Annotated in this window: 55 protein-coding genes and 1 pseudogene; 7 read left to right on the top strand and 49 right to left on the bottom strand. The window is 41.6% G+C overall.

Annotated features, from left to right (window positions below; all coding sequences use genetic code 11):
- Nucleotides 1-9 precede the first annotated feature (9 nt).
- Both MBEAL2_RS08715 and surE read right to left on the bottom strand, forming a co-directional pair.
- Entirely contained in the window at nt 10-1092 is a 1083-nt protein-coding gene (locus tag MBEAL2_RS08715; RefSeq protein ID WP_047151932.1) for a hypothetical protein, read from the bottom strand.
- A gap of 15 nt (nt 1093-1107) precedes the next feature.
- Nucleotides 1108-1938 (bottom strand): 5'/3'-nucleotidase SurE, encoded by an 831-nt coding sequence (surE, locus tag MBEAL2_RS08710; protein WP_052947595.1) that lies wholly within the window; start codon nt 1936-1938, stop codon nt 1108-1110.
- A gap of 212 nt (nt 1939-2150) precedes the next feature.
- Between surE and MBEAL2_RS08705 the strand changes: the two genes are divergently transcribed.
- Both MBEAL2_RS08705 and MBEAL2_RS08700 read left to right on the top strand, forming a co-directional pair.
- Nucleotides 2151-2606, top strand: coding sequence for a GNAT family N-acetyltransferase (locus MBEAL2_RS08705; protein WP_152667738.1), 456 nt, complete (start codon nt 2151-2153; stop codon nt 2604-2606).
- A gap of 196 nt (nt 2607-2802) precedes the next feature.
- Complete coding sequence (locus MBEAL2_RS08700) at nt 2803-3798, top strand: zinc-dependent alcohol dehydrogenase family protein (protein WP_047151930.1); 996 nt, start codon at nt 2803-2805, stop codon at nt 3796-3798.
- Nucleotides 3799-3942: 144 nt separating this feature from the next.
- Here MBEAL2_RS08700 and MBEAL2_RS08695 read toward each other — a convergent pair whose 3' ends face one another.
- The 28 genes and pseudogenes from MBEAL2_RS08695 to MBEAL2_RS08560 form a co-directional block, all read right to left on the bottom strand.
- Nucleotides 3943-5247, bottom strand: a complete 1305-nt coding sequence (locus tag MBEAL2_RS08695) for a hemolysin family protein (protein ID WP_047151929.1) — start codon at nt 5245-5247, stop codon at nt 3943-3945.
- 245 nt (nt 5248-5492) lie between these two features.
- Nucleotides 5493-6374 (bottom strand): protease HtpX, encoded by an 882-nt coding sequence (gene htpX, locus MBEAL2_RS08690; protein ID WP_047151928.1) that lies wholly within the window; start codon nt 6372-6374, stop codon nt 5493-5495.
- Between the two features lie 19 nt (nt 6375-6393).
- Complete coding sequence (locus MBEAL2_RS08685) at nt 6394-7695, bottom strand: hemolysin family protein (RefSeq protein WP_047151927.1); 1302 nt, start codon at nt 7693-7695, stop codon at nt 6394-6396.
- An 83-nt stretch (nt 7696-7778) separates the two neighbouring features.
- Nucleotides 7779-8750, bottom strand: a complete 972-nt coding sequence (locus MBEAL2_RS08680) for a sporulation protein (protein WP_047151926.1) — start codon at nt 8748-8750, stop codon at nt 7779-7781.
- Nucleotides 8751-8794: 44 nt separating this feature from the next.
- Nucleotides 8795-9223 (bottom strand): MerR family transcriptional regulator, encoded by a 429-nt coding sequence (locus MBEAL2_RS33820; RefSeq protein WP_047151925.1) that lies wholly within the window; start codon nt 9221-9223, stop codon nt 8795-8797.
- A 201-nt stretch (nt 9224-9424) separates the two neighbouring features.
- A complete protein-coding gene (locus MBEAL2_RS08670) occupies nt 9425-11044 on the bottom strand; it encodes an MDR family MFS transporter (protein ID WP_047152034.1) in 1620 nt (539 codons plus the stop codon).
- Between the two features lie 5 nt (nt 11045-11049).
- Nucleotides 11050-11499, bottom strand: coding sequence for a MarR family winged helix-turn-helix transcriptional regulator (locus MBEAL2_RS08665; protein ID WP_047151924.1), 450 nt, complete (start codon nt 11497-11499; stop codon nt 11050-11052).
- 380 nt (nt 11500-11879) lie between these two features.
- On the bottom strand, nt 11880-12830 hold the full coding sequence (locus tag MBEAL2_RS08660; RefSeq protein WP_047151923.1) for an EamA family transporter: 951 nt from the start codon (nt 12828-12830) through the stop codon (nt 11880-11882).
- A gap of 266 nt (nt 12831-13096) precedes the next feature.
- Entirely contained in the window at nt 13097-14092 is a 996-nt protein-coding gene (locus MBEAL2_RS08655) for an MFS transporter (protein WP_236692731.1), read from the bottom strand.
- A 554-nt stretch (nt 14093-14646) separates the two neighbouring features.
- Nucleotides 14647-14841 (bottom strand): hypothetical protein, encoded by a 195-nt coding sequence (locus MBEAL2_RS08650; RefSeq protein WP_047151922.1) that lies wholly within the window; start codon nt 14839-14841, stop codon nt 14647-14649.
- Between the two features lie 54 nt (nt 14842-14895).
- Nucleotides 14896-15723, bottom strand: coding sequence for an alpha/beta fold hydrolase (locus MBEAL2_RS08645; protein ID WP_047151921.1), 828 nt, complete (start codon nt 15721-15723; stop codon nt 14896-14898).
- 344 nt (nt 15724-16067) lie between these two features.
- Nucleotides 16068-17624 carry a V4R domain-containing protein gene (locus MBEAL2_RS08635; protein ID WP_047151919.1) on the bottom strand — a complete coding sequence of 519 codons (1557 nt, stop codon included), beginning with the start codon at nt 17622-17624 and terminating at the stop codon, nt 16068-16070.
- Nucleotides 17625-17650: 26 nt separating this feature from the next.
- Nucleotides 17651-17944 (bottom strand): XylR N-terminal domain-containing protein, encoded by a 294-nt coding sequence (locus tag MBEAL2_RS08630; RefSeq protein WP_047151918.1) that lies wholly within the window; start codon nt 17942-17944, stop codon nt 17651-17653.
- A 19-nt stretch (nt 17945-17963) separates the two neighbouring features.
- Nucleotides 17964-18257, bottom strand: a complete 294-nt coding sequence (locus MBEAL2_RS08625; RefSeq protein ID WP_082129842.1) for a 2Fe-2S iron-sulfur cluster binding domain-containing protein — start codon at nt 18255-18257, stop codon at nt 17964-17966.
- 132 nt (nt 18258-18389) lie between these two features.
- Nucleotides 18390-18689: a ferredoxin reductase domain-containing protein gene (locus MBEAL2_RS32765; RefSeq protein WP_236692730.1), complete on the bottom strand. Its 300-nt coding sequence runs from the start codon at nt 18687-18689 to the stop codon at nt 18390-18392.
- Nucleotides 18655-19416: a 2Fe-2S iron-sulfur cluster-binding protein gene (locus MBEAL2_RS08620; RefSeq protein WP_236692729.1), complete on the bottom strand. Its 762-nt coding sequence runs from the start codon at nt 19414-19416 to the stop codon at nt 18655-18657. Before MBEAL2_RS08620 ends, MBEAL2_RS32765 begins: the two co-directional genes overlap by 35 nt.
- A 70-nt stretch (nt 19417-19486) precedes the next feature.
- The gene (locus MBEAL2_RS08615; protein ID WP_047151917.1) at nt 19487-19777 is read right to left on the bottom strand and encodes a hypothetical protein; all 291 of its coding nucleotides are present in this window, start codon (nt 19775-19777) and stop codon (nt 19487-19489) included.
- A gap of 22 nt (nt 19778-19799) precedes the next feature.
- A complete protein-coding gene (locus MBEAL2_RS08610) occupies nt 19800-21314 on the bottom strand; it encodes a YHS domain-containing protein (protein ID WP_047151916.1) in 1515 nt (504 codons plus the stop codon).
- Between the two features lie 14 nt (nt 21315-21328).
- Nucleotides 21329-21625, bottom strand: coding sequence for an MmoB/DmpM family protein (locus MBEAL2_RS08605; protein WP_047151915.1), 297 nt, complete (start codon nt 21623-21625; stop codon nt 21329-21331).
- A 12-nt stretch (nt 21626-21637) separates the two neighbouring features.
- Nucleotides 21638-22762: a ferritin family protein gene (locus MBEAL2_RS08600; protein ID WP_047151914.1), complete on the bottom strand. Its 1125-nt coding sequence runs from the start codon at nt 22760-22762 to the stop codon at nt 21638-21640.
- Between the two features lie 55 nt (nt 22763-22817).
- Nucleotides 22818-23732, bottom strand: coding sequence for a catechol 2,3-dioxygenase (locus MBEAL2_RS08595; RefSeq protein WP_047151913.1), 915 nt, complete (start codon nt 23730-23732; stop codon nt 22818-22820).
- Nucleotides 23733-23962: 230 nt separating this feature from the next.
- Nucleotides 23963-24831, bottom strand: a pseudogene (locus MBEAL2_RS08590) (DODA-type extradiol aromatic ring-opening family dioxygenase).
- Nucleotides 24832-24866: 35 nt separating this feature from the next.
- Nucleotides 24867-25061 (bottom strand): 4-oxalocrotonate tautomerase, encoded by a 195-nt coding sequence (locus MBEAL2_RS08585; RefSeq protein ID WP_047151912.1) that lies wholly within the window; start codon nt 25059-25061, stop codon nt 24867-24869.
- Nucleotides 25062-25089: 28 nt separating this feature from the next.
- Complete coding sequence (locus tag MBEAL2_RS08580) at nt 25090-25875, bottom strand: 2-keto-4-pentenoate hydratase (RefSeq protein WP_047151911.1); 786 nt, start codon at nt 25873-25875, stop codon at nt 25090-25092.
- Between the two features lie 14 nt (nt 25876-25889).
- Nucleotides 25890-26918, bottom strand: a complete 1029-nt coding sequence (gene dmpG / locus MBEAL2_RS08575; RefSeq protein WP_047151910.1) for a 4-hydroxy-2-oxovalerate aldolase — start codon at nt 26916-26918, stop codon at nt 25890-25892.
- Between the two features lie 12 nt (nt 26919-26930).
- Nucleotides 26931-27818: an acetaldehyde dehydrogenase (acetylating) gene (locus MBEAL2_RS08570; protein ID WP_047151909.1), complete on the bottom strand. Its 888-nt coding sequence runs from the start codon at nt 27816-27818 to the stop codon at nt 26931-26933.
- 33 nt (nt 27819-27851) lie between these two features.
- Nucleotides 27852-28652, bottom strand: a complete 801-nt coding sequence (locus MBEAL2_RS08565; RefSeq protein ID WP_439644842.1) for a 2-keto-4-pentenoate hydratase — start codon at nt 28650-28652, stop codon at nt 27852-27854.
- A gap of 12 nt (nt 28653-28664) precedes the next feature.
- On the bottom strand, nt 28665-30140 hold the full coding sequence (locus tag MBEAL2_RS08560) for an aldehyde dehydrogenase (RefSeq protein ID WP_047151908.1): 1476 nt from the start codon (nt 30138-30140) through the stop codon (nt 28665-28667).
- A 270-nt stretch (nt 30141-30410) separates the two neighbouring features.
- On the opposite strand from MBEAL2_RS08560, the gene MBEAL2_RS08555 reads away from it, so the two are divergent.
- Nucleotides 30411-31196, top strand: coding sequence for an IclR family transcriptional regulator (locus MBEAL2_RS08555; RefSeq protein WP_047151907.1), 786 nt, complete (start codon nt 30411-30413; stop codon nt 31194-31196).
- 27 nt (nt 31197-31223) lie between these two features.
- Nucleotides 31224-32192 (top strand): amidohydrolase family protein, encoded by a 969-nt coding sequence (locus MBEAL2_RS08550; RefSeq protein ID WP_047151906.1) that lies wholly within the window; start codon nt 31224-31226, stop codon nt 32190-32192.
- A 143-nt stretch (nt 32193-32335) separates the two neighbouring features.
- On the opposite strand, the gene MBEAL2_RS08545 is transcribed toward MBEAL2_RS08550, so the two are convergent.
- The 8 genes from MBEAL2_RS08545 to MBEAL2_RS08515 all read right to left on the bottom strand — a co-directional run bounded on the left by MBEAL2_RS08545 (nt 32336) and on the right by MBEAL2_RS08515 (nt 42222).
- Entirely contained in the window at nt 32336-33841 is a 1506-nt protein-coding gene (locus MBEAL2_RS08545) for an aldehyde dehydrogenase family protein (RefSeq protein WP_047151905.1), read from the bottom strand.
- Between the two features lie 35 nt (nt 33842-33876).
- Nucleotides 33877-35490 carry a thiamine pyrophosphate-binding protein gene (locus tag MBEAL2_RS08540; RefSeq protein ID WP_269082456.1) on the bottom strand — a complete coding sequence of 538 codons (1614 nt, stop codon included), beginning with the start codon at nt 35488-35490 and terminating at the stop codon, nt 33877-33879.
- A 142-nt stretch (nt 35491-35632) separates the two neighbouring features.
- The gene (locus MBEAL2_RS08535) at nt 35633-36658 is read right to left on the bottom strand and encodes a TAXI family TRAP transporter solute-binding subunit (protein WP_047151903.1); all 1026 of its coding nucleotides are present in this window, start codon (nt 36656-36658) and stop codon (nt 35633-35635) included.
- Between the two features lie 32 nt (nt 36659-36690).
- The gene (locus MBEAL2_RS08530) at nt 36691-38391 is read right to left on the bottom strand and encodes a TRAP transporter permease (protein WP_236692728.1); all 1701 of its coding nucleotides are present in this window, start codon (nt 38389-38391) and stop codon (nt 36691-36693) included.
- Nucleotides 38385-38651 carry a hypothetical protein gene (locus MBEAL2_RS32760; RefSeq protein ID WP_052947593.1) on the bottom strand — a complete coding sequence of 89 codons (267 nt, stop codon included), beginning with the start codon at nt 38649-38651 and terminating at the stop codon, nt 38385-38387. The genes MBEAL2_RS08530 and MBEAL2_RS32760 overlap by 7 nt, the downstream gene beginning before the upstream one ends.
- A gap of 63 nt (nt 38652-38714) precedes the next feature.
- Nucleotides 38715-39923 (bottom strand): Gfo/Idh/MocA family protein, encoded by a 1209-nt coding sequence (locus tag MBEAL2_RS08525; protein ID WP_047151902.1) that lies wholly within the window; start codon nt 39921-39923, stop codon nt 38715-38717.
- Nucleotides 39920-40657 (bottom strand): 3,4-dihydroxyphthalate decarboxylase, encoded by a 738-nt coding sequence (gene phtC / locus MBEAL2_RS08520; RefSeq protein ID WP_047151901.1) that lies wholly within the window; start codon nt 40655-40657, stop codon nt 39920-39922. Before phtC ends, MBEAL2_RS08525 begins: the two co-directional genes overlap by 4 nt.
- Nucleotides 40658-40968: 311 nt before the next feature.
- Nucleotides 40969-42222 (bottom strand): aromatic ring-hydroxylating dioxygenase subunit alpha, encoded by a 1254-nt coding sequence (locus MBEAL2_RS08515; RefSeq protein WP_047151900.1) that lies wholly within the window; start codon nt 42220-42222, stop codon nt 40969-40971.
- 243 nt (nt 42223-42465) lie between these two features.
- Between MBEAL2_RS08515 and MBEAL2_RS08510 the strand changes: the two genes are divergently transcribed.
- Complete coding sequence (locus MBEAL2_RS08510; RefSeq protein WP_047151899.1) at nt 42466-43251, top strand: IclR family transcriptional regulator; 786 nt, start codon at nt 42466-42468, stop codon at nt 43249-43251.
- Between the two features lie 478 nt (nt 43252-43729).
- Here MBEAL2_RS08510 and MBEAL2_RS08505 read toward each other — a convergent pair whose 3' ends face one another.
- The 3 genes from MBEAL2_RS08505 to MBEAL2_RS08495 all read right to left on the bottom strand — a co-directional run bounded on the left by MBEAL2_RS08505 (nt 43730) and on the right by MBEAL2_RS08495 (nt 47783).
- Nucleotides 43730-45127: a hypothetical protein gene (locus MBEAL2_RS08505; RefSeq protein WP_047151898.1), complete on the bottom strand. Its 1398-nt coding sequence runs from the start codon at nt 45125-45127 to the stop codon at nt 43730-43732.
- Between the two features lie 227 nt (nt 45128-45354).
- Nucleotides 45355-46449 carry a zinc-dependent alcohol dehydrogenase gene (locus tag MBEAL2_RS08500; RefSeq protein ID WP_047151897.1) on the bottom strand — a complete coding sequence of 365 codons (1095 nt, stop codon included), beginning with the start codon at nt 46447-46449 and terminating at the stop codon, nt 45355-45357.
- A 53-nt stretch (nt 46450-46502) separates the two neighbouring features.
- Entirely contained in the window at nt 46503-47783 is a 1281-nt protein-coding gene (locus MBEAL2_RS08495) for a Rieske 2Fe-2S domain-containing protein (RefSeq protein ID WP_047151896.1), read from the bottom strand.
- A gap of 235 nt (nt 47784-48018) precedes the next feature.
- On the opposite strand from MBEAL2_RS08495, the gene MBEAL2_RS08490 reads away from it, so the two are divergent.
- A complete protein-coding gene (locus MBEAL2_RS08490) occupies nt 48019-48261 on the top strand; it encodes a Rossmann-fold NAD(P)-binding domain-containing protein (RefSeq protein WP_047151895.1) in 243 nt (80 codons plus the stop codon).
- Between the two features lie 301 nt (nt 48262-48562).
- Here MBEAL2_RS08490 and MBEAL2_RS08485 read toward each other — a convergent pair whose 3' ends face one another.
- Nucleotides 48563-49810 (bottom strand): MFS transporter, encoded by a 1248-nt coding sequence (locus MBEAL2_RS08485; RefSeq protein ID WP_047151894.1) that lies wholly within the window; start codon nt 49808-49810, stop codon nt 48563-48565.
- A gap of 539 nt (nt 49811-50349) precedes the next feature.
- Between MBEAL2_RS08485 and MBEAL2_RS08480 the strand changes: the two genes are divergently transcribed.
- Nucleotides 50350-51240, top strand: coding sequence for a LysR family transcriptional regulator (locus MBEAL2_RS08480; protein WP_047151893.1), 891 nt, complete (start codon nt 50350-50352; stop codon nt 51238-51240).
- A 218-nt stretch (nt 51241-51458) separates the two neighbouring features.
- Here MBEAL2_RS08480 and MBEAL2_RS08475 read toward each other — a convergent pair whose 3' ends face one another.
- From MBEAL2_RS08475 to MBEAL2_RS08450, 7 genes are all read right to left on the bottom strand, one after another.
- Nucleotides 51459-51698, bottom strand: coding sequence for a Rossmann-fold NAD(P)-binding domain-containing protein (locus MBEAL2_RS08475; protein WP_047151892.1), 240 nt, complete (start codon nt 51696-51698; stop codon nt 51459-51461).
- Between the two features lie 258 nt (nt 51699-51956).
- Entirely contained in the window at nt 51957-53273 is a 1317-nt protein-coding gene (locus MBEAL2_RS08470; protein ID WP_047151891.1) for a Rieske 2Fe-2S domain-containing protein, read from the bottom strand.
- Between the two features lie 164 nt (nt 53274-53437).
- A complete protein-coding gene (locus MBEAL2_RS08465) occupies nt 53438-54250 on the bottom strand; it encodes an ABC transporter permease (protein ID WP_052947592.1) in 813 nt (270 codons plus the stop codon).
- Nucleotides 54250-54474, bottom strand: coding sequence for a hypothetical protein (locus MBEAL2_RS31035; protein ID WP_052947591.1), 225 nt, complete (start codon nt 54472-54474; stop codon nt 54250-54252). Before MBEAL2_RS31035 ends, MBEAL2_RS08465 begins: the two co-directional genes overlap by 1 nt.
- Entirely contained in the window at nt 54471-55064 is a 594-nt protein-coding gene (locus MBEAL2_RS08460; RefSeq protein ID WP_052947590.1) for an ABC transporter ATP-binding protein, read from the bottom strand. The genes MBEAL2_RS31035 and MBEAL2_RS08460 overlap by 4 nt, the downstream gene beginning before the upstream one ends.
- Nucleotides 55065-55104: 40 nt before the next feature.
- Entirely contained in the window at nt 55105-56121 is a 1017-nt protein-coding gene (locus MBEAL2_RS08455) for an ABC transporter substrate-binding protein (RefSeq protein ID WP_047151890.1), read from the bottom strand.
- Nucleotides 56122-56525: 404 nt separating this feature from the next.
- Nucleotides 56526-57311, bottom strand: coding sequence for an IclR family transcriptional regulator (locus MBEAL2_RS08450; RefSeq protein ID WP_052947589.1), 786 nt, complete (start codon nt 57309-57311; stop codon nt 56526-56528).
- Between the last annotated feature and the right edge of the window lie 360 nt (nt 57312-57671).

Raw genomic sequence — 57671 nt, 5'->3', positions numbered from 1 at the left:
TAGTTCTCTTTACAGACTTACATCATTCATGTAAGGGTTATTTCCTTCATCCGGCCGGTTTGCTTTGAAAACAGCTGCCAGTTTTTGCGCAGAATCTTCATCCCATTCAATATGAAGCAGCTCTCCCTTTTCATAGCCGATAATCGGGAAATACCCGCTTAAGATAGGATGTTCTTCCTCAAGCCACTGGTATTCCGTAATCGACATAAAAAGGGTCGCCAGAGGATTTTCTTCGATCTCCGAAAGGTTGATGATTTTGTATACATCAAGCAGGGGGGGACTCATGGTTACTACAAGCAGGTTCGTGTCTTCCCCTCCGCGGTTTTTTCCGTTCTTTTCCCCTACCCAGATTAGCATCTGCGCCTGTCTGGCCTCAGGGTTTGGGTGGCGCCGCATCATCCAAATGGCCCGGTATACCGAACTCATCACGCTCTCTCTCGCCCCTCCTTCCCCGAGGCGGTTCTTCATGGCATCGTAATCAAAATAAAACGAAATCCCTTCCTCTGCGAGACGCTCCATGTGTATCGCCGAGCCGGAGAGCACCCTCTCCGGTATCTCCTCCTCTTCCAGCTCATCCACCCTGTGTTCGTATGCGGCAAGCAGAAGGCTTTTCGCCTCTTCTTTTTCATCGTCAGGAAATGAGATCGCTTCGGAGTAGACGTGGATCAGTCCGGAATTGTCCAGGGCAAGGTGATGAATCCATATGCTCTCCTGTTCAAGGAAACGAACAGCAAGATAGCGCATTGTTTCGTCCTTTGTGTCAAATTGAAGCGGATACCCGAGCGGGTTGTCCGGGTCCGTGACTGCCCACAGCACAGCAATCCAGCGGCTCGCATGGCGTGAGAAATCAAGGTAAACCTGTGCTTCGGCTTGCTCTCCAAAGCTCTCGATATCATCGTAAATGATATAAATCTCCACATCTCCCGCGCCATTAAGCCGTGGAAAATACCGTATCCCCTCCTCCTCCACCGCATGGTAAATGTCATGGAAGGAAAGCCGGTTTAACGGCTCGCCCATTGTTTCATGTTCAGGCGAAATCCGGCCCATCGGTAAGTGAATTCCCGGTTTTATCAATTGCAGTGATTCATCCACAAAACATCCCCCACATCATTTTTCATTCATCGGATTTTTTTTAATTACGCTCCAGGTCTCCATCTGCTTTAGAAAGTTATAGTCCGTCGAGTCAATGTGTACCGGCGTTAATGTAATATACTGATTGCGTATCATATGATAATCATTATTACGGATGGTCCGTATTTCCCCATATTCCCTCTCCAGCCAGTATTCCGGCACTCCGGTCGCATCGGGTTTTTCATCCATCCGGTCGCGGTAATGATGCAAATCAAGCCCGGTTACCACAACACCCCGAAGTTGCTCTTCCTTTATATGGGGAATGTTAATGTTCACTAGAACATCAGCCGGAATGTCATGAATTTTTATGTCTTCTAAGATCGGGCGCAGGAGCTTTTCCACCTCACCGAAATCATGCTTATGAAAATGATTTTCATACGAAATAGCAATGGCAGGGATTTCATAAATAACGGCTTCTCTGGCCGCGCTCACTGTGCCGGAATAATAGATGTCCTTACCTAGATTCAGCCCTGCATTAATCCCGGAAATAACAAGATCAGGCTTCTCGTCAAGAATGACATTGAGCGCCATCTTCACACAATCAGCCGGTGTACCACTGACTGCCCATGCTTGTACATGCTCCATGCCATGGAAGTCAACTTTTTTTATCTTGAGCCCTTCTCTTACCGTTATGCGCTGGCCCTCCGCACTTCGCTCCGTATCAGGAGCAACGACAACGACCTCCGCCAATCCGTCAAGGGACTTCACTAGTTTATGTATACCCAGGGCTTCAATTCCATCATCATTCGTCACAACGATTTTATACATGATCGCCTTATCCTCCAGCTCGATTTTATTTTCTTCCATTGTACCGTTTCTTCCATTAAAAAGCACGAACACAGGCTTTGTATCAGAACAGTTTAGCGAAGGAGTGTACACGAAAAACAAATCTAATTGTTCACAAATTGTTTGGAAAAAGCATTTGATAGCTTTGTAAAATCCATGTATATTGAGTTAGGAATAGATATTATCAATCCATGCTAACATCCCACTATGGACTATTTTATGGATGGAGAGGAATGAAAATGAATCTTCTGGATGAGTTTGAACAAATTTTCAAGCAGAATGAAATCCCATATACACTGGAAATAAAAGCTGAAGGGCATTATGCCTACCGGACAGATGAAGAGATGCGGGATGCCGGTATTGCACCCGATAATGTCATTCTTGATATCGTTTTAGATGAAAAAAATGAAGCGCTATTTCTTGGTATGATCAGGGTTCCTCATAAAAAACGGGGCCAGAACATAGGCGCCCGTCTTGTTCAGGCTATGAAAAATTTCGCAAAGGAAAACCACTGGGTCGTTATCCTCGAAAGTGCGCCTGAAAATCTTCTGTTCTGGCAAAAAATGCATTTCTCGAGTTTTATGTACGAAACATACGGCTTCTGGATGATGGGGTACGGCGCAAAGAGCAAGCTTATCTTTAAAGTAAAATGGACACAGATGAAAAAGAATTTATACGCGGAAGTGTAAGTCTACAGCAATTTGTCAGAAAGTCTTCAGAGCAACTTTCCCCGGGCACCCCTCCTGGCAAAAATCAACTTCCCCTCTTAACGGCTCAGCAGCCGCTATTTAATGTGCAAAAGCCAGGCACTTAAAAGACAATCCTGCTTTCCATTCATTAAATTTCCTGTAAAATAAGAAAGACAGAAAAAAAGGAGTGAATGGAATGAAAGCACAGATTATTCGATCATTTGGAGGTCCATCCGTCTTTCAACTAGAAGAAATTCCAACACCGGAAATTAGACCGGGACATGTCATCATCCAGGTAAAGGCAACAAGTGTCAACCCGATTGATACGAAAGTCCGCGGCGGTGCAGTTCCGGCTGTTTCCCCTGCGTTTCCAGCTGTTCTGCACGGGGATGTGGCAGGCATCGTTACCGAAGTGGGCGAAGGCGTTACTGAGTTTACACCGGGCGATGAAGTATACGGCTGCGCGGGAGGTTTTAAAGGAACCGGGGGGGCACTGGCGGAGTTTATGCTTGCAGACGCCCAATTAATTGCTCACAAACCGAAAAACTTAGGCATGGAAGAAGCCGCTGCTTTACCGCTTGTTGCGATTACAGCCTGGGAAGCGCTATTTACCCGCGGACAACTCTCGGCCGGACAAGACATCCTTATTCATGCGGCTACCGGCGGCGTGGGACACGTGGCCATTCAGTTAGCGAAATGGGCGGGAGCGAACGTCTATACGACGGCTTCTTCACAGGAAAAGCTTGAAATTGCCGCACGCTTAGGAGCAGATGCAAGAATCAATTATAAAGAAGAGTCTGTTCAAGACTATGTTCAGAAGCATACAAATGGCAAAGGTTTCAACGTCGTGTTTGACACAGTCGGCGGTGAAAATCTGGATCGATCCTTTGAAGCCGCTGCAATGCATGGTACCGTTCTGGCGATTGCCGCCCGTTCGACCCATGACCTTTCCCCCTTGCATTCGAAAAGTCTTTCCCTGCATATCGTCTTTATGTTATTAAAGATCATAAACGAAGAGTATCGTAAACAGCACGGTGAGATTTTAAAGAAAATTACCGGGATAGTGGAAGAGGGTAAGCTTCGCCCCCTGATCGATCCAAAAGTATTTACGTTTGAGGAAGCAGACAAAGCCCACGAGTACCTTGAGTCCAAACAGGCCGTCGGAAAGATCGTGCTTAAAAACGCCTGGTAAATTATCAGTATGTTTAGATGCTTGTAGAAAATATATGGTTAAGGCATATCATTGTGATATGCCTTATTCAGGCTGTCGAGAAATACCTATCTTCAAAAAATGAAGTAGATTATGTAGATGAAAGAAAAGGGAAAATAGCAGATACTACGTTTGATTATTTACGGGTGCAACCTTCTTGATTTCGATACGCTTGATTTGTAATCCTTCGGTCTTTTGAATTTTAAACTGCCATCCTTCATGTTCTACTTGTTCTCCTTCGCGAATTTCAGTAACCTGGGTGGCAATCCAACCCCCAAGGGTATCGAACTCAGGATCAGCCTCAATTCCTGTCAGCTCTTCCACTTCAGAAAGCAGTACTTTATTGCCTACCGTGAAATGATTCTTTCCTAACTCTTCGATCGGCAGTCGTTCGTTTATATCAAATTCATCATGAATCTCCCCTACAATTTCCTCAAGGATATCTTCCATCGTCACAAGCCCTGCCGTTCCCCCAAACTCATCAATAAGAATGGCAATGGAGTTTCTCTCTTGCTGCATCCTTTGCAAAAGTCCTTCTATGGGCGTCGCTTCGTTAACAAAGAGAACAGGGCGGGTAAGATTCTTTAAATTTACATCTTCACCCTGTAAATATCTCATAAGCAGTTCTTTTGTATGGAGAATTCCAATGATATGGTCTTTATCCTCATCGGCTATTGGATAGCGTGTAAACCCTTTTTCTTTAATAGTCTTCACATTTTCCTCCCGACTAGCGTCTATATATAAACAGGCCATTTCCGTTCGTGGAACCATAATTTCACGGGCAATTCTTTCGTCAAATTTAAAAATATTATTTACATACATGTACTCGATCGCGTTAATCTCTCCACCTTCTAGACTTTCGGTAAGAATAAGGCGAAGCTCTTCCTCTGAATGGGCATGCTCGTGCTCGTTGGCTGGTTCCAAGCCAAATAAACGAGCGAACATTCTAGCCGAGCGGTTTAACAACCAAATAAACGGAAACAAGATTTTACTAAAGGCGATAAGGGGTCTTGCCACTCCTAAACTAATGCCTTCTGCTTTTTGAATGGCAAATGTCTTGGGTGTTAACTCTCCAAGAACGACATGAAGAAATGTAATAAAAGAAAAAGATAAAACAAAAGAAAGCGTATTTGCTACCTCTTCGGGAATGCCATAGTGAAGAAATAGAGGTTCAAGCAAATGGTGAACGGTCGGTTCACCCAACCACCCGATTCCGAGTGCGGTAACCGTAATGCCAAGCTGACAAGCAGATAAATATCCATCCAGGTTTTCAAGGACTCGTTGGGTGGCTAGTGCCGATTTATTTCCTTCCATTGCTAATTGATTAATTCGGGTAGGCCGTACTTTAACCAATGCGAACTCTGCCGCAACAAAGAACGCGGTTCCGACAATTAAAATTCCGACCCAGAATAAATTGATAAGATAAGTCATTTAGCTCCCGAAGGTTCACCTCCACAACTTCCTTATATATGCATGAATAAATGTCATTGTCATTTTTGTTTCTTTATTTCTTAGTTTGTACGTACTTTTACTTTTTATGTTTTACAGAGCCTTGTTCCATTAACTCATAATTTGTTCTCAAACAAAAGATAAGCAAAAGAAAGAGCCGGTTCCCTACTGGGCGGCTCTTTCTGATTAACCTAAAAATCTTATTGAACATAACTCTGTTCCTTCATTTATCTTCCTGCCTGCAGGCGTTGAATACGGTCATCCAGGTCAGGGTGACTTGCAAATAAACCAAGCCATCCTCTGCTTCCGCTAATTTTAAACGCTGCAACGGACTGCTGCTCTGTATCTATGAGTCCAGTCGTCTGTTTCAATGACTGCAAGGCATGAATCATTTTATCTCTTCCAGCCAAGCGCGCTCCACCAGCATCCGCATGGTATTCACGGTAACGTGAAAACGCCATAACCACAATGCTTCCCAAAATAGAGAAGAGAATATCAAACACGATCGCTGCAATAAAATTCACAATAGGTGCTGCTTCTTCTCGAACAAAACGTGAGGCGATATAAGCACAGATACGAGACAAAAAGACAACAAACGTGTTAACAACACCTTGCAGCAACGTCATCGTTACCATATCACCATTGGCGATATGGGCAACTTCATGCGCCAGAATGGCATCTACAGCATCGGCGTCAAAACTGTCTAATAGCCCACTGGATACGGCTACGAGTGAGCGGTTTTTAGTTGGGCCGGTCGCAAATGCGTTTACTTCCGGAGAATGGTAGATACCTACTTCAGGCATCACTTTTAGGCCAGCTTTGCGTGATAAACTATATACTTCATCAAGTAAGGTACGCTCATGTGGATGCAACGGGCCGTTTGGATCAATCACCTGCACGCCCATTGCCCATTTCGCCATCACCCGTGAAAGGGCAAGTGAGATAAGCGCACCAGAGAAACCAACCACAGCACTAAACACTAATAGTGCATTAAAGTTGATCCCCTTGTCTGTAATATAGTTTTGTACACCGAGAAGACTTGTGATAATACTAATGGTAATAATAACAAGCACATTGACTAGTAAAAACAATCCAATTCGTTTAAACATGATTTCTCCCTTTCCTTCATTATGATTGTTGAGATGTTGTTAGCTTTCTGACTTCAATCCGCTTAATTTGCATACCATCTATTTCCTGTATCTTAAATTGCCAGTCTTCACATTCCAATTCTTTTCCTTCTTCAATTTCAGAAATGTGCGCAGCAACCCATCCGCCAATGGTATCAAACTCTTCTTCTGCAGAGATTCCTGTTAATTCCCCTATCTCTGTTAGAAGCACCTTATTTTCAACAATAAAATGATTTTTCCCTACCTCTTCTATTGGCAGACGTTCATTTGTATCAAACTCATCCCGGATTTCTCCCACGATTTCTTCCAAAATGTCCTCCATTGTAACAAGCCCTGCGGTTCCACCATACTCATCGATAAGAATAGCAAGGGTCGTTCTCTTTTGCTGCATCTCTCGCAGCAGGGTTTCAAGAGGAGTTGCTTCGTTCACAAACAGTACGGGTCGAACGAGTGCTTCCAGGTCAGGATTTCCGTTATCTAAATATTTCATGAGTAATCGTTTCGTGTGAATAATCCCAATAATATGGTCTTTATCCTCTCCTGCTACTGGATAACGAGTAAACCCTTCTTGACGAATCGTCTTTAGGTTTTCTTCCAAGGTTTCGTTTATATACAAGCAGGCCATTTCGGTTCTAGGAATCATGATTTCACGGGCAACCCGCTCGTCAAACTTAAAGATATTATTCATATAGTTGTACTCGGCAGGATTAATTTCCCCACTCTCCAAGCTCTGTGCCAGAATCAAACGAAGTTCCTCTTCTGAGTGAGCCTGTTCATGTTCATTCGCAGGTTGTAAGCCAAACATCCGTACCAATAGTCTAGCTGAACCATTTAATGACCAGATAAACGGATACATGATTTTATAGAAACCGATAAGCGGCCTGGCTAGAAGTAAACTAACGCTTTCCGCTTTTTGAATCGCAAGTGTCTTTGGCGCAAGCTCTCCAAGTACAACGTGAAGGAACGTGATGAACGAAAAAGCAATGATAAAGGAAAGCGTATTGGCAAGCTGTTCAGACACATTTAATTGCAGGAACAATGGGTGCAGTAAGTGATGAACGGTTGGTTCTCCAAGCCATCCAAGCCCTAGAGCAGTGATGGTAATGCCAAGCTGGCAGGCAGACAAATATCCATCCAGATTACCTATAACGCGCTGTGCCGCAAGGGCCGCCTTATTCCCTTCCATTGCTAATTGATTAATCCGAGTTGGCCGCACCCTTATCACTGCAAATTCAGCCGCCACAAAAAATGCGGTTGCAACAATTAAAAATGCGACCAAAAGTAAGTTGATGATACTGTCCATCTATTCCCCGAAGGGCCACCTCCATAAATTTTGAGTAGTATCCAAAGACGATCTTCATTTTGTTTCTTAATTATTTTAAATGATTATTCGTCTTCTCCACCGAACATATCGTCAAAGAAGCCGCCTTCATCCGCTTCCTCTTCTCCTCCACCTAACGCCGACTCCGTTTCTCCTTCGTCACCGCCAAACATCCCATCCATTAATTCAGAAATGACCATACCACCTAAAAGCCCTGCAGCCATCCCGCCTATTGCACCGGCAAATCCACCATGACGGTGATGCTCATGCCCGTGTCCCCCATTTCCATATCCAAAGGAGTGACGATGATGCACATAAGCTTCTGGATTTTCGACCATTTCTTGTAATACCTGTTGAAGATAATCTGCAAGCTGCTGGACATTCGAGAGCAAGTCATTAGGCAAGCTAATTTCTTGTTTAATCTCTACCTCTTTACGGCCATAGGAATAAAGCTCAGCCTCGAGTAACAGGCGAATTCTATCTCTTTCAATGGCGGCGATGAACTCCACTTCCTGGACTTGTTCACGTAAGAATGTAGTCGGGAAAAATTCGAATTCCTGTGTGTACCCATCAAAGGAGCGGGAATCATGCTTCTCACGTAATCCAAGCTGTTCAAATGCGGCAATAATATTATTAAACCGGGCAGGGGGAACGACACGGATATAATCATTGTCCTGGTTATCTACCCCACCCGCAATGTCTAGATTGGTTACAAAGTAATAAGAAACCATGTGGCTTGATACCAATAATTCCTCTGATAATTGGAAAGTAAAAGGAATCGCTTTCCTTTCGGAGGCATGAATGGTAAAGGAGGAATACAACGGAATAGAGGAAACGACTTGTTTATGCTCCTGCTTTTTTGTGCGCAAATTCATAACAAAATCAACATCGATTTTATTAATAAACTGCTCAACAGCTCCTCCTTGAATCACCAGTTCCCCCTCAATTCTGTCACCCAGGGCATACTCATTATTGTGTAAGATAAGGTCAACCTTTGCAGAACCAATCCCCATCTTCGCCATGATTTTCTTTAACATCTTCCTACTCCCTTTCACCTTGTTTGTTGTCTATGATTAAAAACTTATCCCAGCAGTATCATTAAAAGTTGGGAAAGTGAAACACCTTGTATGGATAGTTTTTGCAGCAGGAGCCTACATTGTTTTTCATCTAACGCAGACAATAGAGGTCTAAGCTCCAGTAAGATTTCTTCCACTTCACGCATTTTTTCCTCGACAGTGTCAATTTTCTGGGAAACTTCCCCTAAAGACACCTGCGGATGCTCCAATACTTCTAAGCGTTCTTTAATTTCTTCCAGGGAAAACCGCTCTTTTTTATAGAATTCAATAAGCTGCAATCGTTGAAATGCCTCATCTGTGTAACATCTATAGTTTGATTCTGTTCGAGTAGGAGTAAGTAGTCCTAACTGCGTATAGTAATCAACCGTTCTCTTTGAAACATGGGCTAAATTAGCAAGTTCCCCTATACGATACAACTTCCCATCAGTTTTCACATCTCTTTCTTTATTTCAAAATATAATCGTTCCCTTAAACAATACAGTATAACGTTATGGTTTTTCTTCACTATGGTTATACGTATTACACAAATGATGAGTTTCACTTTTTTATAAAAATCTTTATTAAGTTTTTAAATCACCAGTAAAAAATGCCGCCTATTTCCGGGCGGCATTTTTTAGCTAATTTTTGTTTAGTTATTAGTTCCCAGCAATCTCCGCTTCATCCAGTGGCTTATGCCTTTTGGAATCAGACAACGTTACTTTGCCAAGGAAGAAGGAAAGTACGATCCCAATCCCTACAAACACCAATCCATACAGGAAAACTTGCTGCAGTGTATCCACTAATGTACTTTTTAAAATTGGAACAATAATCTCCTGGACATTCATCGGAATCTTCGCCATCGTTTCCGGACTTAACAGCGAGGAATACAGCCCCTGCGGTGATTTTTGAATCATCGATTCAAATTGCTGTACCATCCCGTGTGCTTGTGGCGGGAACTTCTCAAGTGTTGGAACCAACTGAGCATTCAAAAGCTTAGACGAGTGGTGGTTCATAACCGCACCGAGAATGGTCATTCCGAACGTCCCCCCGATTTGGCGGAAGAACTGGCTGGAAGAAGTGACAACACCTAACTCAGACTTCGGAAAGCTCTCTTGAAGAGCAAGCGTGAGAATGGGCATAACAAGACCCATACCAAGGCCGAGAACCGCCATGTTCACCATCGCTGTCCATTTTGTCGTGTCCATGCCCATGGTGGATAATAAGTAGAATCCGGCACCCATAAGAATCATCCCGGCTGCAATTTGCGGACGGACACCAACTTTACGAACCAGCTGGCCCCCCAGAATGCTGGCAAGCATCATCGAAAGCATCATCGGAAGCATCGCCGTACCGGATGCGGACGCGCTCACCCCGAGTATCCCCTGAAGGTACAGTGGAACAAACATAATACTTCCGAACATCCCTACAGACATTAAAAATCCAACCCCATTAATAACAGTGAACGTCCTGCTCTTAAATAAATGCATTGGCATAATCGGTTCACTAACGTTTCTCTCAATCACAACAAAAGCTGCGAGAAATACGACGGCAGCCGTAAATAGCGAAAGAATCTGCCACGAACCCCACGCATAGTCTTTTCCGCCAAACGTTAACGCAAGCAGCAGTGCGACGACACCCGCCACCATCGTAAACATGCCGCCAAGATCAATCTTAACGGGCCCGCTCACACGCTGGTTTTTCAAACCCATGCTGATAAGAATGGTTGCCAGAACACCAACAGGAAGGTTGATGTAAAAAACCCAGCGCCAATTTAAAGAGTCGACAATCCATCCGCCCACCTGCGGGCCCAGAATAGAAGAAAGGCCGAATACCGCCCCGAAAACCCCTTGCATTTTCGCTCGGGCTGAACCTTCGAAGATGTCCCCAATGACAATCATCGCCATCGGCATCATTACACCGCCTCCGATACCCTGGATGGCACGGAAGATAATGAGCTGATTCATCGTATCCGCCATGCCGCAAAGAGCGGAACCGGCGATAAAAATGACAAGGCCTGTAACATAGACGGATTTACGGCCGATTAAATCGGCTAATTTCCCTGCAATAGGAACGACGGCCGTGGAACAAAGCATATAGGCTGTAGTCAGCCAGGTCATGACACTTAGTCCGCCGAGATCCCCCACAATACGCGGCATAGCCGTACCGACAATCGTATTATCCAGCGCTGAGAAAAGCATGGCAACAAGAAGCCCAAAAACCAGTACGCCCCGTTTCTCGTTCCCTTGCTGCAGGCTTATCGCAGCTGTGTCTTGCATTGTACTCAATTACCATCATTCCTTTTTTCTGTTGTTATCCGAGCCAGCTTCTCGTAAATGCTTACGAGTGACTCCAGTTCTTCTTGCGAGAGGTGCTGCAAATACTTCTTGATGACTTCTTTTCGGTTCTCCTCCGCTTGCTTCAGCGTTTCCCGTCCTTGTTCTGTTAGTAACGTATATACGATCCTGCGGTCCTTTTCGTCGCGTTCACGCCTGACGAGCCCGTTTTGGCAGAGTCGGTCAATCATGACGGTGATGCCGCTCGGCTTTACACCCATCGAATCTGCTAATTCTGTGACCATGCATTTTTCTTTCTTTGAAAGAAGATGAAGGATAAAGAACTGCGGACCCGTAAGGCTGGACTCCATCCCTTCAATCAATTCAGGCCTCAGTTTTCTCATGGTCGTTGTAAAAGCTGATTCCAACCGGTCCATATAAGAGTTTAAGTCATCCATAAAAATCTCCCTACACTTTTCATTTATATAAATTAAAATTTATATTATATATTATTTAACACACCTAAATAATATTACAAGTTATACCTTTCGTCAATAGGAACTACTAAAGCCTGTACAATAAAGAAAACTTGGCTAGTGTCAAGCCGCAGGCGCTAACGATAGCTTTAGTTGCACTTCACCTTGTACATCCGCTAGGTATTTTACTACGGTTGATACGAGCGGCGTTATATCATTTTGCCCATTTGAAGTAGGATTTTAAATGATAGTCCTTTATGAAGGCTTGGATAATAAGCTCCCATTCTACAGGAAGTTGTGCCTCAATGGCCCACGGGCCTGATACACGGAAGCGATCGTTTCTGCACCTTCAATCTCTCAGATTAGTACAAAATAATTGTGCTAATTCCTACCAAGACCATTACAATACCTATTATCGTTATCCTTGTGATTCCCTCCTCATTTTTCAGCAAAAAGTAGCTGAGCGGGGCGACCAGCAAAGGGGTTGACATGGTAATTAAATTAGCAATCGAGATGGGCATGTACCACATAGAAGCAATGACGAGAATTTGGGCTGTAATTGTTAGAATTCCGCTAATTACATAGAGAAGAACCCCTTGTCTATCCGCTTGGTTTAGTTGTTTCCAAACATTTTTTGTATTTGAATTGGTTACGAAATGTAAGAATAACCCCATAGCAGCACCAATTAGCCCTCCCAAAATCGGCTCATTCCAATGCGCAATACCGGCCCCACGCAACACATTGCCGATTGCATAGGAAAGCGTACTAAAAACAGCTAAAAAAATACCGGATTTTAACAATGAATTCCAGTGGAATGCCTTTTTTGTGGTTTTCGGATCGACTTCGATCAGTTCCATGGCAATGGCAGTTTGGTTTCTAGTAAAGGCATGCGGATTATAGCTGACTAAAAACAATCCAAACAGTACAACTATAATAGATACGATGTCAAAGACAGCTAATTTCTCCCCCATAAATGCCCAGGCGATTAGAATAGTAAACAACGGGTTGCTGACTTGAAATGTGCTAGCTTTAGCTGGACCTAAGATTGCAATGGAATCAAAGAAAAACCACCGTCCCAGGTAAGTATTAAAAAAACCCGCAGCTAAAAAAAGGAGAAAACCGAGCATATTCCATTGAATTGCATTTTCTCTGAAAAGTAATTGTCCGAATAACAGCAGCAAAGAAAAGAGAACATTTACCGTAACCGAAATAAGAAACCCTAAATGTAAATTCAAACGAGAAGAAGCTACCTTTGTCAAAATAATGTTACAGGAAAATAACACGAGGGCCGAGATAGCCAAAAACTCTCCCATCCATTACTCCTCCTTTATATATTGAATATTAGACAAATGTTTTAACGCGAAACCACCGAGTCAGGTGAAGCTTCTTTGACATTCCGGTCTGGAACCGTGTAAACCATTCTTGCACATGATAAAAGTAACGAACCGCAGCAATAAGAAAGTGAGTGGAACAAAAATCCTACCTAGTATGACTCATAACGCCACTCGTTTCTTCCTGTGAGTGAACGACTTTGCCCTCCTCTCGTCTATCTTTCTCATCCTCCATGCGTAATGGTTCCTCATTTCCGATTTGGCTCATTCGGGTAAAATATGCCCCTAAAAGAAGAACAACACCACTGAACAAAAAAATCGACGAAACACCAAGTAATCGACCTACAGCCCCAAAGAAAAAAAGGCGAAATAAATTGAGAAGCACGGTTAAAAGTCAAGCGCATCCCCAGAACCTCCCCTTGCCTTTCAATAGGGCTCGTGTTCATCGCATACACTAGGCTAAGTGGCTGTCCAAGTCCCAAGCCCGCGCCTAGAAAAATGGCGATTATACCGAACAGAATAGGCCAAGAAGTCAGTGGGAAAGACATATAGGCAATTCCGCTAATGACTAATGTCGTTGTTAATACCCTTCCACGGCCAAATGCTTGCACCAATCGAAACTGCATAACTCGGACAAAAATGGACATCGCCGCCATAAGAGACAAAACAATCCCGATGCCGCTAGCGGTCATTCCTACGCTGGTTGCAAATACCGGAAAATAGGCTACAAACAAATCTTTAGAATATAACACTAAACCACTGATAATGAGAGCTTTTCGCAAATCATCGTGGCGTAACATCTTCCATGAAGAGGACTTACCTTCCGGATTTTTTACTTCTTTAGCCGCACCGCTTTTCCATCCTTCTCTAGGAATTAGAAAACCAATCAGCAAGGCCACGCCGATAAAAACAGCTGCCGTCATAAACGAAAAGCGAAAACCGAAGTGTTCATAACTAAATCCCGTTACGATTGGGCCAATCAATTCTCCGGTCGATCCAGTAAGACTAAATATGGCAATTAATTTATCCCGGTTCCCCGGCAGATTCCCAACTGTTTTTTGTAAAGAAACAAGAACACATATCTGACAAACTCCCATTAACAATTGGGAGAAAAAGAGAGTGGTCAAATTGGGAAACAAGATGGGAATAAAGACCGCCAACATCATTCCTGTACTTCCCAACAAGCAAATGCTCCGCGCTCCGTAGATATCCAGCCATTTCCCAACCTTAACCGCTAAAAGCATCGGAAAAAATGCCTACGCGGAAACTAAGAATCCGATTACGGCAACTGACGCTCCTTGGGCATCAGCAAATAAAGATACGATAGGGCGTGTTCCCTGCAAGGAAACTGAATACAAGGTTTGGATTAATAAAAAGTAATAGAGAACCAAAACACCCTCCTTCTTTCTACCTGATTTTATAGAGAATATGATATTTAACATATTAATAATAATTTCATTTTATAGGCTATACAAGCACAGTGAACCGTTATACGGAACAGTCATTTTTTTCTCTACTTTCCACCTCAACAGAGAATCACTTAAACTCTTTGCTTGCTGGTTCAAATTAGAATTGGGCGCATACGCCGGATAAAAGATTTGGTTGATTAAAAACAACGAAGAGCCAGGAAGAAAATAACTTCCTTCTCAAGTAGTAGAGTCAGGAAATGAAAAACTCCAACATAGATAATGTTGGAGTTTTTCATTTCTAATTAGACTGTATATTCTTCTAAGGCAGATTTAGCAAAAAGGTCTTCTACTTCCAGTTGTTTCTTAATCATGCCTTGCTCATACGAATATTAGATCGCCGCTTCGAGTGTTTTGCGGTTCTTTTCCAAACCACACGGCCAGAAGTCATCCCCCATCAGTTCTCGCGTTCTCTCCACTTCTGCAATGAGCCAGGGCAGGGTTGCTTTCGCCGCTGTCGTCTGATAAAGGTCCTGGTAAACCTTGTTTTTCGCTTCAACAAAGGCCTGATATAGATTGTAGGCCACCCAGGGATGGCGTTCCAGGATTTCATCCTTAACGTCCTTTTCTAGCTGTACCTTTTATGGTTTCATTCTATTTAAAAATTGAATTACCTGGTCAGTGAAGGCTTGTGTCTTCTCGATTTGCGTCCAATGTCCGCATTGTGAGAATACATGAAGTTCTACATCTGGCAATAGCTGTGCCATTTTCCAGCTTGTTTCCTTCAGTGGGATGATACGGTCTTCTCTTCCATGAATCAACAGGGTCGGAATGTTTAATTCTCTTAGTGCACCCTCACTCAGAGCTAGAGCATCAACATGCCGTTGACGTGGAGCTGGGAACATAGCTGAATAGGCTTCCTGGAATCCTTCCTGGATACTTGCCTGATAACGTAGTTCGACTAAATCATCGTTATCTGCCATCGACTGGTCATAAGAAAAGGTGCGGATAAGGCGTTTCATATTTTCAAAATTAGGAGTGTAACCCCAAACATGGTCCAATTCTTCCGTAATTGGAAAGGATAAGCCAACGCTTCCCATCAGAATAAGTTTACGAATTAAATCCGGGCGGCGTTGGGCAAGATGAAGCGCCAAAGCTCCTCCCATAGAATTACCGAGAATTGATACATTATTCAGCTTCATCGCATCTATAAAGGAAATCATGTGGCTTACCCACAAATCAACCGAATATTGGATGCCTTCAGGCCGTTTCGTGTAGCCGAATCCAACGACATCAGGAGCATATAAATGAAACTGGTCAGACAAGATTGGAAATACCAATCGCCAGTTCGCCCAGGCTGATACTCCTGGTCCAGATCCATGAATTAACAGCAGTGGCTCCCCTTCGCCCCCTTCATGATAATGGGTTTGTATCCCGCCTGCCTCCACATACTTTCCTTGTTCAACCATTCACCCAACACTCCATTCCTTAAATTTTTTAGAAAAGATAAATCCGACATTATAGGAAGAAGCGAAGCATCTGTTAGAGAAAACGGATGTTTCGCTTCTTCTGTTTGTTCATTACATGGTGATTATCAGGAATAAACAGTTTTACTTTTGCTTTTTGATTACAAAAGAAACAAGAGATATTCATGTTTTCCGGGATTCTTTTGACATGAGGAACAGGAAGTTTCCGTAGACCTTGAGTAACATGGTCTTGGCAAACCATAAGCATTATAATGCTCCCCCCCACATATTTATCTATTCGATTTCCTACAAGATAAACTTCTGTTTTTCTCCTTTCCGCCCGAATCTCAATCTTCTATACTCAATTCTCCTAAGACAATGAGGGATTGTAAGGCCAAGTAAATTTGGTGTCCTATATGTGTCTCACTAAAATCCAATTGCAAGATTTGGTTTAAGCGTTGGAGCCGATACCGCAAACCACTAACTGAAAAATTCATTGTCCGTGCAGTCTTGTGTACATTGCAAGAATTATTTAAGTAATGGTACAGTGTTTTGGTAAGTTCCATATTTTTAAATTTATCTTCTTTGATTAAATTTCCAAGTGTTTTATATGCAAATTTATGCAAGGTATCCGAATCTCTAGTTTGAAATAAAATGCCCACAATGCCTAGATTATCAAAAAATACAATGTCTTGGTTCTGAACGGCAATTCTCAGGCAAGCCATGCTTTCCTCATAGAGGTTTAAGGCGTCTTCTATAAAGCGGGAAGTTGAACTGATTCCCAATTTAAACTGGCACTTTGAATGCTTTCGCATGCAATAGCGGATTAATGTTCGGCATAGTTCTTCTTTTTTCGCTTGTTCCTGTAACTCTTCATTCTCCGACAATAAAACAATCACATTTCCAGATTTCTGACCAACTAATACGTTCATGTTTCTTTTTTTAAAGAAGGTAGCTATTCCAGTAATAAGCTGATCATTAAATTCCAACTCTTCTTCAATCGTTTTATGGTTACTAAGCCGATTAAAGGCAATCATGAAGAAACCGCTTCCATGTACATGGAAATCAATGTGGTGGGCTCTTTTTATAACCTCATCAAGCGTAATTTGCTTGCTTAGTATGTCTTCCAATAAACTTCCTCTCATCCGCTGTTCCGTATGAATTCGTGTCCGTTCATTTAATAGATAAAGAGAACAGGCCATCGTGGCATGTTCAAGGACCATTTTGTCTACTTCCTGCAAACTCTCCTGCTTATAGAGAAAGGAACAATAACCAACAATTTTCTGGCGAAGGTAAATAGGTGAGATGATTCGCCTATGTGTGGATGATAATTCCAGCAAAATGGTTTTCTCCATATGGCTAATAGAAGTTGAATGATTAATTGCCCTGTGCTGCTTTATTTCTTCTGAAAAATTCTGGGCTTCCCGTAACGTAATCCCCCCGCAGGATATAACATTTAAACCTCTATCCTCAATAATGACGGGCATATTGGTAATCTGGTATAATACATTGGCTATGGATGTTAAATCGTGTTCCCGCAAGATTTCTTTCATCAATTTTTGATGGACGCCATAAGCCTTATTTAAATTATCTCGCTCAACCTTTAATTTTTTATAAGTTTGATCCAATTCGTCAATAATATTATTTACTTCGTAATATTTTAGCTCTTCACTAATGTCTTCTTGCCATTCTTCTATAGTTTTGCCTATCCAATGACAATGTGTATCTCCCATCCCTTGACATTGTATTTCTTTGACGATAACTTTCTTTCCCATCACTGTTGATAGATAACCACTGGCATAACCAATTAAAGTATTACAAATGGGATAATCACTATGACCAAAAAGCTTTACATGTTCTTGTGCTTCATAGGAATTCTTCCAATATCCTTCAAAGTGCAGCAATCCCTGGTTGATATCAACCTCGGTGACTAAAGGAGTAACTTGTACATACCCGCGCAGGTATGTAGTCGAGGACCTGCTAGCAATAGCTCTCGCTCATCGTCCCACTCCATTTGTTTTGCCTGTAAGCCGTCACTTACTCCAGAATGCCATCCATAACGTAAAAGGAATCCTTTGGTGCGTTCGAATCCTATTGTTTCAATTAATTCTCTTCTTAACATACCCAAGGCAGATGTCGGAACTGTAATTACACGCTGATTAGCTGGTTCACTTTTGTTCTGAAACGCATATAATTCCTCAAATGCTAATTCATAAGCCTTCACTTCAACCACCGCCATCGAGTTAAGAATTATGGGCTATCCGAAGACGAACTTTCATATCGCTACGAGGATACGTTTTACATGCTAATGTGAATTTTAAAGCTCTTTCAGTGTCAGGTAATACTTCTTTAGAGCTTGGTCCTCTTTCGAATGCGCCTTCCTCAATATTAATTTTACAAATCCCACACCCTCCTCCTTTACAAGCAAAGGGAATTTTTATTCCTTGCATTCGTGCTGCATCCAGTAAACTTTGCTTGCTATCACACATAAATTGAGATTTATCACTATTGGGGTCAACGATATCTATTCTAAACATTTAGTAGATTCCCCTTTTTTAACAACTTAACTCACCTACTACTTTTTAGTGTAAATGCTCTCCCACCCTTAAACCTGTTAACTTTCTAATTTATATCATTATAAACGGTTTATTTTGTGCACCATCCATTACTTAAAATTCATCATAGAGGATATCTGAACCCTTAATTCCACCTTTGCTAATTACGTCTATCGTTGTTTCTATCATAATAGGAGGACCACAGAGGAAAGCCTCCATATTTTCAAAGCGACTTACGGTCCGTTTGACAACATCTGCAATATAGCCTTGTTCACCCTCCCATGAATCTGAAGGATCATGTTCAGATAAAGCTGGGATAAAATGAAAATTGGGATACTTTTTTTCTATTTCTCTCCACTCAGTAAGTAAATATAAATCTTTAACTGTACGGGCTCCGAAAAAAAAAATAGGCATTGCCTTCATAAGGTTCAGAATACAGTTCTTCAATGAGCGCTTTAATCGGCGCCATACCTGAACCGCCAGCAACAAATAGCATGTCTTTGTTACGGTTGCGTAATTGCATTCTTCCGTATGGGCCTGAACCGCTTACCTTATCCCCTGGTGCCAGATTACACATATATGCAGAACCAATTCCATTCTTGATCCGTCTAACATGAAATTCAATTATGCCATTCATTGCAAACGGATTCGCCATTGAGTATGCTCTTGTATCCTCCAAATTTGGAATATCAAACTCAAAAAATTGTCCTGCTGCATAATTAATTTCTGAAGGATCTGATAATTTAATTATAATTTTGTGTATATCAGCAGCGCAAGCAACATTTTCTACCACATCTGCTTGAAAATCATAGACAGGAAAGAAGGGGGTATCTGCTTCTTCTTCCTCAATTTCGATTACCATATCACTCTCGGCAACCGTACTGCATGCTAGAATGTACCCCTCTTCCCTTTCAAAACTCATTAAAGAATAATCTGAAACGCGATCCATCAATTGATAATCACCTTCTAGCACTTGTGCTTTACATGCGGAACAACTTCCGTGGCGGCATCCATAAGGAATCTGGATGCCGTTTCGTATTGCCGCATCGAGTAAGGTCTGACCCTCCTTTACCACCATGTTTTTTCCGCTTGGTTCCAAAGTTACTTCATACATTGCCAATTCCGTCCCATATGACCTCATATAATCGTCTCCTCTCCTACAGAGCTTACGTCTTCTCGTTGTTACTAATCCGGAAAATGGTACAGGTTCATTAACATGCGATAATTTCTAAGGGATCTCCATTTCGTATTCCGATTTCTTTAATATTTTTTTCAGTATTTATAGGAATATCGATATATTGCTCAGCACGAACCAAGCATAAACGATACGTCTTTTCTTTATCGAGCTGCCAGGCATCCAGACATGCATCAAGTAATTCCTTGCTTGTCATATTGTACCTGGCTCTTATGCCGATATTACAAAAAAACAAGTCGTTTTCCGTTACTTCCTTCCATACCGGCCATACCAACAGGTGATTTGTATTTTGTAAATAGTTTGCCATTCATCTTTCCTCCAATTTCGAGTTATCTACTAACCACAATTCTATCCAATCCCAGCTGTTTTCGGCGCTCAAGCCAGCGAGTATGTTCATTAGATGTATAATGTTCATTCGCTTCTTCCGGTGAGAATCCGAAGTATGGGAACAAGTCGCCTGGAATATTTTCACCGAACTCTCCACTAATGTAGGCTTCCGCCGGCCACCAGAATTGCATATATTTGTGTGGCTCCTGGTCAAAAATATGTTTACATCCCGGAGAACAGGTCATGTATGTTTTATTGTTATATTCGCTATATTGTGTCCACAACTTCGTTGGATTGTCAGGGTTAGGAAACTCCATGGGAATCTGGCATACTGAACAAACAGCTGGCAGTCCGGGACTCGCTACAGCCAGCACATGATCGTCCATCCGGCGGAAGAACGTTGCATAATAACGGTCAAACGTGTCTGGATATTCATTCGCCAGCCATTCGTAATCATCCGGCTGCAATTTAAAACCACGAAAGACGTTAGCATGTTTGTAATGATTAAGAATACGCATGACGGTATGCGAGTAATGTTCTTTTTCCTTAATACTGTCTTCCGCATGCATCGGTAGACGAATGCCATACTTTCTTAAATCTTTGAATAGGCCATCGAACACTTGGTCTTCAACATAAATTTCAAACGCTTTCTTCCAGGAAATCGGACGGATGCGCGGATAGTAATCAACCAGGGTAGAAATGACCGAGAAAATGCGATACGCTCGCCAATACCACTTATCTAGCCATTTCTGGATAATCGGCACATTTCGGTCATCTTCTTCGAGCAGCATTTTCAGTGCGGACATGCCAAGTGCCATATGCCTAGACTCGTCTGATTGTACAGTCTTACCAATTGCAACAAAGCTTTCATCTCCGACCGCGCCAGCAGACGAAGCGAACGGGAGAAATAAAATATTCGTAAACACATATTCAAAGGAGAAAGAAATCGCCATCAATGCTTCAAATGGGCCAGACGAGAGTGCATCATCAAAGAATGACTTCGGTACCGTATTAAACCAAAGATTTTCGTTTGTTTGTGCATATGCATGAAGACCGTCAATTTCCTTGCTCATATGGGCATAATGCTTAATTTCAATTTGTGCGTGGCGCAATTCATCGATCGCCTGGTTAAAGGTGGCAAAGCGAATCGCCTCGATCGGAATATTCCTTCCAACATAGGCCATCAGACGGTGGGCAGAGTATTCCGCTGGCTGTACAGCAACCGCAAACGCTTTCACTCCTTCATACCAACGAGAATCAATGACTTTTGCATGCCCGTCACTTGCTTCAAACGATCTTCTCACGGCATGGTATAAGAGATCCTTTTCCGCTTGAATCTTTACATATTGGTTATACGCCATGCGGAATGGGTCTTCCCAACGGCTTGGATCTTTAAGGATAATCCCCTCTTTCTCTAACATCGGGTATACCTTTTTCATGTCAAAGTCTTTTGGTTCCCACATCAAATCTCTTGTCATGGCTTGGTATTTCTGCTTTGCATTCATTTTAGCTGCCATGCGGTTGCCCACCCCTATTCTTCATTTTCCCAATGGATAATAAGCTGGTCTTCATCCCATTCTTTAATAAAGCCAAAGTATGAAGACATATAAATATGAATGCGATCCATTTCCCAATCACTGCCGAGTAAATCTTCCACTGTTTCGCGACGAAGCACGAGTTGCTTCGGTGCTTTTACTTTCTTATAAACCATATAATCTTCCACCACAGCATCCTTATTATCCTGTTTAATCGCGTCAATAATCGCCTGTACAACTTCGCCACCCGTAGTGTCTAAGTCCATCCCTACATACGCCTGCTTCGTTTCCATTTACTCTCCCCCTTATCCCACTTCATGTGGGTGATTCGTTTTAAATGGCAGATTATACTTCTTAAAAGTCGGAATCACGGTTTCTTCTTCAATCTTCTTGAGAGAAGCTTGAACATCGATCGGAATCCCGTGCTTTTTGAATAAAAGAGAGAGGGAAGAAATTGCATGGTATGCTTTAGGGTACCACTTGTTCACCCATTCCTGGATAATTTCCGTATTGGTCATTTTCTCTTCCGGCGTTTCTCTTGGATCGCTTAAGATTGAACCCCAGCGGTAATCTCCAGGCCAGTTTTCATAACCAAGTGACTTCAGGTAATCCCACCTGCTTTCCGCTGTATCTTGGGTTAGGTACTGGAATAAAGAAAATGCCCAATCACGATGCCAATCTAACTGTTTATTGATTACTAGGTTAAGAATAGATAAGTGAATATCACCTTGCTTAACTGCCTCTTTGTTAAATTCTTGGTACATCAAATTGCCCAGCAGCAAATCCAGTGTCAAGTTCTCGGCAACGAGTACTTCCGCCCAGTCTTCCGTGATGAGGATTTCTTCCACATACCGGCGCAGTGGCTGGTACGCAGGGTCTTGCTCCAACATTTCTTTACCATGGTTTAGAAAATCACCATGATGTTCTTCCATGTTCATAGCCCATAGTGAAATCCACTGTGCCCGCCCGGTTTTATCATAGGCTTGGAAAGTGGCACATTGTTCAATTGTACTCCCCAAAGCATAGCGAATCACATGCTGCATTTGCACATTCTCACCATATTCGAGATGGCGTAATGGAGTATATAAGTCTCTAAGTGCATTTACCCATTGGGGAGAAAGAGTTTGAATGATTTCTAGGTGTTTTGCATATTCAAACCCATTTTCCACTTCTTCTGCCAATTTTTTTCGATTGCTGACATACGTTGTATACCAGTATTTTTTTGGATCACGAAACCCTTCCCAATTAGAACTTTTCAATCTTGTATAACGAGGATCAAAGATATCATAGTCTCTCTCATCATAAATATTCCGGTAGTGACCGTGTATATAAGGCTGCTGCCTAAGGGTAACTTCCTCATATTCATTCTTTGTCTTCCAGTCCCAAGGCTGTTCCCTTAGCTTTTTTTGAAAAGAAAGTTCTGTTGTCATTAGGATCTCCTTCTTCTATATTGGTAACGTTTTATACTACAATGAACTTGCAGGATTATGTCAGCGCAGAACCGAAAGATTCTATTAATTCTCTTCGATGATAAAAGATGCCTTGCCCAATTTTATCCTCTGTCCAGGTAATTGTTGGGAAATCATGATACGTAATGTATCCGCCTGTAAAAGCTTCATTCCTATTCCCAGATGGATCGAAAAAGTAAACAGTTTCTCCACGGGTAATACCGTGACGTGTCGGTGTAACTTCAATTTGCACTTCATGGCGCGTAAGGATGTCGGCTGCTTTTAGCACATCGTACCAATTATCCACAAAGAAAGCAGCATGGTGCAGTTTTTTATCAGGCCCTTTAATAAACGCTAAATCATGCGGCTTTCCATTTCTCGCATGCATAAAGCTACCCACCATTACCTGTCCGTCCACTGTCATAATTTTTTCGCTCTGATGAAAATCTAATACTTCTATAAAAAGCCGTGTTACTGACTCTAAATCTTCACCAGTTAACAAACAATGGTCCAGGCGGTGTGGAGCGATTCCGCGTGTCACTTCTGGCCTGGCGTGCGGATTTAAAATGCCTACATCCGTACCAACGTGCTCAATATCATAGTACAATTCAACTTGATGCCCCGTTGGAATTTCGAATCGGACTGCTTCCCCTTCTCCTAATCTTTCACCTTTTGAAATTCTCCTCGTCGTACAGCCAAATTGCTCGATTTTTCTCTCAAACCTATCCAAATCATCTACTTTTTCCACTTTGAAAGCCATATGTTCTAAACCCGGTGATTCAGCTTCTTTAAGAATAAGACTGTGATGATCCCACTCATCCCATGCCTTTAGATAAACCCTTTCGGCATCCCTTCCAACTACATTCAAACCAATGATATCCGTATAATAATCTACTGATTTTTCTAAATCCATCACTCGTAACTCTGCTCTGCCAATCCGCATGACTCCCATTCAATTCACCCCTTAAACTTTTGTAACCGCATACATATCATACAATAATGTTAATTCTGAATATACAAATAATAATGCTGAAATTTTGTTTTATTTCGTACTATTCATACAGATCTGTTTCTTTAAGCGCTCGATATCTGATATCTCTTTTATTATTTATAATTATGTACAAACATTAAAATAGCCTGCGTCCAACAAAATTTCGGACGCAGGCTATTTGATTGATTATATTATATTTGTTCAGAAGGAGTTGGAATGGATACCCCTTTGTCTTGTTGTCTTAGACTGGACTGGCATTCAAATGTCATGACGACATTTGAACTGCCTGAAGATTGACCATAACCATAATATTTACTTTTATAAGGGACGGGGATTCTGCTAGCACTCCTAATAGCATTGCCAGGTGACGACCTCCGGATTCAACACCAGCCGCCTTGGCATACTGGGGAAGCATGTTGCGCGCAGATTCAAGATCGTTTCCTTTTAAATATTCCAAAAATTGATTATCCAACGCTTGCTCTGCAAGGGTAGGCATAAGATGCGGCCCTCTTAACAGATTATGGGCAAGGGCGCCGCTGCTGACAAACATGACACGTTTATCACTCTCTCTGAGAACCTTACCGATTTCCTGTCCCCAAAAATAGGTTTCTTCCAGGCTAGCCGCCCATGTTACCGAAAGGTCAACGATGGGGATATTGCCTTTCGGAACCAGATAGCGAAGAGGTACCACAGTGCCGTAATCCCAAACGTAGGTTGAATCGTCAACCTTCACAACAGGAATTCCAGCCTTTTGTCCGGCTTCAACCAACTGGCCCGCAAGCTGGCTATCACCCAGGTGATGATAAGGAACATCGGAAATCAACTCAGGGCATTCAAAGGCCGTTAACACACCTTTATGTTCAGGTGTTGCATCTACAAAGTGGTGAAAACTGGAAAGCCAGTGACAGGAAACAAGAACGATAGCGTCCGGTTGAACGCTTTCAATTACTCGTGCAACTTCGTGCATACCTTGAATCAATTCTTTTTGAAACTCAGGAGCGTGCTCTTCATGACACATCCGAGGCGTATGAGGCACAAGCATTCCAAGTTCAAGAGCCATCTTTTGTTCCTCCCCTTTATCAAAAATAGATTTTCCTATCTACCTGGTATATCCGACACAGCCGTCCCGGCAATGCCCCAGTGTGTTTTTGGAACTTCCGTTACAATAACGCGAATATTTTCTTTCGGAGCGTTGAGCGTTGCCGATACGGTTTCTGTTACGCTGTGTATTAGCTCTTTTACTTTCTCCTCTGGTCTACCTTCCATAATTTGAATGTTTATAAGCGGCATAGTATCCTCCATCTACTACTGAGATTTCCTATTCAACAACTTTAAAGCCAACTTCTCCTAACCCATCGAGTTTAGCAGAAACCGTATCGCCAACCGCCAGCATGACAGCTCCGGTTACACCTCCGGTCAAAATAATATCACCTGCTTTTACCTTATCGCCTTTTCTTGCGAGCATGTTGGCCAGCATCGCGACCGAATTAGCCGGGTGTCCAACCACGGCGGCACTTGCCCCTAAATCTTTAATTTCTCCATTGATTGACAGCGTCACACCTACAAGGTCTAACTCTAAATTTTCTGGGTTAATTAGACGGTTGCCTAACACAAATCTTGAGGAAGAAGTATTATCCGCAATCACGTCCGTCAGTGTAAATTTGAAATTCTCGTATCGGCTATCGATAATTTCTACGGCTGGCACCACATAGTCCGTTGCAGCAAGAACCTGTGCTCCTGTAATACCGGGTCCTTCAATATCTTTGCCTATCACAAAGGCTATTTCGGCCTCTACCTTAGGGTGAATTAATTCATGCATCCTAATTTCTCCACCATTAGGAACCAACATATAGTCAAAGACATAGCCGTAAATGGGTTCTTCAACATCCATCTGCTTCATTTTCGCTTGGCTAGTCAACCCCATCTTCGGTCCAATAATTCGGTGTCCCTGTCGAAGCTTAATCATAACCAATTCTTCTTGTATACGATAAGCATCTTCAACCGTCATATCCGGATAATCAGCTGTAATTCGAAGAACTTCCCGTTTTTCCGTTTCAGCCCTATGTAAAAATTCGGCTGTTGATCTGTAATTAACAACACTCACGCTTACTACCTCCCCTAACGGACCACAGATTCCGGTTTTTTCTTTGCAATTTCTGCTGCTACATCAACGATCATGTCTTCCTGGCCGCCAACTACCTTACGCTTGCCAAGCTCAATTAAAATATCACGGGAATCAATACCGAATTTATTTGCGGCCCGTTGTGCATGAAGCTGGAAGCTGGAGTAAACGCCTGCATACCCTAAAACAAGGCTGTCTCTTGTGATTTCTTGTGGTGTTTTAAGGATAGGTGCAACAATTTCCTCTGCAAGATCCATCATTTTATAGAGATCCACCCCTGTGTCAATTCCCAGTCGATCCAAAACAGCAATGAGTACTTCCGTCTGGGTATTTCCGGCACCTGCCCCTAAGCAGCGAACACTGCCGTCAATCCTTGTCGCTCCTTCTCCAATTGCAGCTAAAGTGTTTGCCATCGCTAACGATAAATTGTTGTGGCCGTGGAAGCCGATTTCTACCCCTACATGCTGGCGAAGAGCGCGGATTCTCTCTGTTACTTCATGAGGAAGGAGTGCACCTGCTGAATCGACTACATAAACGATGTCTGCTCCATAGCTCTCCATTAGCTTCGCCTGTTCAACTAGTTTATCAACCGGAGCCATATGGGACATCATCAGGAAACCAACAGTTTCCAATCCCAGTTCCTTTGCTAAAGCAATGTGCTGAGCAGAAACGTCCGCTTCTGTCACATGTGTAGCCACCCGTGCCATTTTAGCACCAAGGTTCGCAGCCTGCTTTAAATCTTTCATCGTACCGATGCCAGGCAGAAGCAATACAGCTACTTTCGCCTGCTCACAAACGGATACCGCTGCCTCAATGAGCTCGAATTCATTTGTGCGGGATAATCCATACTGAAGGGAAGAACCTGCGAGTCCATCTCCATGCGCTACTTCAATATAGGGGACTCCTGCATCATTTAATCCTTTTGCGACTTGTAGAACTTGCTCAACCGTATATTGATGGGCAATGGCGTGACTTCCGTCACGCAAAGCGACTTCGGTAATAGTAATATGACGTTCTGTAGACATTTTTGCTCCCCCCTATACTAATTGTTTCGCTACCTGATGCTTCGCGAACTCTTCCGCTACTTTGACTGCAGCAGCTGTCATGATATCCAAGTTTCCTGAATAAGTAGGAAGATAATCTCCCGCCCCTTCTACTTCAAGGAACACGGTTACACGGTTACCATCAAATACTGGCTCGTTACGCAAACGATAGCCGGGTACATAGGATTGAACGGTTTCTACCATGTCATTAATCGACCTTGTAATCGCTTCCTCATCCATTTTCCCATCTTCAACTATCGCATGGACGGTATCTCTCATTAAAATCGGAGGTTCCGCAGGATTTAAAATAATAATCGCTTTTCCCTTTTTGGCTCCGCCAATGACTTCGATTCCATGTGAAGTTGTCTCTGTAAATTCATCAATATTGGCACGCGTCCCAGGACCCGCACTCTTACTCGAAATCGTAGCTACAATTTCAGCGTAGTCAACCGGGCATGCACGGTTGATTGCATGAACAATCGGAATCGTCGCCTGTCCACCGCAGGTAATCATGTTTACATTATCAACCTGGCCAATATGTTCATGAAGATTAACGGGTGGAACCACAAGGGCACCGCGAGCAGCCGGAGTCAAATCAAGAGCGAATTTACCCGCTTCCTTTAACTTCTTCGCATGTCGAACATGCGCTTTGGCTGAAGTAGCATCGAAAACGAAATCCGCCAACTCCGGACGCTCCAAAAACCCGTCAAGTCCATTGTCAATCACGACATAGCCGCGTTCTTTAGCACGCTGTAACCCGTCCGATTCCGGATCGATTCCAATCATGGTGGTCATTTCTAAAAATTCAGAGCGCTCTATTTTCATCATTAAATCCGTACCAATATTTCCTGAGCCAAGAATGGCTACTTTCACTTTAGACATACCATTCACTCCTCTCTTATCTTCCAGTTTCATTTATTGTTCACTGGCAAAACGAACACTAACTTCACCCAAGTGGGCAAACCGCGCTTGAAAATGATCGCCCGGCTCGGCACTGACTGCAGCAGAAAGTGCGCCTGAAAGAATCACTTCCCCTGCTTTTAAGGTAATGCCAAATTCAGACAACTTGTTTGCTAACCATGCTACACAGGTAGCTGGATGACCCAGCGCCGCTGCACCAACCCCTGTGTTGACGATTTCACCATTTTTATAAAGGACCATGCCTGCTTGTGCCAAATCGAATTGGTCAACAGAAAGAGGTTTCCCCCCCAGTACATAGAGGCCGGAGGAAGCATTATCCGCAATCGTATCCTGCAGTTTGATTCTCCAATCTGCTACGCGGCTATCTACAATTTCAAGGGCAGGAAGCACATAATCAGTCGCCTGTAAGACATCCATAATAGTTACTTGTGGTCCTACCAAATCCTTTTTAAGTACAAAAGCAATCTCACCCTCTACTTTTGGTTGAAGAATACGCTCTGGGGAAATGACCCCACCATTTTCAATCACCATATCATCCAGAAGATGACCGTAATCAGGCTGATCCACCCCCAACAAATTTTGCATCGCCAGAGAAGTTAATCCAATCTTTTTACCAACGATGCATTTGCCCGTCTCAACTCGCTTTTGAATCGTGTGCAATTGAACTTGGTAAGCTTCCTCTACCGTAAGATTAGGTTCGAGTTCCGTAAGAGGGACAACCCCTTTACGCTGAACCTCTGCCTGGGCAAGGTGATCAGAGAATCGTACTGCTTTTTCCACATTGATTGAACTCAAAGTCATGCCCTCCTATAATTTAATACAAATATTTGTTAATTCACTATAAAATTCGAAGCTGTGCATTCCGCCCTCGCGACCAATTCCGCTTTGTTTCATTCCGCCGAATGGTGTACGCAAATCCCTCAGGAACCAGGTATTAACCCAAACAATCCCCGCTTCAATTTGTCCAGCCACTCGGTGAGCACGGCGTAGATCGTTCGTCCAAATTGAGGCACTTAATCCATAGTGGGTATCATTGGCTCGTTCGATGACCTCCTCTTCTGTGTCAAAAGGAACCACCGTTACAACCGGACCAAAGATTTCTTCTCGAATCACACGACAATCCGCTGTTAATCCTACAATGATGGTCGGCTCTATATAGTACCCTTTGTCCATTCCTTCCGGACGTTTTCCACCAAGTAAAATTTGCCCGCCCTCTTCTTGTGCAATTTGAATATACTTGGTTACGCGCTCGTAATGCTCTTCTCCAACAAGGGCTCCTACTTTAGTCTTCGGATCAAACGGATCCCCAACTACAAGTTCTTTGGCTTTGGCTGTAAATTTTTCTAAAAACTCGTCGTATACGGAACGCTCAACATAAATACGCGAGCCGCATAAACATACTTCCCCTTGGTTGATAAAGCTCGATTTAAGCGTCGTCTCAATGACTTCATCTAAGTCAGAATCTCCAAAAATAATGTTCGGGTTTTTGCCGCCCAATTCATAGGAAAGTTTCTTCAACGATTTTGCAGCCGCTGACATGATAATTTTCCCCGTTGTGGTTTCTCCGGTAAATGAAATCGCATCCACATCTGGATGTTCCGTTAGAGCTGAACCCGCGGAGTCAGGTCCAAAACCATGAACAATGTTAACCACTCCATCCGGAACGCCTGCTTCGCGGCAAATTTCACCTAGTAAGGTAGCTGTCATTGGTGTTAATTCCGCCGGTTTAATGACCACTGTATTTCCGGCCGCTAGACCAGGGGCCATTTTCCAGGTAAGCAATAAAAGAGGTAAATTCCATGGATTAATCATTCCTACAACACCTACAGGACGACGGATTGCATAATTGATGGCTTGGTCATCTGTTTGGTATGCCTCGGTTCCCACTGCTCGCAGATAGTCCGCAAAGAAATGAAAGTTATAGGCAGCACGTGGAATATCCACGGTGCTCGAAAGCCAATATGGTTTTCCTGTATCAAGGGATTCTAATGTAGCTAATTCCTCTTTTCTTTCCAGGATAATGTCCCCGATGCGTCGAATTACAGCAATCCGATCATTCGTTGTCATTTTCTTCCAAGGTCCATTTAACGCTTTTTTTGCGGCCGCCACAGCCAAGTCGATTTCTTCTTTTCCGCCTTCGGCAACCTTTCCTAATACTTCTTCGGTTGCTGGATTAATGTTTTCAAACGTTTTTCCATTTTTTGAGGAAACATATTCCCCGTTGATGAAATGGTTACAATCGATCGCTTTTACCCGTTTTTCTAATATTGAATTTGCTTGCATAAAAGAACCCTCCTCATAGTATTCAAAATAGTATTTTAAAAAAAGATAAAAAAACTAATAACATATTATTTTCTAACTTGTTGTAACTTATAGTAAATTAAAAGCAGTTTGCTATGCAACACGCCAGTTCCTCTATACGCAACAATATTCTTTTTTTTAAAAATTTATTAATTATTAATCCTATTCTATTTAATTTGGATTTGTGTTAAGCTAAATTTAACGTCATAGAAGAACGATGTTCCTATATAAACAACAAAATGAGGGATGGTAATGGAGACCACAAAGGAAGAATACCTTCTTTCCTCTGTAAAAAATGCGTTGCGTCTTTTACGCAGCTTTTCTCTAGAGGAACCAGAAAAGAAAGTAACTGATTTAGCTCAATCTTTAGGATTAGGAAAAAGTACAGTAAGTCGTATGCTAGCTACCCTTGCCAGTGAGGGATTTGTTTTAAAAGATCCAGAGACACAAAAGTACCGTTTAGGTTTGTCTATCCTTGATTTAAATACGATTGTGACCTCAAATCTTGAAATTAATCGTGAATCTCAGCCCATTCTCCAAAAACTAGTAAATGAAATCGGGGAGACCACCCATATTGCTGTTTTGGAAGGAATGGATGTTGTCTACCTAAATAAAGTAGAATGCAAACACCCCGTACAAATTTTATCTCATGTAGGAAGAAGAAATCCGGTGCATTGTACAAGTTCAGGCAAAGCCATCCTTGCGAACCAAGAGGAAGAAGTCATCGAACAATTCATTCAAAACGGGCTTTATAAACATACCGTAAACACAATCACGGATCCGGACGACTTTCGTTCAATTCTAAAAACAGTAAAGGAACAGGGTTATGCGACCAGCATTGAGGAAATTAGTGACGGTAGTGCATCCATTGCCGCGCCTATCTTCGATTATACGGGCAGAGTGGTTTATGCCATTAGTGTGATTGGACCAGTTCACCGAATGAACCCCTATAATATTTCGATTATCAATAAGGTAAAAAGTGCTGCTAAAGAAATCTCTTCCAAATTAGGTTATATGGAGAGGTTTCATTATAAATAAATAAATAAATAGAGGAGCGTGATTGCTTTGTTTGACGTACATACGCATTTTATTCCGCCGGACGTGTTACTTTGGCTAAAAGAAAACCAAAAGGTGGTGGACGCAAAATGGGAGAAAAAAGGGCCAAGCGAAACAGAATTTCTGACTGTCAACAATAAATGGGGGTTTGAGCTTAAAGAATCATTTATTAATCCTGCATTATATTTACAGGAACAGAAACAAGCGGGTGTTTCTCATTCTCTTGTTTCGCCAATACCACAATTGTTTATGTATGATTTTCCTGAAACGCTCACGGGTGAGATTTCCTCTGTCTATAACCACGCTCTGGCCAATTGGGTTCAGAGTAATAACAAGCAGCTGTCTGCATTAGCGACGCTCCCGCTTAACCATCCAGAACAAGCCGCAATTGAGTTAAGGCGTGCAATGAACTTAGGGCTAAAAGGCGCCATCATCGGTCCTGGCTTATCAAGCAGGATGTTAACCGATGAGTTTTTTGCTCCTTTTTGGGAAGAAGCTAATCATCAAAAAGCCATTATTTTTATTCATCCTCTTCTTGCAGAAGATCCTCGATTAAAGAAAAGAATGATGCCAAACTTGATTGGGGTGCCTTGGGAGACCACCATTTGTGCTGCAGATTTATTATTAAGTGGTTTACTCGATAAATATCCAAATACAAAAATTCTTCTAGCCCATGGCGGTGGTTTTCTTCCCTACCAAATTGGCCGATTGAACAAAGGATATGAAAAATGGACCGGGGTTTCGTCTTCCTTAGAAGCTCCCCCCATCGAATATTTACGTCGTTTTTGGTTTGACACTGTCCTTTGGAACAACGAAAGTTTAAATTTTCTTGTAGAAGTGGTTGGAGAAGAGAAAGTGGTTCCTGGTTCTGATTTCCCCTTTGATCTTTGTGCCTGGCCTCCCGTATCTTACAGTGAGAAAGGCGTTCATTCCCTGTTAGGGATGGAATCCCAAACGGAAGTAAATAGTAAAGGATAATCGTCATCGAGATAAAATAAAGGAGTTACAAATCAGCAGGTTTGTTTGCTGATTGTAACTCCTTTTGTTATAATTCGATATTAATATCTTATCCATCTCCATCTCGTACAGTTTCTTTCCTAACCCTTACCCTGTAAAAAACTTTACTCCAACATAATATTAACTGTTTTTACCTGCGTATAGCTTAAAATCTCTTCCAGCCCTTCCTCACTCCCAATACCACTATCTTTATATCCTTGAAAGGGAACACCAATAAAGTGGCGAGAACTACCATTAACCCAAACATACCCTGCTTCAAGTCGATCCACTGTGTTCAGAGCCGTATTCAAATTGCTCGTCCATACTGCACCCGTTAAACCAAACGGTACACTATTTACTTGGTGTATCATCTCATTCGAATCATTCCAGCGAATCACTGACAACACGGGTCCAAAGATTTCCTCCCGAAAAATCCGCATACGTTCCGTCACATTTACAAAAATCGTGGGTTCAATAAAGAAACCTGTTTCAAATTTTTTTCCGTCCGGCTTTCCACCCCCAGCAACCAACTTAGCTCCATCTTCAATACCGTAACTGATATAACGAAGAACTTTATCATATTGCGCTTGCGAAACGAGACAGCCCATCTCCGTGGCGGGATCGGTCGGTAGCCCGATTTTGACTTCCTTTATCCGCTTTACTAACTTTTCCATAAACACATCATAAAGGTCCTCGTGCAAAAACAAACGAGAGGTGGAACCACATGATTGACCTTGGGACCACATAAAATTCATTCCTCGGACAGCACCTTCCACGGCTTTATCAAGATCCGCATCCGGGAACACAATCATCGCATTTTTCCCGCCCAACTCCAAAGAAAGATGCTTTATTCCCACTTCGGCAGAAGATTTCAAAATTACTTTTCCTGTTTCTACACTTCCAATCAATGCCACACGTTTGATACCCGGATGACGTACCAACGCATCTCCGGTCATGCGTCCGTCTCCACTTACAATATTGACTACTCCTGGGGGAAGGACTTCCTGACAAAGCTCACCAAATAACAGGGCTGAGAGTGGGCATTGATCCGGGACTTTAACGACTACAGTATTTCCCGCAATTAAAGGAGCTACTACTTTAGAGGCGGTCATCATAATCGGATGGTTATAGGGGATAATTCGAGCAATGACACCATACGGTTCGCGGCGGGTCAAATGCCAATTGGAACCCACGCCTGGTAATGTTTCGCCCTTGATTTCCATAGCCAAGCCAATCGCATATTCCATCATCCCTGCTGCTAGTTTTACGTCCTCTTGCATAGCGGTGACCGGGTTTCCACAATCAATTGCGTCAAGCAATGCAAATTCATCCATCCATTGCGTAAAACGAACGACTAATTCCTTTAATAACTTTGCACGCTTCATCGGAGAAACCTTTTTCCATGTTTCAAAGGCTTGAAGCCCAGCCTCTACCGCTAGGTCAACATCCACTTTCTGAGCAAAAGGAACCGTAGCCAGGTATTCGCCTGTAGATGGGCTAAAGGTGTCATAGGTTTCTCCTCCCTGGGCGCTAATTAATTTTCCACCGATTAACATGTTCCATTCCCGATTGAGCATTTCAGTTTTTAATCTTTGCCAATCACGTGGCCTGGTCTCTAATTCTAAATCCATTTTTATTCCTCCTAAATAAAAATTTTATAGAATCGTTATTTTGCAACAGCCGGGATCGCTCCGGGAGGTAACCCTTCCCACCGGTCTTGAATCACATCAATAATGGCTGGTTTCCCCGAGGCAATGGCTCTTTCAATAGCCTCATCCAGTTGCCTTGCGGATTCTACACGTTCTCCATAAGCCCCTAGCAGCTGAGCAAATTGGGCAAAATCGATATTGTTATAATGAATCCCGATGTACCGGCCTTGATGCGCGGTTTTTTGTCGGTCACGCGTATTTCCAAAACAAAAATTATTCAATACAATGTTAATCACAGGAATATTTTCTCGCACAGCAGTTTCCATGTCCTGGGCAACCATCCAAAATGCTCCGTCTCCCGTTACATTGATGACCTGTTGATTTGGATGAGCAAGCTGAATTCCCATGGCAGCCGGAAACCCCCACCCCATGGAACCTCCTGCGGCTGCATAGTATTGACCAGGTTGAAAAGAACCGTATCGTGTTAGCCACGGGCCAAACGTTGCAGCATCTTCTACAAGAATGGCGTCATGCTTCTTCATCATCCGATTTATCGATTCAATAATTGCGGAAGATGGCACCGGCGTTTCCTCTGTCCATTCAGGAAGTTGGGTGTCCAATTTATATCGCTCCTTATAGGAAGGAAGCAGAAGACGGCTCTCTAGACCTATGCGCTCCCCGCCCAACTGACGCAGCATCTCTGATAATGTTGCTTTCGCATCCCCTAAAAGCGCCACTTCTGATATGTATACCTTGTTTAGTTCATTTTCATCTATATCAAGATGAATAATTTTTGTGTGTTCTGAAATCGCGGTCCAACGGTTTGTAGAAAATTCCGAAAAGTGTAGGCCGATTGCAAGTAAAACATCAGCCTCTTTCAAGATGTCCCAACTTACAGGAGAACAACCAGGGCCTAAGTTGCCGAAATAGAGTGAGTTTTCATTCGGAAAAACATTCGCTTTTCTCCACGTTGTAAGGACGAGAATTGTTAAATCTTCCACCAGTTGGATTAGTTCGTTGGAGGCACCTGACAAAGCAACCCCTCCACCTGCTAAAATAACCGGGTTTTGCGCGTGCTTTAATAAAGAGACTGCCTTTTTAACTGCTTGAACGTCGACAATATGGTGTTTGGTTTGAACAGGAGGGTGAAAAGTAAACTCCGCTTCCTTTAGTTGTACATCAAGAGGAATCGAAACAGCAACAGGTCTTGGTCTGCCAGAAAGCGACGTTCTAATCCCTCGCTGTAGCAATTCAGGAATTCGATGGGTATTGTGAATTTCCATGGACCATTTGGTAATGGGTTCGAAAAATTTAACCAAATCCATTTCTTCAAAAGCATCACGGTGGTAGACTTCATCAGAAACCTGACCTAACAAAGCAACAACAGGTACCGACTCTGCATAGGCATTGTGAATCCCAATCGTTAAATTAGCGGCCCCTGGACCCCTGGAGGCCATACAAACTCCTACTTGGCCGGAAGAGCGGGCAAAACCATCGGCCATAAAGGCAGCTATTTGTTCGTGTCGAACAGAGATGTAACGAATTTCATCTTCCTCATATAAAGCATCTAACAAATGCATAATGGTAGTACCAGGCAGACCAAAAACATATTTTACCCCTCCCTCTTTAATGTTTCAATCACTGCCTGCGCTCCATTCATTTTAACGGCCTCCTATTTTTTATTTTGACAAAATAGCGGGTACTTCCTACCAGATAAAAAGGTATCTGTGTAACCAGATACCTTGTATAGTAATAGGAAGTACCAATTTCAATCTACTTTAAAATTCCCACTTCTTTATAAAACTTTTCTGCGCCTGGATGAAGAGGAGCACCCATTACTTTTGCTATGCTTTCTTTCGTCATATCTTTGAAAGAATGATGCACGGTGTATAAATATTTAAGATTGTCATAAATCGCTTTCGTTGTCTTATAGACTACCTCATCCGGAACATCGGCACTGGTGATCAAAATCGTATCTACAGCAGCTGTAGGTATATCTTCCTTTACAAAAGGATAGGTACCCGCTTTAATGGTATAAGGTTTTGCACCTACTTTTTCTTCTAAGTTTTTAATGGCGTTCTCATTCAATGGCAGTAATTTAATAGGTTTACTCACATTCAACTCGACAAGGTTAGCTGCCGGAAGAGGTAATGGTGATATTGAAGCCTGCATTTTATTATCTTTTATTAAATCATTCGCTTTCGATATCGCTAAATATTGTATTTTCCCTCTATTATTTTCAATGTCTTTATAACTGCTGCCATAGCTTTCAAAAACAACACGATTGGTCATTTCCATGGGAGAATTTTTCGTATTCACGGCAGCAACTAAAGGATATTTTTCCTTCACAATTTGCTCAATGGAATTAATTCCAGACTCTTGAGAAACGGTAAAATGGTAAGGCATAGCATGGAGGAACGCGACGGCTCTCACTTTTTCTACTTTAGAAGGATAAGGGTCTTTTCCCTCATAGGCCCACTTTGCAGAAGGGGTACTCACAATTCCAAATTGGGCTTGTCCTTGCATGACCGTAATAACATTGGCACCATCTTGACCAGGAGTGTACGTAAAGGTTGTACCTGGATACGTACGCTTTAATGTTTCTCCAATCCCTTCTCCGACTACACTCCAAAGACCGCCCGCAGACCCCCCGACAACCGTTACATTTAATGGGCCGCCACTATTTCCTCCGCCGCTTGTAGCCGCTTGTTTCATTGTAGATTGCGCGTTTAGGTTCCCACTGCATCCAGAAATCGCTAGCATAAGAAGAGACAGGATAAATATAATTCTAATCTTCATTTGATTTACCTCCTCGTATTTACATCCTAAATTTACATAACATTAACGTTTTTAGCTTCTTTCAGCACAGTTTGGTTACTCTTCTTATTTGATTTGAAATCAGCAATAAAAGATGGAATTTTTCTAGCTATCATAATAGCAATTACTAATATTGCTATTATTTTGACAATAGAAAATGGCAAGAAAGCCAGTAAACTCATTACACCAAATAAAATTCGTTCCCCTTTTGAAATCGTCTTGCCAAACCACCCTTCCATACTAATAGAGAGAGCAACAATGCCAATTAGTGTCGTAATGACTGATGTTACAATCCCAGCTACGGAATCCATTAGGAGTAGACCGGGCTGGTAGATAAACATAAACGGAATAACAAACCCGACAATCGCTAACCGGGAACCTAACAATCCAATTCGCATCGGATTGGATTGCGAAATCGCAGCCGCCGCGAAGGCAGCCACCGCCACCGGTGGAGTAATAGCAGAGAGACAGGCATAATACTCAATGAACAAATGTGCTTGCAATACCGGTACGCCTTGTTCGATTAAAATCGGGGCAGCTAATACGGCTGTTAAAACATAGGCGGCTGGCGTAGGCATCCCCATACCGAAAATCCCACAAATCACCATGGTTACGAGCAAGGAAATAAAAAGGTTCCCATTGGATAATGCGTGAATCAATATCGAGAATTTGCCTCCTAAGCCAGTAACCTGAATTACCCCTGCCACCAGTCCCGCCGCTGCACATACAGAGATTAAAGGCGAAATGCGCGTTACCGTATCGTTTAACGTTTTAAATAATTTGTTAGGTGTCAATCTTGTCTCTTTTTTAAAATAACTCACTAAAATGGTTGCAATGGAAGCAGCAATCGCACCTGTAACCGGTGTAAATCCTTCTTTTAAAAACCAAATTAATACGAGAATGGGTATCGTAAATTGACCCATGTTTTTCATAACACCCCAAAGGGTAGGAAGTTCTTCTCCTTGATAGCCTTGTATCTTCATCTTTTTAGCTTGAAAATGAATTTGTAAAAACATGGCAAAGTAATATAATAAACCTGGAATTAACGCAGCCATTGCAATGGTAGCGTAAGGGATTCCTGTCATTTCCGCCATTAAAAACGCCGCGGACCCCATGACGGGTGGTAACATACTTCCTCCCGTTGCCGCCGCCGCTTCGATCGCACCGGCATACGTAGCTGAATATCCTACCTTCTTCATAGCCGGAATTGTAAACGAGCCGGTGGTGGCGACATCCGCAACAGGACTTCCCGAAATGGATCCATACAACCCACTTGAAATAACAGCTACTTTTGCAGGGCCTCCTGCCACCCGGCCTGTTATGGCTTTAGATAAGGCGTAAAAGAAATCACCACCGCCTGTTGCACTAAACAAATTCCCGAATAATACGAAGAAAAATACGTAGGTTGCAGCCACACTTGCAATGGTTCCAAAGACACCATTCCCTGTATACACCATCTGATCAACAAACTGCATGACACTAAAGGGTTGGTGACCAAATCCCCCAGGGATGAGATGACCGAAAAATGCATACAACACTAAGATAGTCACAATGACCATCATTCCGAATCCAAGCGTTCTCCTGGTTGCCTCATAAACCACGAACAACAGAGCAACACCCAAGATCATTTCTGTAGGAGTTAAAGGGTCTGCGAGTGGCCAACGCGTTAAATAACGTTGTGAGTTAACTATCATAAACACACCAATCCCTACCAAAACGATGGCAATGGCGATATCGTAAAATGGAATGCTATTTTTTTTACTTCCCGCCCTGCTGAATAGACAAGAAATGTAATCGCTAACATAAAAGAGATAAAAATTGAATTGTGAAGAAATGGATCCAATGCCCCAAACAAGGCAGCCCAGAATTGAAAGAGAATGATACCAACAATCATAATCAGCATTAGGACCTTTACCAAACCAGATGGTTCTCGGATTTCGCCGGTACTAAACATTTTCCCTAGAAAAGTCTTCATTCTTTCCCTCCTCTTATACATGAATGAAATGTGCGATTTACGTGATTTTTAGGTGCCAAACCATCAGTCTTGAACGGGGACTTGATATGATAGATAGATTTCTTTTCGTTGTTTCGAGGATTCTAAGGCAGCTAAACAAACCTCTAAATTCGCTTTTGCCCACCGTCCATCATGAATAGGAAAACGCTTACCAATCACTGCATCATACAACTCTGCAATCACAGCATCCCGGCCGGTTTCTTCCTTTGGTAAAACAATCTCATATTTTTCATTTTCTCCATAAACCAATAAGCCATTGGGGGATTGTCGAATGTCTCCTTTTTCACAGCTTACGACCGTCAAGCCGAAAAATGGATGCTGTTTCTCCTCCTGGACATAATTTTTGGATCGTGAACCTCCATAGCCTGCCAGGCTTTTCAATTGACTTTCATTCTCTGGGTTTCCCCCCTGCTCTTTAAGTGTTCGGCGGGCTCTAGCATAAATATCGGATTCAACGACCGGCCCACCTTCACTAATCCCATACGTCAACTCCGTGGAATGAAAATGATCATACCCATTATATACCGCTGTTGCCACCGTTCCATCTTCAAAGTCAAGAAAAACACTATGGCTTCCTTCTGTGGGTCGTGAGGAATCCCATACGCCCGTCATCGCTCGCACGCTTCTCACCATTCCCCCACCAATCAGCCGAATAATATCAAACTGATGCGAACCTTGCCGGAAAGTCACCCCGCCGCCCAAATGAGTATCAAGTTCTTCGGGTGTGCGCGGACGATACATCCAATCATTAAAGTACCAATTATGTATCATTCGTACTTTCCCCAGTTCTCCACTTTGTACGATGTCTCTGATTTTTCCGATAGGAGGTTCAAAGCTGTGAGAATGACCAACGATCATGGTAACGCCGTTGCATTCAGCGGCATTGATCATCTTGTCGGCATCATCGAGCGTAATAGCCATGGGTTTCTCAACAATAATATGCTTTTTATTTTCAGCAGCAAGTAGAACATGTTCTGTATGAAGCTCCGTTGGTGTCGCAATGTAAACGGCATCAATGTGCGGACTCTTACAAAGTTCCTCTATGCTGGAATATGTTTCAGCCTGAAAATCACTGGCAAACTTCTCACGTCTTTCCCTGTTACGAGTACTCGCCGCTGTCAACTTTACTTTTGGATGCTTTAAAAAAGCTGGAATAATCGAGCTACCCGCAATTCCTAATCCAGCAATGCCAATTCTAAGAGTAGTGGATTCAATTTGTTCCGTGTGAATCATTGGTTTCCCCTCTCCTCTTCATGAAGCTTTTTCACGTAATAACGCCATGCCCAGTAATCATTAAATTGTGAACCCAAGTCAGGAAGTTCATTAATATCCTCCTGAGATATGGGAGCTGCTTCCCTGCCGGTTTGTGCCACTTGCATCGTCACTTTTGCTAGAATGTTAAAATTGAGTGCGCGAACAGTAGCCTCCTCTACAGTTTGTCCAGTTACTGTAATTCCGTGTCCCTTCATTAAACAGATATTCTTATCTCCCATGATTTCAAGCATTGCTTGGGCGAGGTCAGAACGAGTAATCAAACAGGAACGCGGGAAAACAGGAATGCCCTCAAGGGCCATCCGCATCGCCGGAATGTTAAACGCACCAAAAACAGGGCGGAATTCTAATTGGGTGATGCCGCATATAAGCGCATCGGGCGGATGAGCATGAATGACACATCCCACTTCAGGTCGTGATTTATAAGTTTCTCCATGAATGGACAATTCTTTAGGAACATGGTACATCCCCATCAAATCTGAACCATTCCCATCAAAGTCTACTAAACGAATGGCATCTGCTTTGGTATAGCGCACGCCATTTTCCTGATTACCACGACAGCGGATGAGCATTTCATTTGTTTCAGGTACCCGAACGCTGACGTGTCCTAAAATACCATCGACTAATCCTTCCATCGCTAAGATTCTGCAAGAAGCTGCAATTTTTTCTCGAAGCTCTTGTAAAGATGCACTCAATTTCTTTCCACCTCCTTGTAAGTTCTTTTTACCTCTGCACCAGTTCTGGTGCTGTCACTCTTGTAACTTCGATGATTTCCCCCATCCAAGAGCAATGGCTGCACCAACAGAAATGAGCGGTATCGGAGGAAATCCAAAATTCATTTAATAGGCTATGTGGATCCAGCAAGGATTCTCCACAGTTTGGACAAAATTTATTTTTCATTGTTTTCCCCTTCCACAATTCCATGTTACCTATGAGAAAGAAGGCTCCTTCCCGGTCAAGTCATGTTAAGAAAGAGCACTTCTATTGTCTTCACTGTTTACCATGACTAAACAGTAGAAGGTATTCTTCCATTTCTACATATGTCAATGATTTCATCAATGTTCGGTGCGTATCTGGTATTCCAATCCTTTGCTACATTGGAGAGTAGGGCACCTTCACTAAATTTATCCTCTTCTTGCGGGAGTTCAATGATATGGTTTTTCGCCGGATCTCTAACAACACATATGGGGTCTTCACCCTTTTCAAGTTTTGACAGTTGTTTGAGTAGCATTTGACGATACATAATAATTCCTTTATCTGAAGTTCCTAAACGTTCCATCGTTCGGTCTGCAATTTCTCCTTGTGTCACCCAGGCCATCATATCCTGGCCATCGATGTAGTCCGTAATATAGGTGCCTGTTTCATCCTGAAGCGGGCATTCATACAGCGAAATGGGATAGTTTTCTGGAATTTCTATTCCGGGTTTTGGCACAAAGCAAGTGTACCAAATATGATACGTATGTGTATCATCGATTGGCACGCGGATTTGGAAAGAATGAGCCCCTTGGTCCCCAACGCGAAGGATATTCGGAAATACGACAGGGTGACCCACACGCCAGTCCTCACATTCCTCCGTTTGGCCTTCAAGCACCCGTTTTTTAATAATCCCATGTTCAAATTCCTCAAAACCAATCTTGACATGATGTTTGGTAATTGGCCACTCGTTTACGGGACGTCCCTGTTTTTCAAACATGTATTCAAAGTAGTGTCCATGGAGCCATTCTAAATGGACGGGATCAAGGGAATTTTCCATAATTTGCAGCCAGTTACATGGAATAACAGCATGACCAATGGTACGAATGACATTCCCTCGAACAAATAAATCATAATTGGGAAGGAGAGGGGCTGGTTCTGTACCCAAATAGGCAAAAATCAATCCACCCAATTCTTCAACGGCATAGGATTTTATCTTAATACGGTCTTTAAATGTACTTTGCTCTGGTTCATTAGGCTGTTCAGTGCAAGCCCCCTGGTTATTAAAACACCAGCCATGATATTGACAACGGATACCATCATCTTGGGGAATTCCATAAACGAGTGAGACCCCTCTATGAGGACAACGCTCTTGTACAAGCCCAAGCTTTCCCGAACGGTCACGGTACAGAACCAAATCCTCCCCTAAAATCCGAACCGGTTTCGTCCCTGCCTGTGGTAATTCAGAACTAGCTGCAATCGGATGCCAATACTGGCGCAAGAGTTTCCCCATTGAAGTACCTGGTCCTACTTGAGTTAATGTTTCATTTTGTTCCTTAGTTAACACAACTTTCCCCTCCATAAGCAATCCATATTTGTCGATTGTTCTAATTATTTATACTGTTTTCATTGTTTTAAACTTACTTTCATTTTAATGTGGATTTGTCTCCTATAAAACAGCACCGTCTCGTTATGTGAGACAAAATAAAAAATTTTTATATTTAGATTTTTCTGTTCCTTGTAGTATAATTTGTATGTGCATAAATACATGAGAAAACTATTTTATATACAAAGGAAATAGGGGGGCTATATGGAAAAGGTTTCAGAAAAAAATAACGAAGATAAACATCTTTCTTCTGTGAAAAATGCGCTTCGTATTTTACGCAGCTTTTCTTCAGATAAAACCGAAAAGAGAGTGAGTGAACTTGCTGCTGAATTAGGAATAACCAAAAGTACAGTCAGCCGTTTGCTTATCACCCTTTCAAGTGAAGGATTTGTTAAAAAAAATATAGAAACTCAAAAATACAGTTTGGGATTGAGTGTTTTATCCTTAGGAGGGATTGTAAAAAAACAACTGCACCTTACTAAAGAATCACGCCCAGCATTGATGAAACTTGTAAAAGAAACCGGTGAATCAGCCCATCTTTCGATACTCGAAGGTACAGAAGTAATTTATATTGAAATCATTGAATCTCCTCATCTTATAAGAATTCTTACGCATGTAGGTAAAAGAAATCCGGCCTTTTGTACAAGTTCTGGTAATGTATTACTCTCTTATCAAAAAGAAGAACTTATCGAGCAAATTATTAAAAATGGCCTTCACCAATATACTTCAAAAACGGTTACTGACCCTCAACAATTCCGAAATAAAATTAAGAGTGTTAGAGAGCAAGGCTACTGTATTAGTGTTGAGCAAGTGCTAACTGGTGTTGTTTCCGTCGCTGCTCCGATTCGAAACGACACAGGTGAAGTCATTGCTACAGTCAGCCTTGCTGGTCCAATTCAGCGAATGAATGAGAAGTATTTCCCTTCCTATAAATCAAAGGTGATGCAGGCTGCGAAAGAGATTTCTGAGGCTTTAGGCTATTACAGATAACATTGTAAGTGCTAAAAAACGTGGAACCTTACTATTGAACAACAACTTCTACTTCTTTTTGTACAAGTTGTTGTTCAGGTTATAATAAAACAATCATACTAATACCCGTGAAAACCAAAACACCTCCTAATATAGTAAACCTGTTAATCCCCTCTTCATTTTTTAATAAAAAGTAACTGAGTGGAGTCACAAGAATGGGTGTCGATACGGTAATTAACGTAGTATATGACATGACCTTGATTCGTTAAACATATCAAAAACAGTTATCCATGGTTAAAAAAGAGGCTCCTTTCCCCATGCTTTTTTATGATAAACAGGTTACTTAATGAGTGATTTTATCCTTGTTAAGAACCACTTGCACTTGATACCCCTTTGTCTTCTTGCCTCACTGGCATTCAAACGTCATGACGACATTTAAACTGCCTGAAGTCTGAAATTTGTTTTCTTCCTTCGATAGTTCCCTAATTTGATTGAAGTTCTAAAACCACAAAATGGCAACGGCTAATATAAGAGAAAATCCGATAACATAGACGATACTCCATCTAGCAATACGTAGGGGACCTACCTCAATCATAGAGGATATAAGGCCCAGCGTCCCGCTAAAAGGACCCATAAAAAATGTCATAACGGCACGACCCAGAAAAGCAACGGCTATCTGTTCGGTTGTAATTCCCAAAACACCTGGTGTCAATGATTGGGCTAGCAAATTGACAACCACAATCGGATGCATACCAACATAAGATAAGAATAAAGTAATATACGGGAGGAGAAATACAAAAAAATGAACGCCAACCAAACCTTTTAGTTCAACAAATAGCTGATTTACCAGTTGATCATTTCCTGAATAGTGAAGAGCCTCCACAAAGAAACCAGCGCTTAAAAAAACAGCAAACGACTCACTCATTTCAGGCATTTTATACTTAACGTGATTTTTTGCCTCCAACCAGAACGCGTGGCTTTTTCTAAGGAATAGGCACCACAACCATGCAAAGGGAACGGTTAATAACGTAACGATGATCACTAAGCCTAGTGATGAAACAGTATCGATGCTTACCACCAAAACCAAGAGCAATACAATTGCAGCCACGATCTGAAGCAACATGCCTCGAGTGGAAAAGTGTTCCTTTGTAAACTCATATTCTTCCGCAGCGGCTGTTTCCTCATGTGCAACCCGCAACTGTCTATCACCTTCCATCACACTGAAAATAACCCAATTTAAAATCAATGTTGCTAAACTAATAAGAAAAAGCAAAGGGAAAATGTGTAACCAACGAACATGGGTCACATAAAGGACAACCCCGACAATCCCAGAAAAAGGCGTCCAAATAATTGGCAACGAATACCCTTGAATAATCCCGCTCGCTAAAAAACGTTTGGGATTTCTAATCGGCCAAGCTTCCACAACAGATTTCACACTGGAATGGACGATTGGAATTGTAGCCATGTTTAGAAAGGTTCCAAGAAAATAAGATAAGGCTGTAATAATCCGATACAATTGAGAAACAGATTGAACTCTCCCCTCAAATAACTGTTTAAAAACCTCTCGGTATCCTCCAACTTGAATCGGTATAGACAATAAAGGAACAATGGCAAACAAAGAAAGCAAATAGAGCATATCGCCGTAAAGCCTCACATAAGAAAGAAAATCAATTCCTTTCTCCCAAACCATCCAAGTACCTGAGATCAAAAAGATAAGAGAAATCAGTCGAGTAAAAAATTTGCATGAGGAAAGAGAAAGAATGATCGCCAATATCGAAACAAGAGCCACGAGAATGCTTAACCCATTCCATTTAATCAACTGATTAGCCAAAAAAAGGACGATGGCAAGTGTAAAAATAATAGATTTTCCGTAAAGGAAGATATTCTGTGTTCTCATCCCATTATTCTAAAAAGGGAAATCGATGATTTCCCTTTTATCCTTTCCATTAAATTTTGCTTTTGGATTTGGGAGATTCCCTGTTTATCCAAGCATGTAAATAGTAGAAAAGCTTCTTTGGCTGAAAGCAAAGAAGCAAATTTGATTACCCGAGGGTCTATCTACGCCCCTCCTCTTATCCCATTAAAACCATCCTCAATCTACTATATTTCCTGGATTCCAAATCCCTATAACCACGGAGAAACAGTAACTAACAACGGAAAAGGTTCTCCCTCTCCTCCAGCAGTCCTCAATGCCAAATCAGTATCGCTTAGCTTATAGTTATGGGAATTCATGATACTTAGAGGGAATTTTCCTGAAGAGACAAACTCTACTGCCATTTGTACAGATTGATAACTATGTCCACGAACCCCTTTTATTGTCAACGTTTTATTGTAAATAATATCTAGATCAAATTCATGGAAAAGTTGATTTTTCAAAGCACCCAATAGAACTGTTCCCCGTGTTTTGGCCACTTCTAAGGATGAAATAACAGGCTGCGTTCCTCCGCTGGTTACGTCGATAACCAAATCGGCCATTTTTCCGTTGGTTATTTCAGCAACCCTTTTACTCAAATCTTCTGAACTCGTATTAACCGTATAATCAGCGCCCAATTCCCGAGCGAGTTCCAAGCGTTTTTGACTACTGTTTCTTCCAGTCACAATGACAGTTTCAGCTCCGGCTGCTTTTGCCGCTAAAGCACATGCAAGCCCCTGTTGACCAGGCCCTTGAATGACAACGACATCTCCAGGCCCAACATCACCGATAATTCTCATCCATTCAAACCCGTTTGATAAAGGCAATATTAATGCCGCTTCAACTGATGGAACATGGTCAGGGAGTTTGTGGATAACAGCATTCGGATGTAAATACATATATTGGCTAAAACCACCATAGAGAGCTGGATTTACGCTCATCGGAGTAGCTCCATACCGGATCCCGCCTAAACTTGGATTCGTATCAGGACATAAGCGATAAAAACCGGAACGGCACGAGGTGCATTGTCCGCAAGGAATGTACTCTTCCATCGCCACACGGTCACCCGCTTTGACTCCCCACCGTTTAGAAGCCGAATCACCAATTTTATAAATACGACCGATGACATGATGACCTAAAATCATGGGTTCTTTTAAATTCCGGTAATAGGACACATCAGTTCCACAAACACCGACGATTTCTATCTTTAAAATTCCTGCATCGGATTCGATATAAGGTAAGTCTAATTCTTGAATCTCTGTATATTTTACATCGGTTGCCACCGCAGCCCACGTTTTTTCACTCATATTCATCCACCTCCAATAAAATAACTTCCTATATATTCATGTAATTTCATAGATTAAACAGCCTCAAAGTCTTTTTCCGATAACTTGAGTGCTTCCTGTGCCCCTTCATTGAAAGGAACTCCCTTTGCAAGTAAAACGGAAGCTGAACGAACCTTGTGGCTCTCGGGATTCAATCCTGGTAACGGTTCTCCTTTTTCCAAAGTTTTTACTGCATTTAATAAACAACGACGAGCTTTTATTATGGCGGTGTCACTTGTTCCTAATTTTTCTTGTGAACGATCAACGACAGGCCCTGCACTAACTTGAACAGTATGATCCTCCATTCCGAGACCAAAAATACCTGCAAAGGATTCCCCTCTTTTTTGCATTTCCCGATCAATGAGAAAATCATTATCTTTATTCGCTTTGGTACGGAAAGTACCGGGAATTAATAATGAATGAATTCCTGCACCCGATTTCATCTGTTCAATTTCCTGTTCTGTTAAATCGCGATCCGGAGTCCAACTCCAGCTCCACACCCAACAATGTTCATCATCAATGGGTACCCATGCATGCCCACCACGTGGAGCACCGCCAAAAGGAGGAATCATCGTATACCAAGGCATAATAAACTGGGTAATCCTCCAATAAAATTGATTATCATCCGCATTCCGTCTGGCTCCGATTAATAATCCATAGTCGGTGTCCATTACTTCAAAACGTGGGGCAGCATCTTGAGCTAATAATGAAGTACTGCTACTTTTTTTAGAAACCCCTATGCCGCCAACCGAGCCTGAATGAAGAATGGATACATGGCTGGAGTCAATCCCTCCCTCTAACGCCTGGAAGTAATTACATTCTTGAATTTTTTTCGAAATATATCGTTGACTATTCGAAACCATCATCCATTCTTGCTCAGGTAATTCGGGTTTATGCTCCGGCTCACCCATAAATGTCCAAATCACCCCACCGCGTTCCTCACAAGGGTATGACTTAATGTTAATATTATGTTTAAAATTGCTTTCCGGTGGTTCAGATGGCAAATCTACACAGTTTCCGTCAAAATCGAATTTCCATCCATGATAGGCACATCGAAGACCGCAATCCTCATTTCGACCATAAAATAGGGATACCTTTCGATGGGGACAGTACTCATCAACTAACCCAATTTTTCCATTGGTATCTCGGAAAGCAATTAATTCCTCACCTAAGAGTTTGACTCGTACCGGTGGACAGTCCGGATAAGGAAGCTCCTCTACCATAAGCGCTGGAATCCAATATCTTCTAAGTGTTTTTCCCATCGGTGTTCCTGAATTTGTTTGAGTTAATATTTGGTTGTCTTGATAAGATAACATTTCCAATTCCCCCTACTAGATGATTTATATTTACATTTTTACGCAAAAATAGAGCGTTTTCAAATTGATTGTTTTTATCCCACCTATACAAAACATTAATAATGATGTATTTAGATTTTATATAGGGTAAATTAAAATCATTAATTTGAAAGACTATGAATCTTACATTTATAATTAAAGTAGGAACAGTCGATGAGTGCGAGTTTGATATTTTTTTAAAAGAGGGGGAATAAGAGTGGACGATAGAGAGTTTGAAGCATTAATTTTAAAATGTTATCAAGGAAAAACGGTTGCGATTCTCGGCTATCAAAATGAAGAAGGACGCACACGAGCAGACTTTTTAAAAAACCACGGAATTGATGTCATTATTGGCCTTCGAATTGATGATGAAGATTGGGAACAAGCCGAAAGAGACGGTTTTACGGTATTAACCGTTTGGGAGGCTGCAGAACAAGCTCAAGTGGCTCAAGTGTGGTAAAGACCAAACAATAGAAGTCTATAGTATACATAAGGCTACTGTCTTTTTTACCTATAGATGGAAATACTTTTAAAAAGATTATGATTCTGAATAAAAACGGTAGGCCTACATCCCTTGGAGTGGCTTACCGTTCTTTTATATAAATATTTTTATTTTCTTTCTAGTATTCCCTGGCACACCTTACTCATCTTTTGCCGTTCTTTTTTTGGTTGCGACAACCTGAGTTAAACTTATCCTAAAGGAAAAAAGTCACCAAACGGCGACTTGAATAAAACACTTTTCGAATTTCTCGTGTGAATAACTATGACATTTGGGGTTCTTTGGTCACAGCTACCTCTTCCTCCACCTTTAGCACGACTGCACTATTCTCTAGTTTAACAAATAAGATTGCAAAAGCTCCTAAAACGGGTCCTATACCTAAAGTAGCAAAAACATAAAAGTAATTATGTGTTGCATCAATTACAGCGCCTACAGCTAATGGTGCTATTAGTGCACCTAGTTGCCACATGGCATTTACTAATCCAGATGCAGTTCCCACAAATCTTTTTTCTACCGAATCACAAATCAATGTATTCAAGGGAGGGTAAAATGCATAACCCAAAACCCCTATAGCCGGAAGTAAAAAATATAAGTAGGATTCATTTTGATTAGCCCCAAACCATAATAACATCGGACCTAGCAATAAGAGAATCCAAAATGATAAAACCTTGCGATTAACGAAGTCAGATAAAATTCCTGTAATCGGCTTGCATAATAAGGCTGCCATTCCAAAGAAGGACATGAATAAACCTGCTTGTACAAGAGAAAGGTGTAAAGATTTATTTAAGTAAGTATTTGCCCATGTGGCAATTCCTAAAGTAGCCCATTGTCCACCAAAACCAGCTATCCCTGTTAAGAGTAGATTTCTATTTTTAAATAATAAAATAACATCTTTCCAATAACTTTGATTATTTTGCGGCTCTTTGGTCTTTTGCTCAACTCGAGGACGTTCCTTGAGGAGAAAATAAGCTGCTATTAATCCTAACAAAGGAAGTAGACCAGACACCAAAAATGCAGTACGCCAGCCATATCCTTTTGACAATGTTGGAACATATAAATTTACAAGTGAAACACCTAAAGAGGTGGAAGTCATGAACAATCCATTTGCCATGCCGCGTTTGTTTTCAGGAAACCAATCTGTTATTGCGAGCAGGCCAGCTGAAAAAATGGCCCCTGATCCAATACCGGCTAAACACCTAGTTGCAAGCCCTAAAGTAAAACTATCAACAAATCCTGTAAGTAAGGTAGACACACTAATGATAAGTAATGAACCCAGTAATACTTTTCGATAACCATATCGATCTGTTAAAAACCCCCCTGGTATTTGAGTAATGACATATCCAATATAAAAAGCTGTCATAAAACTTCCAGCTTGTGCAGCATTTATTCCAAGATCCTGTGATGCTAAAGGGATGATAGGTGGCCACGACATTCTACTCACATAAGAAAATAAATATACCAACCATGCAAAAAACAAGGCTATAAATGCTGGTCTCAGCCCATTCTTCATTGATTAAAACCTCCTAATAGGTAATTATTTTATTTTCCGCCCAATTGGGTTTTTTACTTAGAAAAACGCTAAATAGGAATGCACACCTTTCTCAACTTCCCTCATTCGGTATCGCCCTTGTATTTTTTCTAACATGAGGTCTACAGTGTCTAGCGAAGATGACTTATAACTTTCTGCGTACCCTCTTTAAAAACGGCCATCCACTATTCACATTGTAGCGCTTACAATTCTAAAATTAGTAAATGCCTTTCCTTTTTCTTTTTGTCTCTCTTTCTTCTAGCAGTTAATTTTGTAGATTTCCTCCTTTATAAACTAGAAACTTTTTCTGCAATCATATCATCAACCCCCTGAAGAAATACGCGGTTTTTTATCATTATTTATAAACAAATATTTTCTGAATTTTTGTTTATTGCTTGTATTTAGAATAAGTAATATAAAATGATTTTACAAATTGATTGTTTCTATAAAACCTATTAATATAATTAATAATGTCTTAAAATTATAAATTATATATAAAAAATAGAGAAGGAAGAATAATTATGCAATTAAAGAACATTGAGGCGTTTCTAAAAATTGTGGAAAAAGGGAGTTTCTCTGCAGCAGCAGATGCTCTATATATTAGTCAACCGACCATCAGTGTTCGTATCCAACAACTGGAACAACATCTAAATAGTCCATTGTTTGAACGGGTGAATGGTAGAAAGATAGAGTTGACGCAAGCTGGAGAAAAGATTTTCCCCTATCTTAACGAAGCCTTCAAATTAATCGAGAAAGCATATGATGAATTAAAGGAGATACCTATTGAGGCGAAAAAAGTAAGAATATCCTGCCCCAATCATATGGGTGTAGAAATCATGCCTGAAGTACTGAAGGTTTTATACAATTGTTTTCCAAACTTTGAATTTCCAGTAAAAATCACTCCAACAGATCTGCTCGTAGAAAATATCCGCTCTGGCGAAGTGGATGTTGGGTTTGGTTATATCCAAGCGGAAGAAAACTATCAGGATCTTTTCATAATCAAAATTGCAAACGAACAAAATGTCCTTGTTTGTTCACCTAATCATCCTTTAACAAAATCAGAAAAGATTGTTCCGTCCGATTTAAGTAATGAACGTATCATCTTATACAACCGCGAATTTTTTGCAACAAAAAACGTAGAACAGTTTCTACAGAAAAACCATCTGAAGGAACATAACCAAGTTGAAATGGGTAATATAGGATGGTTGAAGATGATGGTTCGAAAAGGTTTGGGAATTGCTTTTTTACAAGAAGTTATCGTTCGGGAAGAACTGAACAACGGAAGTCTTGTAAAACTTAATCTTCGCAAATCTCTTCCCTCGACGCCCATTTACTTAATCTTTCATACATCAGTAGATCAAAAAATTAAAGATACCATTATAGAAACGTCAAAAAAAATATTTTCTATATAATGATAAAAGCCGGATATCTCCGGCTTTTATTTGTACAGAACACATACCACAATTATTTTTTGTTTATATCTGACAAAACAAGTAATGAACAGCCCTCCAGATGCCTAAAGTAGGGGTCGTAGACAATGCGCAAATAATTCGTGAAGATATTTAGCTCTTTCCACAATTGGGATTGGATCTGTAACATTCACCTTAAATATTGTGCCAGTGGTGTTTATCTACCAAACTTGAATGATATCCGCTTCCTCAACCGCTTCCCATAATGTCCTTACCTCATGTCCGTCTCGTTCTGCCACGGACCATAAATCATCCGCTGGACGCAGTCCAATTACCACTTGAATTTGATTCTCCATTAAAAACTGGGCGTAGGCTTGTCCCTCAACACTGTATCCAAGAATGGTAATTTTTTTTCCAAGCAAATAATCTGGCACTTTAAATAAATTCTCCTTATGTACCATAGCTAACCTCCTGAATCAAAAATGTTCTATTATTATGTTATCTGTTTGAGTTAGGATAAGGAGGTATAAGTTCTTCTATGCGGCACAAAAATAAGGAATAATTTATAGAATGATTAAGAAAATAAGCCTTCGCTAACAGCAAAGGCTTACAATGGAAGTAGAACCGAAAACGACGACTTTATCGTAATAAATAGGCTCGTTTTTACCCATATCAATAAAATCAAGGTGCCGCATGTACTTTACTGTAATAGTATGATTTCACATCCGTCTTTCCAGTTCTTTTTTATCCATGGTAAGGCTCACATACTTGGCTCTCATATCCTCCTTTAAACCTTCTCTCCAGTCCACACCGTGGGGCAAAAACCGATCACATGCCCGCACATCTCGATACGTCTCAGGCTCCACTCCTTTGGGTGATAACCCGCTCTCTACATCTCTTGTTGCCTCCAGCAATAATTGTCGCGCGGCAATTATTGCCAAATCGGCTGTTCCTAAACGTTCCTTGCTTCGGTCTGGAAAAGGTTTTTCCATGGTTTCCTGCAAAGCATAATCCTGTGTATTAATCCCCTGAATCCCTGTAAACGTTTTTGTACGCTGCAACTCACGATCAATTAAAAAATCATTTGAAGGGTTTCGTTTCAATCGATATCCTGGGAGCATATCACCTGGTCCTCTTCCAAACAGAATTTCTTGTTCCAAAGAAAATTTCGGTTCAAGAAAGATAGCAGGTTCGCTGGTGTATTTGAAATTCCATACCCAGACACTCTCATCATCGACGGGTACCCAAATATGCCCACGGATCGTCGGATAATCTTCCTGACTTCCGTCATGCCATTTAATCATTTGACCACGCATTTGCTGGGACGGCATAATGTATTGGTATGCTCGAATATAGTTCCCGTCATCCTTTAAATTTCGAATACCAACATATTTGAAACCGTAATCCGTTTTTTCCACTTCCAGCTTCGGATTGGTAGCGCGATTACGCAACGATTTATTATCTTGTATATTATTGTTATGTGCAAAGGAAGAGTGCGATGTGTCAATCCCTCCCTCAAGTGCTTGCAACCAATTGCAACTTTCATATGTCTTGGAAACTTGGAAATGTGTTTCTGGCGCCCTTAACCACTCATAGTCCGGATAGTTTGGTTGTTTATTCTTTGGCCCCATATAGGCCCAGATAATCCCAGACTTTTCCCAAGTAGGATAGGCTGTTGTTGTAACCTTGTGCTTGAAGTTGCTGTTATCAGGTTCATTCGGCATATCCACACAATCGCCTTCCCGGTTAAATTTCCAGCCATGGTAAACACAGCGAATTCCACATTCTTCGTTTCGTCCCCAGAATAAATGGGCCCGGCGGTGTGGACAATAGGCGTCTAGGACAGCTACTTTCCCTTCGGAATCACGGAAGGCTACTAAATCTTCCCCTAATAACTTAAGTTTGACGGGTGGGCAATCCGCTTCCGGTAGTTCTTCAGTCAACAAAGCTGGAAGCCAATAGCGCCTGAACACTTCCCCCATCGGAGTTCCCGGACCGGTTTGACAAAGCCTTTCGTTATCTTCCTTCTTTAGCATAAATCTCTCTCCTTTCTCATACAATACGTTTGAATTGGTTTCATAATCTTATTATAAAACGAGCCTTTCTCCATCCATATAAACGGTTCTTTTATATGGAACACCAATAAGAAATCTATGATTTAACCAAAAAAGGGACAGTGCTCCTCACTGTCCCTTCATGACTAACGATGCCGCCATGGTGCTAATTTCTTTTCTAGAACCTTTAATAGTTCCGTCAAGAAAATGGATAAAACCATGAGAATAACAACATAAGCTAAATACTCAGCATTTTGAAACATTTCAGAGGCATGCCGGATGGCAAAGCCAATTCCGATATTTCCCGCCAGCATTTCAGCAACCACCACAGCGATTAAGGCCCGCCCGATGGCCAACCGGATTCCTGTGATTATAAATGGAATGGCTGAAGGAAAAATAACTTCTTTAAACATTTGAAATTCACTTGCCCCATAAGAACGCGCCGCCTTAATCAGTGACAAATCAGTCATTTTAACTCCTGACATGGTATTAATCAAAATTGGAAAAATAGATAAGGCAAAAACCATCATGACTTTAGACAGGGTTCCCAAACCAAACCATAATACAAACAATGGAGTTAAGGCAATCATTGGAGTCGTATACAGCGCTGTAACAAAAGGATCGAAAGCCATTTCAAGCTTTTTCCAGTATCCCATCATCAGTCCAATGGGAATGCCAATTAGCGCCATGACAAATCCAAAGCCTACTTCCATTGCACTCACCGCAAGGTGTTTAAAAACCTCCCCGGAGATAATAAACCCCCATGCTTTCATCAAGATGTTGCTTGGCCAGCTGAACATAAATGGATCAATGAGCTTCAACTGTCCACATAACTCCCAGACCACCAATATAACAATTAAGGTTACTGTCGGATAATAAATAGCCGGAGGAATCCGCCTTACCTTATTTAAAGAAGCGGAAGGAACGATGATTTTTCCTGGAACTTCCGTTTTTTCCATTATGCTTCCCCTTTCCTGTATTGTCTTCTTACTTCCCCTTTAAGATGGTCCCAAATCGTTTGCTTATATTCTTGGTATTCCGGTAACGTTTTGGTTTCCAGCGTTCTTGGATAAGGGATATCAATTTTTACTTCATCAACAATTTGCCCGGGCCGAACCGACATGAGAAAAATTCGAGTAGATAGAAATACCGCCTCATCAATAGAGTGAGTAATAAAAATCACCGTTTTTTCTCATGAAGCATAATCTTTAAGACTTCTTCCTGCATAATTTCTCGTGTTTGTTCATCTATCGCAGAAAAGGGCTCATCCATGAGCAGTACTTTCGGTTCGACTGCAAAACCACGAGCGATCCCCACCCGTTGTTTCATTCCCCCCGAAAGCTGATGGGGGTATTTTTGTTCAAACCCTTCCAAACCCACGAGGTGTATATAGTGCATGACCCGGTCACGAATCTCACGATCCGGTTTTCCTTCCAGCCGCAAGCCAAAAGCAACATTCTGATATACAGTTTGCCATGGCATTAAAGCAAAATCCTGAAACACCATCGCCCGATTACGATCTGGTCCATGTACAGGAGAACCGTTTACAAAAATGGTTCCGGATGTAGGCTTAAGCAAGCCATCCAACGTATGAAGCAACGTACTCTTTCCACAGCCGCTCGGTCCGATGATTGAAATGAATTCCCCTTCATGAATTTCCCCAGAAACATTCTTTAATGCATGAACTTGGTTATGTTGTCCCTCATTATAAATGACATTAATCGAATCAAATTTTAGGATTGGTGTGTTCGTTCCTGTCAACGTTTCAATCATTCAATTCACCCCTATCATGTAAAATTAATCTGCCCTCTCCTTAATTAATTTGCGTAATCGTTTTATCAATCAACTGTTCAACAGATACATCCCCCTTCAGTATGCCAGCCTGTTTCGTTGTATCAATGGCCCACTTTACCCCCTCAAGATTGATTTTTTCTTTATTTGCTAATGCAGGCAGGACAAAATCAAATGACTTTTGGGCATCTTCCTTTTTCATTTTCAATTGCTCCATGATTACTTGAATCATTTCCTCACGATTTTGTGGATTTTTAGCGTAATCAGTGGCTTCAGCCATGGCAGTCATAAACCCTTTTGCCGCTTCTGGTTGGCTTTTTAAGAAATCACCATTAGCCATCAGCATATTATGATTGTAACTTTTCAATTCATCCCGCATTAAGGCTAATTTCTTCATCCCTACGGCATCTGCCTTTAAGTCAGTTGGCTGGCTTAAAATCGTCAATTTCGCCTGGCCGCTGATTAATGTCTGAAGACGAGTAGAGTTTTCTCCCGCTTCAATAATACGAACATCTTTATCCGGATCCAAACCATTCTTCTTTAACCACCAGCGCAGCTGAATATCCGTTCCGTTACCGGGACGATTAGTAGCCACAACTTGTCCTTTTAAATCCTGGGGACTTTGAATATCCCTGGTAGAGTAAATCGTATACATCGATTGGTCGTCTAGCGTTCCAATCATCTTAACATTTGCTCCTTCCGCCACACCTGTAATTACAGATTCGGGCAAACTGGATATAATTTGGAAATCCCCTGACTGGAGTCCACGAAGGGCTGTTACCCCACCCTGTACATTGGTAAACGTAACGTTAACATGGTGTTTTTGAAACAAGTTATGCTTTTCAGCGACAAAAAACGGAAGATAACTGGCATTTGAAGAAGGAAGGCCAACTTTGATGGTCGTCATTTCATTCGAAGTATCCTTTGCTTTTTCAGCAACCTGCGTCTGATTGGTGGCACAACCACTTAACATCATTCCTAAAATGAGAAAAGACATAGTCATAATTGAAACCAAGCCTTTTTTTGAAAATCTCTTCACAGAATACTCCTCCTATGAGCTTATTTTTTCAATAAAAAAAATGTAAATACGGTTATGCTATATTTACAGCCTTCTCAAACTTTCTCCCTCCTTTTTTGTAAAGAAACCGCTGTCATTAATTGATCCAAAAGTTGAAACAATAGCTTGGTAAACGCTACATACTCCTTCCTTCTGCTTTATAATTCATAATCTTTAAAATTATATTTTTATTTTGACATAAAACATATAAGTATGGTTAAAACTGTTTCTATATATGGAACGCCTATATAAAAAATTTCCTTCTAGCTAATTCGTTCATTGAAAAAAGCCGACAGCGGCAAGGATGCCTACTGTCGGCTTATGTAATTGTTTTATCAAAGCCGTTGGATAGAGGATAAAGAGAAGAGAAGATGAGAGAGTCATTATCAAGGATTTAAACCTAATTGTTCTGTAATTAAGCGGCTATAGATATTCATTTCTTTAACATAATACTGAATTTGAGCAGGATAAAAGTGGGATTTGTTTCCTGTAACACTAATGGCTGCAATTACTTTGCCGAGATCGTTGTAAACAGGTACAGCAACTGAGCAGATTCCCAAACGTAGTTCTTCATGAGTAACCGCTACCCCCGTTTTTCGAATCTGGGTCAATCGTGTTTTAATTACTTCTGGTTGCGTTATAGTATGCGGTGTATATGCGGTCAATTCTCCTGCTAACACCCGATCGATTTCCTGTTTGCTTTGAAATGCCAAAAGGATTTTTCCTACAGCAGTGCAATAAACAGAAACACGATTGCCAATTTTGGATTTGGTAACACTCCTCACCTCAGGAGAGCCTTTATATAAATACACAACACCTCCTTGGTCATAAACGCCTAGGCGAACAACCTTTCGCACCGAATTCATTAATTTATCCAATAGAGGAACCGCTACTCGGCGTAACTCCATTGAGTGATAAACCATGAATCCCAATTCAAATGCCGCAATGCCTAACTGATACTTTTGAGACTCTATATTTTTTTCAACCAGATGCGCTTCATTTAATGTTTTCATCAAGCGAAAAACTGTACTCTTGGCCAATCCTAATCGAGAACTTAATTCGCTGATCCCCAGTTCTCTTTCCTCCATTGAAAATGCTTTTAAAATTCGGATCGCATTATGAACAGAGGAAAGAACTTCTTGTTGCTTCACCCCTAATAATTCTTGTCCCATGTATTGACCTCTCCTTCCTTTTCATCCCCTGTATGATAATTTAGTTAATTTAAACATTTTTTTATTTTCAATTTATCAGAAAAAAATAACATTATCAATGAAAATACTTTCTATATAATGTAAAAGTCACATTATCATTTCAATATCCATCTATCGTTTTTCTTTTTATTCTTTATAAAAGCTTACGGTTTTGTTTAGTTCCTTTCTCTAACTGGAAATGGCTTGCTTGCTCTGAAACCAATAGAACGTTATATTATCTATAAAAATTTTAGTTTAATCCATACCCTCAGATTTTAAAAAGCACCTGTTCCTTAAGATTATAAAAACAAGTAAAATTCCTTTCATACAAAAGGCAGCCCT

Origin of the sequence: Aneurinibacillus tyrosinisolvens, assembly GCF_001015055.1 — a bacterium.
GTDB classification, from domain to species: Bacteria; Bacillota; Bacilli; order Aneurinibacillales; family Aneurinibacillaceae; genus Aneurinibacillus_A; species Aneurinibacillus_A tyrosinisolvens.
Note: the sequence above shows the minus strand (reverse complement) of the source record. Positions and strands in the feature narration are given on the sequence as shown.

Bases quoted from the DNA above. Each gene is read 5' to 3' on its own strand.
- MBEAL2_RS08585 (WP_047151912.1), bottom strand. From the start codon at position 25,061: ATGCCGCTTATAAACATTCAAATTATGGAAGGTAGACCAGAGGAGAAA.
- MBEAL2_RS08670 (WP_047152034.1), bottom strand. From the start codon at position 11,044: ATGCAAGACACAGCTGCGATAAGCCTGCAGCAAGGGAACGAGAAACGG.
- MBEAL2_RS08700 (WP_047151930.1), top strand. From the start codon at position 2,803: ATGAAAGCACAGATTATTCGATCATTTGGAGGTCCATCCGTCTTTCAA.
- MBEAL2_RS08655 (WP_236692731.1), bottom strand. From the start codon at position 14,092: ATGCTTTTAGCGGTTAAGGTTGGGAAATGGCTGGATATCTACGGAGCG.
- dmpG (WP_047151910.1), bottom strand. From the start codon at position 26,918: ATGTCTACAGAACGTCATATTACTATTACCGAAGTCGCTTTGCGTGAC.
- MBEAL2_RS08695 (WP_047151929.1), bottom strand. From the start codon at position 5,247: ATGACTTATCTTATCAATTTATTCTGGGTCGGAATTTTAATTGTCGGA.
- MBEAL2_RS32760 (WP_052947593.1), bottom strand. From the start codon at position 38,651: ATGAAGACTTTTCTAGGGAAAATGTTTAGTACCGGCGAAATCCGAGAA.
- MBEAL2_RS08620 (WP_236692729.1), bottom strand. From the start codon at position 19,416: ATGAGGTCATATGGGACGGAATTGGCAATGTATGAAGTAACTTTGGAA.
- MBEAL2_RS08705 (WP_152667738.1), top strand. From the start codon at position 2,151: ATGAAAATGAATCTTCTGGATGAGTTTGAACAAATTTTCAAGCAGAAT.
- MBEAL2_RS08465 (WP_052947592.1), bottom strand. From the start codon at position 54,250: ATGGAAAAAACGGAAGTTCCAGGAAAAATCATCGTTCCTTCCGCTTCT.
- MBEAL2_RS08505 (WP_047151898.1), bottom strand. From the start codon at position 45,127: ATGAGAACACAGAATATCTTCCTTTACGGAAAATCTATTATTTTTACA.
- MBEAL2_RS08500 (WP_047151897.1), bottom strand. From the start codon at position 46,449: ATGAGTGAAAAAACGTGGGCTGCGGTGGCAACCGATGTAAAATATACA.
- MBEAL2_RS08595 (WP_047151913.1), bottom strand. From the start codon at position 23,732: ATGGGAGTCATGCGGATTGGCAGAGCAGAGTTACGAGTGATGGATTTA.
- MBEAL2_RS08480 (WP_047151893.1), top strand. From the start codon at position 50,350: ATGCAATTAAAGAACATTGAGGCGTTTCTAAAAATTGTGGAAAAAGGG.
- MBEAL2_RS08450 (WP_052947589.1), bottom strand. From the start codon at position 57,311: ATGGGACAAGAATTATTAGGGGTGAAGCAACAAGAAGTTCTTTCCTCT.
- MBEAL2_RS08625 (WP_082129842.1), bottom strand. From the start codon at position 18,257: ATGTTTAGAATAGATATCGTTGACCCCAATAGTGATAAATCTCAATTT.
- MBEAL2_RS08660 (WP_047151923.1), bottom strand. From the start codon at position 12,830: ATGGGAGAGTTTTTGGCTATCTCGGCCCTCGTGTTATTTTCCTGTAAC.
- MBEAL2_RS08475 (WP_047151892.1), bottom strand. From the start codon at position 51,698: ATGGTACATAAGGAGAATTTATTTAAAGTGCCAGATTATTTGCTTGGA.
- MBEAL2_RS08510 (WP_047151899.1), top strand. From the start codon at position 42,466: ATGGAAAAGGTTTCAGAAAAAAATAACGAAGATAAACATCTTTCTTCT.
- surE (WP_052947595.1), bottom strand. From the start codon at position 1,938: ATGGAAGAAAATAAAATCGAGCTGGAGGATAAGGCGATCATGTATAAA.
- MBEAL2_RS08525 (WP_047151902.1), bottom strand. From the start codon at position 39,923: ATGATTCACACGGAACAAATTGAATCCACTACTCTTAGAATTGGCATT.
- MBEAL2_RS08470 (WP_047151891.1), bottom strand. From the start codon at position 53,273: ATGCTAAAGAAGGAAGATAACGAAAGGCTTTGTCAAACCGGTCCGGGA.
- MBEAL2_RS08555 (WP_047151907.1), top strand. From the start codon at position 30,411: ATGGAGACCACAAAGGAAGAATACCTTCTTTCCTCTGTAAAAAATGCG.
- MBEAL2_RS08685 (WP_047151927.1), bottom strand. From the start codon at position 7,695: ATGGACAGTATCATCAACTTACTTTTGGTCGCATTTTTAATTGTTGCA.
- MBEAL2_RS08600 (WP_047151914.1), bottom strand. From the start codon at position 22,762: ATGACAACAGAACTTTCTTTTCAAAAAAAGCTAAGGGAACAGCCTTGG.
- MBEAL2_RS08460 (WP_052947590.1), bottom strand. From the start codon at position 55,064: ATGATTGAAACGTTGACAGGAACGAACACACCAATCCTAAAATTTGAT.
- MBEAL2_RS08570 (WP_047151909.1), bottom strand. From the start codon at position 27,818: ATGTCTAAAGTGAAAGTAGCCATTCTTGGCTCAGGAAATATTGGTACG.
- htpX (WP_047151928.1), bottom strand. From the start codon at position 6,374: ATGTTTAAACGAATTGGATTGTTTTTACTAGTCAATGTGCTTGTTATT.
- MBEAL2_RS08645 (WP_047151921.1), bottom strand. From the start codon at position 15,723: ATGGTTGAACAAGGAAAGTATGTGGAGGCAGGCGGGATACAAACCCAT.
- MBEAL2_RS08485 (WP_047151894.1), bottom strand. From the start codon at position 49,810: ATGAAGAATGGGCTGAGACCAGCATTTATAGCCTTGTTTTTTGCATGG.
- MBEAL2_RS08535 (WP_047151903.1), bottom strand. From the start codon at position 36,658: ATGAAGATTAGAATTATATTTATCCTGTCTCTTCTTATGCTAGCGATT.
- MBEAL2_RS08615 (WP_047151917.1), bottom strand. From the start codon at position 19,777: ATGGCAAACTATTTACAAAATACAAATCACCTGTTGGTATGGCCGGTA.
- MBEAL2_RS32765 (WP_236692730.1), bottom strand. From the start codon at position 18,689: ATGCCTATTTTTTTTTTCGGAGCCCGTACAGTTAAAGATTTATATTTA.
- MBEAL2_RS08495 (WP_047151896.1), bottom strand. From the start codon at position 47,783: ATGTTATCTTATCAAGACAACCAAATATTAACTCAAACAAATTCAGGA.
- MBEAL2_RS08560 (WP_047151908.1), bottom strand. From the start codon at position 30,140: ATGCAAGCAAATTCAATATTAGAAAAACGGGTAAAAGCGATCGATTGT.
- MBEAL2_RS08545 (WP_047151905.1), bottom strand. From the start codon at position 33,841: ATGGATTTAGAATTAGAGACCAGGCCACGTGATTGGCAAAGATTAAAA.
- MBEAL2_RS08610 (WP_047151916.1), bottom strand. From the start codon at position 21,314: ATGGCAGCTAAAATGAATGCAAAGCAGAAATACCAAGCCATGACAAGA.
- MBEAL2_RS08605 (WP_047151915.1), bottom strand. From the start codon at position 21,625: ATGGAAACGAAGCAGGCGTATGTAGGGATGGACTTAGACACTACGGGT.
- MBEAL2_RS08680 (WP_047151926.1), bottom strand. From the start codon at position 8,750: ATGTTAAAGAAAATCATGGCGAAGATGGGGATTGGTTCTGCAAAGGTT.
- MBEAL2_RS08665 (WP_047151924.1), bottom strand. From the start codon at position 11,499: ATGGATGACTTAAACTCTTATATGGACCGGTTGGAATCAGCTTTTACA.